Origin of the sequence: Kribbella sp. NPDC051718 (assembly GCF_040681515.1) — a bacterium.
GTDB lineage: Bacteria > Actinomycetota > Actinomycetes > Propionibacteriales > Kribbellaceae > Kribbella.
In genome coordinates this window covers 57,672-112,254 of the sequence record NZ_JBFAYZ010000008.1, presented here as the reverse complement: position 1 = coordinate 112,254, position 54,583 = coordinate 57,672, and the positions used below count along the sequence as shown (strand labels likewise).

Annotated in this window: 56 protein-coding genes, 1 tRNA gene and 2 pseudogenes (2 of these 59 only partly in view); 39 read left to right on the top strand and 20 right to left on the bottom strand. The window is 67.6% G+C overall.

Going from position 1 to position 54,583, the window contains the following annotated elements; translation table 11 throughout:
* Both AB0M15_RS28390 and AB0M15_RS28385 read left to right on the top strand, forming a co-directional pair.
* Window positions 1-624 carry the end of a sensor histidine kinase gene (locus AB0M15_RS28390; protein WP_363824504.1) on the top strand. Its footprint begins 987 nt before the window's first position, so 624 of the gene's 1,611 nt are visible here — the last part of the coding sequence; its start codon lies off the left edge, out of view; the stop codon is at window positions 622-624.
* Window positions 621-1,298: a response regulator gene (locus AB0M15_RS28385; RefSeq protein ID WP_363824503.1), complete on the top strand. Its 678-nt coding sequence runs from the start codon at window positions 621-623 to the stop codon at window positions 1,296-1,298. Before AB0M15_RS28390 ends, AB0M15_RS28385 begins: the two co-directional genes overlap by 4 nt.
* Before the next feature lie 95 nt (window positions 1,299-1,393).
* Here AB0M15_RS28385 and AB0M15_RS28380 read toward each other — a convergent pair whose 3' ends face one another.
* Window positions 1,394-2,050: a GntR family transcriptional regulator gene (locus AB0M15_RS28380; protein ID WP_363824502.1), complete on the bottom strand. Its 657-nt coding sequence runs from the start codon at window positions 2,048-2,050 to the stop codon at window positions 1,394-1,396.
* 75 nt (window positions 2,051-2,125) lie between these two features.
* Here AB0M15_RS28380 and AB0M15_RS28375 point away from each other — a divergent pair, with 75 nt between their 5' ends.
* The 5 genes from AB0M15_RS28375 to AB0M15_RS28355 are packed head-to-tail and all read left to right on the top strand — an operon-like array spanning window position 2,126 to window position 6,565.
* Entirely contained in the window at window positions 2,126-3,181 is a 1,056-nt protein-coding gene (locus AB0M15_RS28375) for an Ldh family oxidoreductase (RefSeq protein ID WP_363824501.1), read from the top strand.
* Entirely contained in the window at window positions 3,178-3,498 is a 321-nt protein-coding gene (locus AB0M15_RS28370; protein ID WP_363824500.1) for a putative quinol monooxygenase, read from the top strand. The genes AB0M15_RS28375 and AB0M15_RS28370 overlap by 4 nt, the downstream gene beginning before the upstream one ends.
* Window positions 3,495-3,908: a cupin domain-containing protein gene (locus AB0M15_RS28365; RefSeq protein WP_363824499.1), complete on the top strand. Its 414-nt coding sequence runs from the start codon at window positions 3,495-3,497 to the stop codon at window positions 3,906-3,908. The genes AB0M15_RS28370 and AB0M15_RS28365 overlap by 4 nt, the downstream gene beginning before the upstream one ends.
* On the top strand, window positions 3,905-5,272 hold the full coding sequence (locus AB0M15_RS28360) for an aldehyde dehydrogenase family protein (protein WP_363824498.1): 1,368 nt from the start codon (window positions 3,905-3,907) through the stop codon (window positions 5,270-5,272). Before AB0M15_RS28365 ends, AB0M15_RS28360 begins: the two co-directional genes overlap by 4 nt.
* 48 nt (window positions 5,273-5,320) lie before the next feature.
* Window positions 5,321-6,565, top strand: a complete 1,245-nt coding sequence (locus AB0M15_RS28355; RefSeq protein WP_363824497.1) for a glutamate-5-semialdehyde dehydrogenase — start codon at window positions 5,321-5,323, stop codon at window positions 6,563-6,565.
* On the opposite strand, the gene AB0M15_RS28350 is transcribed toward AB0M15_RS28355, so the two are convergent.
* Window positions 6,555-7,241, bottom strand: coding sequence for a 4'-phosphopantetheinyl transferase superfamily protein (locus AB0M15_RS28350; protein WP_363824496.1), 687 nt, complete (start codon window positions 7,239-7,241; stop codon window positions 6,555-6,557). The two genes, AB0M15_RS28355 and AB0M15_RS28350, sit on opposite strands and share 11 nt — an antisense overlap.
* Complete coding sequence (locus AB0M15_RS28345; RefSeq protein ID WP_363824495.1) at window positions 7,238-7,855, bottom strand: PadR family transcriptional regulator; 618 nt, start codon at window positions 7,853-7,855, stop codon at window positions 7,238-7,240. Before AB0M15_RS28345 ends, AB0M15_RS28350 begins: the two co-directional genes overlap by 4 nt.
* A gap of 66 nt (window positions 7,856-7,921) precedes the next feature.
* Between AB0M15_RS28345 and AB0M15_RS28340 the strand changes: the two genes are divergently transcribed.
* Window positions 7,922-8,809: an alpha/beta hydrolase gene (locus AB0M15_RS28340; RefSeq protein WP_363824494.1), complete on the top strand. Its 888-nt coding sequence runs from the start codon at window positions 7,922-7,924 to the stop codon at window positions 8,807-8,809.
* Here the strand turns inward: AB0M15_RS28340 and AB0M15_RS28335 are convergent.
* Window positions 8,802-9,668, bottom strand: coding sequence for a winged helix-turn-helix transcriptional regulator (locus AB0M15_RS28335; protein ID WP_363824493.1), 867 nt, complete (start codon window positions 9,666-9,668; stop codon window positions 8,802-8,804). The two genes, AB0M15_RS28340 and AB0M15_RS28335, sit on opposite strands and share 8 nt — an antisense overlap.
* Window positions 9,669-9,763: 95 nt before the next feature.
* On the opposite strand from AB0M15_RS28335, the gene AB0M15_RS28330 reads away from it, so the two are divergent.
* Window positions 9,764-10,954, top strand: coding sequence for an MFS transporter (locus AB0M15_RS28330; RefSeq protein WP_363824492.1), 1,191 nt, complete (start codon window positions 9,764-9,766; stop codon window positions 10,952-10,954).
* On the opposite strand, the gene AB0M15_RS28325 is transcribed toward AB0M15_RS28330, so the two are convergent.
* Window positions 10,911-11,363 (bottom strand): Lrp/AsnC family transcriptional regulator, encoded by a 453-nt coding sequence (locus AB0M15_RS28325; RefSeq protein WP_328321272.1) that lies wholly within the window; start codon window positions 11,361-11,363, stop codon window positions 10,911-10,913. The two genes, AB0M15_RS28330 and AB0M15_RS28325, sit on opposite strands and share 44 nt — an antisense overlap.
* Before the next feature lie 129 nt (window positions 11,364-11,492).
* Here AB0M15_RS28325 and AB0M15_RS28320 point away from each other — a divergent pair, with 129 nt between their 5' ends.
* From AB0M15_RS28320 to AB0M15_RS28295, 6 genes are all read left to right on the top strand, one after another.
* Window positions 11,493-11,621 (top strand): hypothetical protein, encoded by a 129-nt coding sequence (locus AB0M15_RS28320; RefSeq protein WP_363824491.1) that lies wholly within the window; start codon window positions 11,493-11,495, stop codon window positions 11,619-11,621.
* Window positions 11,622-11,700: 79 nt separating this feature from the next.
* Window positions 11,701-11,859, top strand: coding sequence for a hypothetical protein (locus AB0M15_RS28315; RefSeq protein ID WP_343971550.1), 159 nt, complete (start codon window positions 11,701-11,703; stop codon window positions 11,857-11,859).
* A gap of 18 nt (window positions 11,860-11,877) precedes the next feature.
* The gene (gene nadD / locus AB0M15_RS28310; protein WP_363824490.1) at window positions 11,878-12,495 is read left to right on the top strand and encodes a nicotinate-nucleotide adenylyltransferase; all 618 of its coding nucleotides are present in this window, start codon (window positions 11,878-11,880) and stop codon (window positions 12,493-12,495) included.
* Window positions 12,496-12,505: 10 nt separating this feature from the next.
* Complete coding sequence (rsfS, locus tag AB0M15_RS28305; RefSeq protein ID WP_363824489.1) at window positions 12,506-12,964, top strand: ribosome silencing factor; 459 nt, start codon at window positions 12,506-12,508, stop codon at window positions 12,962-12,964.
* The gene (locus AB0M15_RS28300; protein WP_363824488.1) at window positions 12,961-13,605 is read left to right on the top strand and encodes a histidine phosphatase family protein; all 645 of its coding nucleotides are present in this window, start codon (window positions 12,961-12,963) and stop codon (window positions 13,603-13,605) included. The genes rsfS and AB0M15_RS28300 overlap by 4 nt, the downstream gene beginning before the upstream one ends.
* A gap of 424 nt (window positions 13,606-14,029) precedes the next feature.
* Window positions 14,030-14,102 (top strand) — tRNA-Ala (locus AB0M15_RS28295).
* Window positions 14,103-14,315: 213 nt separating this feature from the next.
* On the opposite strand, the gene AB0M15_RS28290 is transcribed toward AB0M15_RS28295, so the two are convergent.
* Window positions 14,316-14,861 (bottom strand): ATP-binding protein, encoded by a 546-nt coding sequence (locus AB0M15_RS28290; RefSeq protein WP_363824487.1) that lies wholly within the window; start codon window positions 14,859-14,861, stop codon window positions 14,316-14,318.
* A gap of 162 nt (window positions 14,862-15,023) precedes the next feature.
* Complete coding sequence (locus AB0M15_RS28285; protein WP_363824486.1) at window positions 15,024-15,839, bottom strand: hypothetical protein; 816 nt, start codon at window positions 15,837-15,839, stop codon at window positions 15,024-15,026.
* A gap of 203 nt (window positions 15,840-16,042) precedes the next feature.
* On the opposite strand from AB0M15_RS28285, the gene AB0M15_RS28280 reads away from it, so the two are divergent.
* The 4 genes and pseudogenes from AB0M15_RS28280 (at window position 16,043) to AB0M15_RS28265 (ending at window position 18,418) form a co-directional block, all read left to right on the top strand.
* Window positions 16,043-16,426 (top strand): limonene-1,2-epoxide hydrolase family protein, encoded by a 384-nt coding sequence (locus AB0M15_RS28280; RefSeq protein ID WP_363824485.1) that lies wholly within the window; start codon window positions 16,043-16,045, stop codon window positions 16,424-16,426.
* 33 nt (window positions 16,427-16,459) lie between these two features.
* A complete protein-coding gene (locus AB0M15_RS28275) occupies window positions 16,460-16,639 on the top strand; it encodes a hypothetical protein (RefSeq protein WP_363824484.1) in 180 nt (59 codons plus the stop codon).
* Window positions 16,640-16,721: 82 nt separating this feature from the next.
* Window positions 16,722-16,835: pseudogene (locus AB0M15_RS28270) on the top strand (DUF2200 family protein); the annotation flags it as partial.
* Between the two features lie 101 nt (window positions 16,836-16,936).
* The gene (locus AB0M15_RS28265) at window positions 16,937-18,418 is read left to right on the top strand and encodes an FAD-dependent monooxygenase (RefSeq protein WP_363824483.1); all 1,482 of its coding nucleotides are present in this window, start codon (window positions 16,937-16,939) and stop codon (window positions 18,416-18,418) included.
* A 29-nt stretch (window positions 18,419-18,447) separates the two neighbouring features.
* Here AB0M15_RS28265 and AB0M15_RS28260 read toward each other — a convergent pair whose 3' ends face one another.
* Together AB0M15_RS28260 and AB0M15_RS28255 are read right to left on the bottom strand one after the other, a co-directional pair.
* Complete coding sequence (locus AB0M15_RS28260) at window positions 18,448-21,576, bottom strand: BTAD domain-containing putative transcriptional regulator (RefSeq protein WP_363824482.1); 3,129 nt, start codon at window positions 21,574-21,576, stop codon at window positions 18,448-18,450.
* A 29-nt stretch (window positions 21,577-21,605) separates the two neighbouring features.
* Window positions 21,606-24,323 (bottom strand): AAA family ATPase, encoded by a 2,718-nt coding sequence (locus tag AB0M15_RS28255; RefSeq protein ID WP_363824481.1) that lies wholly within the window; start codon window positions 24,321-24,323, stop codon window positions 21,606-21,608.
* 163 nt (window positions 24,324-24,486) lie between these two features.
* On the opposite strand from AB0M15_RS28255, the gene AB0M15_RS28250 reads away from it, so the two are divergent.
* Together AB0M15_RS28250 and AB0M15_RS28245 are read left to right on the top strand one after the other, a co-directional pair.
* Window positions 24,487-25,563 carry a medium chain dehydrogenase/reductase family protein gene (locus AB0M15_RS28250; RefSeq protein ID WP_363824480.1) on the top strand — a complete coding sequence of 359 codons (1,077 nt, stop codon included), beginning with the start codon at window positions 24,487-24,489 and terminating at the stop codon, window positions 25,561-25,563.
* 51 nt (window positions 25,564-25,614) lie between these two features.
* Entirely contained in the window at window positions 25,615-26,406 is a 792-nt protein-coding gene (locus tag AB0M15_RS28245; RefSeq protein WP_363824479.1) for a methyltransferase, read from the top strand.
* Window positions 26,407-26,415: 9 nt separating this feature from the next.
* Here the strand turns inward: AB0M15_RS28245 and AB0M15_RS28240 are convergent, their stop codons facing one another.
* Window positions 26,416-26,877: a DUF1801 domain-containing protein gene (locus AB0M15_RS28240; RefSeq protein ID WP_363824478.1), complete on the bottom strand. Its 462-nt coding sequence runs from the start codon at window positions 26,875-26,877 to the stop codon at window positions 26,416-26,418.
* A 141-nt stretch (window positions 26,878-27,018) separates the two neighbouring features.
* Here AB0M15_RS28240 and AB0M15_RS28235 point away from each other — a divergent pair, with 141 nt between their 5' ends.
* The 5 genes from AB0M15_RS28235 to AB0M15_RS28215 all read left to right on the top strand — a co-directional run bounded on the left by AB0M15_RS28235 (window position 27,019) and on the right by AB0M15_RS28215 (window position 32,668).
* Entirely contained in the window at window positions 27,019-27,462 is a 444-nt protein-coding gene (locus AB0M15_RS28235; protein WP_363824477.1) for an SRPBCC domain-containing protein, read from the top strand.
* A gap of 73 nt (window positions 27,463-27,535) precedes the next feature.
* Entirely contained in the window at window positions 27,536-30,166 is a 2,631-nt protein-coding gene (locus AB0M15_RS28230; protein WP_363824476.1) for a LuxR C-terminal-related transcriptional regulator, read from the top strand.
* A gap of 65 nt (window positions 30,167-30,231) precedes the next feature.
* Complete coding sequence (locus AB0M15_RS28225) at window positions 30,232-30,432, top strand: hypothetical protein (RefSeq protein ID WP_363824475.1); 201 nt, start codon at window positions 30,232-30,234, stop codon at window positions 30,430-30,432.
* Window positions 30,433-30,441: 9 nt separating this feature from the next.
* A complete protein-coding gene (locus AB0M15_RS28220) occupies window positions 30,442-31,167 on the top strand; it encodes a DUF4386 domain-containing protein (RefSeq protein ID WP_363824474.1) in 726 nt (241 codons plus the stop codon).
* A 64-nt stretch (window positions 31,168-31,231) separates the two neighbouring features.
* The gene (locus AB0M15_RS28215; protein WP_363824473.1) at window positions 31,232-32,668 is read left to right on the top strand and encodes a GuaB1 family IMP dehydrogenase-related protein; all 1,437 of its coding nucleotides are present in this window, start codon (window positions 31,232-31,234) and stop codon (window positions 32,666-32,668) included.
* Here the strand turns inward: AB0M15_RS28215 and AB0M15_RS28210 are convergent.
* Window positions 32,652-33,281, bottom strand: a complete 630-nt coding sequence (locus AB0M15_RS28210) for an SUMF1/EgtB/PvdO family nonheme iron enzyme (protein WP_363824472.1) — start codon at window positions 33,279-33,281, stop codon at window positions 32,652-32,654. The genes AB0M15_RS28215 and AB0M15_RS28210 overlap by 17 nt on opposite strands.
* Before the next feature lie 38 nt (window positions 33,282-33,319).
* Here AB0M15_RS28210 and AB0M15_RS28205 point away from each other — a divergent pair, with 38 nt between their 5' ends.
* Complete coding sequence (locus AB0M15_RS28205; RefSeq protein WP_363824471.1) at window positions 33,320-33,562, top strand: helix-turn-helix domain-containing protein; 243 nt, start codon at window positions 33,320-33,322, stop codon at window positions 33,560-33,562.
* On the opposite strand, the gene AB0M15_RS28200 is transcribed toward AB0M15_RS28205, so the two are convergent.
* The 5 genes from AB0M15_RS28200 to AB0M15_RS28180 all read right to left on the bottom strand — a co-directional run bounded on the left by AB0M15_RS28200 (window position 33,555) and on the right by AB0M15_RS28180 (window position 38,458).
* On the bottom strand, window positions 33,555-34,166 hold the full coding sequence (locus AB0M15_RS28200) for a mobile mystery protein B (protein ID WP_363824470.1): 612 nt from the start codon (window positions 34,164-34,166) through the stop codon (window positions 33,555-33,557). The two genes, AB0M15_RS28205 and AB0M15_RS28200, sit on opposite strands and share 8 nt — an antisense overlap.
* Window positions 34,163-34,510: a helix-turn-helix domain-containing protein gene (locus AB0M15_RS28195; protein WP_363824469.1), complete on the bottom strand. Its 348-nt coding sequence runs from the start codon at window positions 34,508-34,510 to the stop codon at window positions 34,163-34,165. The genes AB0M15_RS28200 and AB0M15_RS28195 overlap by 4 nt, the downstream gene beginning before the upstream one ends.
* 63 nt (window positions 34,511-34,573) lie before the next feature.
* Window positions 34,574-36,643: a PQQ-dependent sugar dehydrogenase gene (locus tag AB0M15_RS28190; RefSeq protein WP_363824468.1), complete on the bottom strand. Its 2,070-nt coding sequence runs from the start codon at window positions 36,641-36,643 to the stop codon at window positions 34,574-34,576.
* Window positions 36,644-36,798: 155 nt separating this feature from the next.
* Window positions 36,799-37,821: an NADPH:quinone reductase gene (locus tag AB0M15_RS28185; RefSeq protein WP_363824467.1), complete on the bottom strand. Its 1,023-nt coding sequence runs from the start codon at window positions 37,819-37,821 to the stop codon at window positions 36,799-36,801.
* 403 nt (window positions 37,822-38,224) lie between these two features.
* Complete coding sequence (locus AB0M15_RS28180; RefSeq protein WP_363824466.1) at window positions 38,225-38,458, bottom strand: DUF6458 family protein; 234 nt, start codon at window positions 38,456-38,458, stop codon at window positions 38,225-38,227.
* 348 nt (window positions 38,459-38,806) lie between these two features.
* Here AB0M15_RS28180 and AB0M15_RS28175 point away from each other — a divergent pair, with 348 nt between their 5' ends.
* Window positions 38,807-39,790: a TerC/Alx family metal homeostasis membrane protein gene (locus AB0M15_RS28175; RefSeq protein WP_363824465.1), complete on the top strand. Its 984-nt coding sequence runs from the start codon at window positions 38,807-38,809 to the stop codon at window positions 39,788-39,790.
* A 4-nt stretch (window positions 39,791-39,794) separates the two neighbouring features.
* Here the strand turns inward: AB0M15_RS28175 and AB0M15_RS28170 are convergent, their stop codons facing one another.
* A complete protein-coding gene (locus tag AB0M15_RS28170) occupies window positions 39,795-40,493 on the bottom strand; it encodes an MFS transporter (RefSeq protein ID WP_363824464.1) in 699 nt (232 codons plus the stop codon).
* Between the two features lie 349 nt (window positions 40,494-40,842).
* On the opposite strand from AB0M15_RS28170, the gene AB0M15_RS28165 reads away from it, so the two are divergent.
* Window positions 40,843-41,730, top strand: coding sequence for a phosphotransferase (locus AB0M15_RS28165; RefSeq protein WP_363824463.1), 888 nt, complete (start codon window positions 40,843-40,845; stop codon window positions 41,728-41,730).
* A gap of 9 nt (window positions 41,731-41,739) precedes the next feature.
* Window positions 41,740-42,318: a GNAT family N-acetyltransferase gene (locus AB0M15_RS28160; RefSeq protein ID WP_363824462.1), complete on the top strand. Its 579-nt coding sequence runs from the start codon at window positions 41,740-41,742 to the stop codon at window positions 42,316-42,318.
* A 28-nt stretch (window positions 42,319-42,346) separates the two neighbouring features.
* Here AB0M15_RS28160 and AB0M15_RS28155 read toward each other — a convergent pair whose 3' ends face one another.
* Window positions 42,347-43,192, bottom strand: a complete 846-nt coding sequence (locus AB0M15_RS28155; RefSeq protein ID WP_363824461.1) for a LacI family DNA-binding transcriptional regulator — start codon at window positions 43,190-43,192, stop codon at window positions 42,347-42,349.
* 86 nt (window positions 43,193-43,278) lie between these two features.
* On the opposite strand from AB0M15_RS28155, the pseudogene AB0M15_RS28150 reads away from it, so the two are divergent.
* From AB0M15_RS28150 to AB0M15_RS28120, 7 genes and pseudogenes are all read left to right on the top strand, one after another.
* Window positions 43,279-43,842 (top strand): annotated as a pseudogene (locus AB0M15_RS28150) (ThuA domain-containing protein); the annotation flags it as partial.
* Window positions 43,835-44,830 (top strand): Gfo/Idh/MocA family oxidoreductase, encoded by a 996-nt coding sequence (locus AB0M15_RS28145; protein ID WP_363824460.1) that lies wholly within the window; start codon window positions 43,835-43,837, stop codon window positions 44,828-44,830. The pseudogene AB0M15_RS28150 and the gene AB0M15_RS28145, both read left to right, overlap by 8 nt.
* Window positions 44,831-45,229: 399 nt before the next feature.
* The gene (locus AB0M15_RS28140; protein ID WP_363824459.1) at window positions 45,230-46,231 is read left to right on the top strand and encodes an ABC transporter permease subunit; all 1,002 of its coding nucleotides are present in this window, start codon (window positions 45,230-45,232) and stop codon (window positions 46,229-46,231) included.
* Window positions 46,228-47,184 (top strand): carbohydrate ABC transporter permease, encoded by a 957-nt coding sequence (locus AB0M15_RS28135; protein ID WP_363824458.1) that lies wholly within the window; start codon window positions 46,228-46,230, stop codon window positions 47,182-47,184. The genes AB0M15_RS28140 and AB0M15_RS28135 overlap by 4 nt, the downstream gene beginning before the upstream one ends.
* A gap of 28 nt (window positions 47,185-47,212) precedes the next feature.
* Window positions 47,213-48,874: an extracellular solute-binding protein gene (locus tag AB0M15_RS28130; protein ID WP_363824457.1), complete on the top strand. Its 1,662-nt coding sequence runs from the start codon at window positions 47,213-47,215 to the stop codon at window positions 48,872-48,874.
* Between the two features lie 84 nt (window positions 48,875-48,958).
* Window positions 48,959-51,256, top strand: coding sequence for a glycoside hydrolase family 95 protein (locus AB0M15_RS28125; RefSeq protein ID WP_363824456.1), 2,298 nt, complete (start codon window positions 48,959-48,961; stop codon window positions 51,254-51,256).
* A gap of 48 nt (window positions 51,257-51,304) precedes the next feature.
* On the top strand, window positions 51,305-52,339 hold the full coding sequence (locus AB0M15_RS28120; RefSeq protein WP_363824455.1) for an iron-siderophore ABC transporter substrate-binding protein: 1,035 nt from the start codon (window positions 51,305-51,307) through the stop codon (window positions 52,337-52,339).
* Here AB0M15_RS28120 and AB0M15_RS28115 read toward each other — a convergent pair.
* Together AB0M15_RS28115 and AB0M15_RS28110 are read right to left on the bottom strand one after the other, a co-directional pair.
* The gene (locus tag AB0M15_RS28115; RefSeq protein ID WP_363824454.1) at window positions 52,336-52,785 is read right to left on the bottom strand and encodes a carboxymuconolactone decarboxylase family protein; all 450 of its coding nucleotides are present in this window, start codon (window positions 52,783-52,785) and stop codon (window positions 52,336-52,338) included. The two genes, AB0M15_RS28120 and AB0M15_RS28115, sit on opposite strands and share 4 nt — an antisense overlap.
* A gap of 26 nt (window positions 52,786-52,811) precedes the next feature.
* Complete coding sequence (locus AB0M15_RS28110) at window positions 52,812-53,417, bottom strand: hypothetical protein (RefSeq protein WP_363824453.1); 606 nt, start codon at window positions 53,415-53,417, stop codon at window positions 52,812-52,814.
* Window positions 53,418-53,537: 120 nt separating this feature from the next.
* Here AB0M15_RS28110 and AB0M15_RS28105 point away from each other — a divergent pair, with 120 nt between their 5' ends.
* Together AB0M15_RS28105 and AB0M15_RS28100 are read left to right on the top strand one after the other, a co-directional pair.
* Window positions 53,538-53,717 (top strand): YegP family protein, encoded by a 180-nt coding sequence (locus AB0M15_RS28105; RefSeq protein ID WP_363824452.1) that lies wholly within the window; start codon window positions 53,538-53,540, stop codon window positions 53,715-53,717.
* Window positions 53,718-53,874: 157 nt separating this feature from the next.
* On the top strand, window positions 53,875-54,583 hold the 5' portion of the coding sequence (locus AB0M15_RS28100) for an endonuclease/exonuclease/phosphatase family protein (RefSeq protein WP_363824451.1). It continues 314 nt past the right edge of the window; 709 of the gene's 1,023 nt are visible here — the first part of the coding sequence; it begins with the start codon at window positions 53,875-53,877; its stop codon lies beyond the right edge, outside the window.

The following is a 54,583-nucleotide window of genomic DNA, read 5'->3' as shown; positions in this document are numbered from 1 at the left end:
CTGACCCGGAACACCACCGACACGCTGCGGGCGCAGGCGCACGAGTTCAGCAATCGGATGCATATCGTCAGCGGGCTGATCGAGCTGGGGGAGTACGACGACGTCCGGCGCTACATCCAGCGGGTCGCGGCCGATCAGACCGAGTTGACCGCCGGGATCACCGCCCGGGTCGGCGATCCGGCGGTGGCCGCGTTGCTGATCGCGAAGTCGAGTCAGGCCGCCGAACACGGGGTGAGCTTCGTCGTCGACCAGGGGACCTGGTTGCCCCGGCTCGACGAGCGGCTGGCGACCGACGTGTCGACCGTGCTGGGGAACCTGGTGGACAACGCGCTGGACGCCGCGACCGGTGCGCGGGATCCGTACGTCGCGGTCGAGGTACTGGAGGTGGCCGGTGCGGTGCGGATCGAAGTACGGGACTCCGGGCCGGGGGTGGACAGCGCCATGCAGCATCGGGTGTTCACCCGCGGATTCAGCACCAAGGACGGTACCGGGGATGATCGGGGAATCGGGCTGGCGCTGGTCCGGGTGATCTGCCGGAAGCGAGGTGGCGACGTGACGGTGCACAACGAGAACGGGGCGGTCTTCGTGGCGACCCTGCCGATCCTCGCCGAGGCGCGCGCATGATCCAGGTCCTCGTCGTGGACGACGACTTCATGGTGGCCCGGCTGCACTCGAGCGTGGTCGCCTCCCAACCGGGGTTCGAGGTGATCGGCGCGGCGCGCACCGGCGCCGACGCCCTGGCCGCCGTCCGGACGTTGCGCCCCGATCTGGTCCTGCTGGACATCTACCTGCCGGACATGAGCGGCCTCGAGGTCCTGCGCCGCTTCCGGGAGTCCGCCACGGACTATCCCGTCGACGTCATCGTCATCTCCGCCGCCCGCGACCTGGACACCCTGCGCACCGCGCTGCGTGGCGGCGTCCTCCAGTACCTGGTGAAACCCTTCGAGGTCGAATCCCTTCGAGCCCGGCTGGCGGACTACGCCGCCCACCGAGCCGAACTCCATCACCTGACCGAGGCCCATCAGGACGAGGTGGACCGGGTCTTCCGGATCCCCAGCACCCGCACGCCACCCCCCAAAGGCATCAGCCCGGAAACCACCACCCTCGTACTCCGGGCCCTCGCCGAATCCCCCGACCCGGACCTCTCCGCCACCGAATGCGCCGACCTGACCGGCCTGTCCCGCAGCAGCACCCGCCGCTACCTGGAACACCTGGTCAGCACCGGCCAAGCCGAGATGCACCCCCGCTACGGCACAGCCGGCCGCCCCGAACGCCGCTACCGCCTCCTCACCCGCTGATCAGAAGTCGGCACCTTGAACACCATCCGGCGACCTCGGACACGAAATAACTTGTTCAAGGTCGCCGCTAGGTGTTCAAGGTCGCCACGACTCGGTTAGGGGAGGCGGTCGGCGATGGCGGCGAGGGCGGTGTCTCGGGCGCCTAGGACGTGAGCCTCGGCGAGGGTGCGGGCGCGTGGGGCGTCTTGGGTGATTAGGGCTTCGAGGATGGCGAAGTGTTCTTCTAGGGCCTGGGTTCGGCGGGACTGGGATTGGTTGGTGAAGGCTCGGTAGCGGGCCATCTGGCCGTCTACCTGTTCGTGGAGGCGGACGGCCCAGCCGTGGGCGGCGATGTCGGCGATCTTCAGGTGGAAGGCGTGGCCGGCGTGCATGGCGTCGTCGGCGAACTCGACCAGGCGCTGGTTGCGGGCGACCAGGAGTTTCAGGGCGTCCGCCGACTCGGTGGTCATCCGCTCCGCTGCTTCTGCTGCCATCAAGCCCTCCAGGGCCGCGCGCACGGAGTACAGCTCCTCGATCTCGGAGGCTGACAGCGAGCGGACGACCATGCCGCCGGTGGGCAGTTGCTCCAGCAGGTCTTCGGCGAGCAGCAGGCGGAGGGCCTCACGGAGCGGGGTTCGGCTGACCTGTAGCTGCTGGGAGAGCTCTGGTTCGAAGAGCCGCCGGCCGGGCGGCAGGTCGAGCGACAGGATGCGCCGCTTCAGTTCGGCGTACACGACCTGACCGCCGGAAGCGCGTCGCACTCTGTCCGTCATCCGAAACTCTCCTTTGCGTACTTGTATACAAGTATGCTTCTCTAGCACCAGTCTCGCACCCGATCGGAGCAAGGCATGGCTCATCTTTCCCCGCCCGGCGCGCTCCGGGCCTTCACCTCGGCCGTACTGCGCGCCGAAGGCGTCCCCGGACCCGACGCCGACCTGCTGGCCGACTCTCTCGTGACGGCCGAACTCTGGGGCCACGCCTCGCACGGCATGCTCCGCCTACCCTGGTACGTCGCCCGCCTCCGCACCGGCGCCACCCGGCGAGTCACCCGCATCACCACCATCCGGGACACCGGCGCGCTGATGGTGCTCGACGGCGATCACGGCATCGGCCAGGTCATCGCCCAGCATGCCGTCAGCCAAGGCGTCGAGCGGGCCAAGGTCCACGGGGTCAGTGCGATCGGCGTCCGCAACTCCGGCCACTTCGGCACAGCGGCGTACTTCACCCGCCAAGCCGCCCAGCAAGGCTGCATCGCGCTGCTCTGCACGAACGCGAGCCCCGCGATGGCTCCGTGGGGCGGCAAGCAAAAGAGCATCGGTACCAACCCCTGGTCCATCGCGGCGCCGGCCGGCGACCGCGTACTGGTGATGGACCTCGCCAACACAGCCGTCGCCCGAGGCAAGGTCTACCTGGCCGCCGAACGCGGTACAGCGATCCCGCCCGGCTGGGCCGCCGATGCCGACGGCGGCCCCACCACCGATCCGCGCGCGGCGATCGAGGGCCTGATCCTGCCGATGGCCGGTCCCAAGGGCTACGTGATGGCCTTCATGTTCGACGTGCTGGCCGGAGTGCTGACCGGGAGCGCGTTCGGCGACCAGGTCGTGGGGCCGTACCAGCCGGGGGAGACGAGCGGCGCGGGCCACCTTCTGCTCACGATCGATGTCGCCGCGATGGCGGACCCGGCTGAGTACGCCGCGCGGGTGGAAGCGCTGGTCGACGCCACCTGCAACGCTCCGAAGGCGTCCTGGGCCGACGAGATCCTCGTCCCGGGCGAACTCGAGGACCGCAACGCCGAGCGCAACGCCGCAGGAATCGAACTGACCGCCAAGACCTGGGCCGGCCTCGTCGAACTGGCCACCGAGTCGAATGTCGCCCTGCCGTCAACGGAAGAGGTCCCCGCATGATCACGCTCACCGTCTCACTGCAGGTCCGGCTCGGTCACCTGGTCGCGTTCGTCGAGGCGATCCGGACCAACGCCGAGCGCTCGTTCACCGACGAACCCGGCTGCCTGTCCTTCGACGTCAGCCAGGACCGCGCCGACGACCACCATTTCGTCCTCAGCGAGACGTACACCGGGCCCGAAGCGGTGGAGCAGCACCGCTCCACCCAGCACTTCAAGCGATGGCGCGAGCAGGTCGCCGAGCACGTAGTACCGGGTAGCCAGGTGAACACCCTGGCGAACCGGATCTTCCACCACCACAGCCCGGAGGCCGACCGATGAGCCTGTTGATCCGTCCCGACCAGGTCACGCCGTTCGATCGCGGCAACGGCGTCGTCACGATTCCGTACGTCGGCCGCTGGAACGCCGACGACAACGCCATCACCACCGGCCAGACCGTCTTCGCTCCCGGCACCGGCCTGCCGGTGCACAGCCACAACGTCGAGGAGTCCGTGCTGATCCTCGCCGGTGAGGCGGTCGCCGAGATCGACGGCGAGCGGTTCGACCTGGTCGCGGGGGAGGCCACCTGGGTGCCGGCCGGCATCCCGCACCGCTTCCTCAACCGCGGCGACGGCCCGATGCGGATCTACTGGGTGTACGGCGGTCGCGACGTGACCCGCACGATCACGGCCACCGGTGAGACCTTCGAGCACCTGTCCGAGAGCGACCGCGGCGGGCTGACCACCTCATGATCACCACGACCAACCCGGCCACCGGCCGGCCCCTGGCGAGGTACGAGTCGATGACTCACGCGCAGGTCGAGGACGCTGTCCAGCGTGGTTTCGACGCGGCCGCGCGCTGGGGTGGTACCAGCCTGCCTGCACGTCTCGAAGCACTCACCCGGCTGGCCGCCCAGCTGCGCACCGAATCACCACGCCTGGCCGCGCTGATCACCGCCGAGATGGGCAAGCCGATCGCCGAGGCAGAGGGCGAGGTCGAAAAGTCCGCCGTCACCGCCGAGTACTACGCGGCGCACGCGCCGGCCATCCTCGCCGACGAGCCGGTCGACGTGGGGGAGCCGAAGGCCTGGATCGCGTACGAGCCGATCGGCCTGGTGCTCGCGGTGATGCCGTGGAACTTCCCGGTCTGGCAGGTACTGCGGTTCGCCGTCCCGACCCTTGCCGCAGGCAACGGAGTACTGCTGAAGCACTCGCCGAACGTGACCGGCTCGGCGGTCGCGTTGCAGCAACTCCTGCTCGATGCGGGCTTCCCCGAAGGCCTGCTGACCACCCTGGTACTCGACGAAGCGGAGGTGCCGGCGACGATCGAGGAGCTGATCGCCGACGACCGGATCGCCGCCGTCACGCTGACCGGGAGCAACCGGGCGGGGGCAGCGGTCGGCGCCGCGGCGGGTCGTGCGTCGAAGCGGTCGGTGCTGGAGCTCGGCGGCTCGGACGCCTTCGTGGTGCTGGCCGACGCCGATGTGCCGGCCGCCGCGGCGGCTGCCGTCAAGGCCCGCTTCACGAACTCCGGCCAGAGCTGTGTCTGCGCCAAGCGCTTCATCGTCGAGGCCGCCGTCGCCGAGGAGTTCCTCGAGCTCTTCGTCCAGGGCGTGGAGACGCTCAAGTCCGGTGACCCCGCGGATCGTGCGGTCACCCTCGGCCCGCTTGCCCGCGACGATCTTCGGGTGGCTCTGCATCGCCAGGTCGCCGAGTCGGTCGTCGCTGGAGCCAAGCTGCTCACCGGCGGCCAGCCCGTCGACGGCCCCGGCTACTACTTCGAACCAACCGTGCTGACCGGCGCCACCCCAGGCATGCCCGCTTTCGACGAGGAGACCTTCGGTCCGGTCGCGGCCGTCGCCATCGCTGCCGACCGGGCTGAGGTGATCACCTTGGCCAACAGCACGCAGTACGGCCTCGGTCTGAGCGTCTGGTCAGCGGAGCACGGCGTCGAGGTCGCCCGGCGGATCACCTCGGGTGCCGCGTTCATCAACGCCGTGGTCGCCTCCGACCCCCGGCTTCCCTTCGGCGGCACGAAGAACAGCGGCTACGGTCGCGAACTGTCCGCCGCGGGGATCCGGGAATTCACCAACACGAGGACGTACTGGGTGGCCTAGCTTGAGACGACCGCGCAGGCCCGCGGTGGATCGTCCTACGATGGCGTGGTGAGCGAGATCATCGAGTTGTGCCGCAATGCGCGTGAGGCTTCCTACGCGCTGGCTGCGGCGTCGCGGGCGACCAAGGATGCTGCGCTGAAGGCGATGGCGGCAGCGTTGCGGGCAGGCACCGAAGAGATCGTGGCGGCCAACGCCAAGGACGTCGCGGCCGCCCGAGAGTCCGGTACGCCGGAATCGACCGTCGACCGTCTTGCGCTGGACCCGTCGCGGGTGGACGCGATGGCTGCGGGACTCGAGCAGCTTGCCGGCCTGGTCGACCCGGTCGGTGAGGTCGTTCGCGGATACACGCTGCCCAACGGGCTCGAATTGCGTCAGGTGCGGGTGCCGTTCGGTGTCGTCGGGATCATCTACGAGGCCCGGCCCAACGTCACCGCCGACGCCGCCGGGATCTGCCTCAAGTCCGGCAACGCGGTGTTGCTGCGCGGCTCGTCGTCGGCAGCCGCGTCGAACGAAGCGATCATCGCCGTACTACGCTCCGCCGTCGTCGAAGCGGGTTTGCCGGCTGACGTGATCCAGGGCGTGCCCGGCGACCGCGCGGCCGTGAAGGAGCTGATGCAGGCGCGCGGGCTGGTCGACGTACTGATTCCGCGCGGGGGCGCCGGCCTGATCCAGACCGTCGTCACCGAGTCGACCGTGCCGGTGATCGAGACGGGCGTCGGCAACTGCCACGTCTATGTCGACGCGGACGCGGATCTCGATCTCGCGCTGACGATCCTGCTCAACTCCAAGACCCAGCGCCCGAGCGTGTGCAACGCGGCCGAGTCCCTGCTCGTCCACGCGGATGTCGCTTCAGAGTTCCTGGCGAAGGCGCTGCCCGCGCTGGCGGAGGCGGGTGTGACCGTTCACGGTGACCCGGCAGTTGTTGCTGCAGGCAAGGATGTTGTCGCGGCGACGGACGAGGACTACGGCACGGAGTACAGCTCGCTGGATCTTTCGGCGGCTGTGGTGGCTGATCTGGAGGGCGCGGTTCAGCACATCCGGAAGTACAGCTCGGCGCATACCGACGCGATCATCACCCGGTCGCAGGCGGCGGCGCGGCGGTTCGTGCAGGCGGTCGACTCGGCGGCTGTGGTGGTGAACGCGAGCACCCGATTCACTGATGGCGGGGAGTACGGGTTCGGCGCCGAGATCGGGATCTCGACGCAGAAGCTGCACGCGCGCGGGCCGATGGGGCTGCCGGAGATGACGTCGACGAAGTATTTGGTGATCGGCGAAGGCCAGATCAGGACCTGAGCAGCGGGGCAGCGTCGAACGATCGCACCTCGGGCGTTTCATCCGAGAGCATCGCCAGCGCAGCGGCGTACTCGACGCCTGCCGGCAGGTCGACCAGGCGTATCGGTCCGTCGTACCCGGCCCACTCTCGGAGCGCTGCTGGCTGATCCGGTGCGCTGACGATCACCTTGCGCAGGTCCGCGGTGATCCCGTCTCCGGTCGCCTTCACCACGGCCTCCTTGCGAGTCCAGTACTGCGTGAAGGCCCGAGCGCGAGCATCGGCCGGATACGCAGCCAGCTCGTCGGCCTCCAGATCGGAGAGGCTGACCGTAGCGAGCGACGCCGTGTCGATCGATGGGTTGATCAGCTCGACATCCACGCCGACCGCAGCCGACGGATGGAAGGCGACGACGATCCGGTGACCCGAGTGCGACACCGAGAGTTGCATGCCATCGGCAACGACCTTCCCGTGCTGGCGACCGCAGTCCGCGCAGGTCCGGTCGATCACCACGTCGGCGGGGGAGATCCCCAGCTTGCCCGCCAGCACCCGCCGCACGATCGTGGCGCCGACCAGGAAACGGCTCTTGTCCTCGTCCCTTGCGTAGGCAGCCATGCGCCCCTGCTCGGCTTCGTTCAGCTCGGCAACCAGGCCGGGCCGCGCGTCCGCAGTACGGCCCCACCAGATCTCTACCGTCATGCCATCGCCTGGTCGATCGTGGTCTGGCTCGGTCGGAGAGCGGCCTCCCAGGTCAGGGTGCCGCTGCGCAGGTCGTCGAGCAGCGCGTCGATCCAGCTCAGCTCAGCGACGGTGATCGCCCGCTGGTACTCGGTCTCGACGAGCACTACGCGCGGTACCGGAGCGCCTTCGTACTCCGAGGCGAGGTCGGCGTCGAGCGAGGTGATCCGCCGGGTGAGCTGCTCGCGCCGCTCCTCGAACAGCCCGGCCGCCGCCTCCGGGGTCAGCAGCATGATGAACGACAGCGCGGCCGGAAACTCGGGGAACTCGTTGCGCGGGGTGGATACGATCTCCGCGAGCCATTCGCGCGACGCCGCCCGGCCGCGGTCAGTCAGCTGATAGGTGGTGCGCTCGGGATAGCGCTCGTCGCGCTCGGTGTCGCCGACCGCGATCAGGCCGGCCTCCTCGAGCCGGACGATCATCCGGTACAGGCTGGTGCGCTGGCCGACGTTGACCACCTGGTCCTTGCCCCATTGCTTGATCAGCCGCTGGATGCCGTACGGGTGCAGTGGCCCGTTCTCCAGCAGGCCGAGGATCGCGAGCGCCAGCGGCGAACGGCGGAAGGTCGGCTCCATGGCAGCAGTCTAGTGATTGGAGAAACTAGTTGCAATGCAACTAGAGGGGATGTAACTATTGATCTCATGACCACAGACCTGGAAGAACTGACCGAGGGGTGCGTGACGTCGCGCGACGGCACCCGGATCGGCTACTGGAAGATCGGCAGCGGCCCGGCCGTTGTCGTGCTGCACGGCAGCATGGAGTCGGCTCGCAGCCATACGCTGTTGGCCCGGGCGCTCGCCGACGAGTTCACCGTCTACCTCCCCGATCGCCGCGGCCGCGGTCTGTCGGGGCCGCATCGGCCGGACCACTCGGTGCGTACCGAGGTCGAGGACCTGGAGGCGGTACTACGTGACGCCGGGGCCACCCGGGCCTTCGGGGTCAGCGCAAGCGGCGCGATCGTCCTGGCTGCCGCGAAGGCTTTGCCGATGCTGACCAAGGTTGCGGTCTACGAGCCGGCCCTGGTCGCCGACCCGGCGCCGCACGCCGCCTGGCTGGCCCGCTTCGACCGTGAGGTTGCCGAGGGCAACATTGCGGCGGCGATGATCACCAGCATGTACGGCCTGGAACTCGCTCCGGCGGCCTTCAAGGTGATGCCCCGCCGCCTGCTGGCCGCGATCACCGAGAAGCTGCTGAAGAAGGAGGACCGGAAGGCCGGGCCGGACGACATCACCTTGCGTAAGCTCGCGCCGACCGTGCACTACGAGGGCGCGCTGATCGTCGAGCTGGCCGGCCGGTTCGAGGAGTTCCGCGACGTCACGGCCGAGGTGCTGCTGATGGGTGGCGGCAAGGGGCTGCCGTTCCTTCGGTCCGGGCGGGATGTGCTGGCCGAGGCTCTTCCGGTGTGTCGGCGGGTGGAGTTCGAGGGTCTTGATCATGGTTCGTCGAGCGATCCGAGTGAGATCAACGCGACCGGTAGCGCTGAGGCTGTGGGGAGGATCGCGGCCGAAGTACGGGCTGCTTTCAGGTAGCGGTTCGGAACGCCCAGTCGATCGCCGCCGGGATGTCGGTGATCGGGTAGAGGACGGCCTTGATCTCGCGGGTCGGGGCGACGATCAGGATCAGGCGCTTGAGGCGTTCGTAGCCGCCGGCCCGGAAGGTCGGGAGGCGGAGGGCGGCAGTCAGGGTGAGGTCGGTGTCGGACAGCAGTACGTGGGGGATGTTCTCCAGTTCGGCGAAGGCCTGTTGCTCGTCGGGGCGTTGGGTGCTTACGCCGTGGATGGCGATCCCTGCTGCGGTGAAGTCCTTGGCGCGTTCGGCGAAGAGCTTGTTCTCCAAGGTGCACCCTGCTGTGCCGGCGATGTCGTCCCAGCCGTCCGGCAACTTGCTCGGCCTGCCGGTGGCCGGATAGCCGAAGATCACGGTCGCTTGCGCGGTTTCGTCGACCACATCCCTGAGTTGCCGGCCTGCTGGTAGGAGGAGGTCTGTGGGGATGTGGGTGCCGACCAGTTCGTGGGTGCGGTGGGCCGGGGCCTCTTCGGGTGCGTTGGTACCGGTGAGCTCACCGTCGCCGAGCAGCCAGCGGTCGCCCCAGTCCTGGAGGGCGACCAGCACGGGGAGCAGGGCGCGGCCGCGAGGGGTCAGCTTGTAGGCGTACCGGGGTGGGTGTTCCTGGTAGGCGACGCGCTCGACGACGCCGCTGTCGAGCAGGCTGTTCAGTCGCTCGGTCAGCACCTTCCGCGAGATTCGCAGCGACTCGGCCAGCAGGTCGAACCGGTCCAGCCCGCGGGCCAGATCCCGGACGATCAGCAGCTCCCACCCGTCACCGACCACCCCGAGGGACTGGGCGATCGCACAGTCGGGCTCGGGGGAGTAGCTACTACGCCGCACGACAGCCTCCTCCGCTTGCTCCCACGCTATCCGGCCTTGTAAGTTCCTCTTAGGAACTCACTATACTTCGGGGGTGGCGGATGTACTGGCGACGAGTGGCGGAGCTCCCGGGGTGGCTCAAAGCGGTGATGGTCGGGCAGCTCGTCAGCTCGGCCGGGTCGCTCGCATGGATCTACCTCACCCTGTACCTGGTCGAGGACCGCGGGATGTCGCCGCAGGACGCGGGGTTTGCGGCAGCGGCGTACGGGGTGGGGCTGTTGCTCGGGAACCTGTCCGGCGGCTGGTTCGGCGACCGGTTTGGACTGCGGGGCGCGGCCGTCACCAGTCAGCTGTCGTGGGCTCTTACCTGTCTCGCGATGCCGTTTGTGCTTCTTGGTGGGCTAGCGGCGCTAGCGGCAGTTGCTGGACTCTGTGGTGGCGCGAGCCGTCCCAACCTGAGCGCTCTCGTCGCTCTGGCCCTGCCTGCCGAGCGCCGGCGGGAGGGGATCGCCCTGTCGCGCTCGGCCAGCAACGCCGGCTTCGCCATCGGTCCGCCGCTTGGCGGTCTGCTGGCTGCGTACAACTTCTCGCTGGTCTTCGTGCTGGACGCGGTCTCCAGCCTTGTGCTCGCGGCCGTCATCTGGCGGTACGTCCCCAGCGCTACCCGTGTGGCGGCCGCCGAGCGGGTGTCCGGCGTCTGGCGAGCTCTCCGCGCCGACAAGTCGGTCCTGGTGCTGCTCGCGTCGATCGTGGTCATCGACACCGTCTACCGCCAGCTCTACGCGACTCTGCCGCTGGTCCTGCACGACGCGGGGTCGCCTGCGGTCGCGTACGGCGTACTGATCGGCCTGAGCTCGGTCGTCATCGTGCTCCTGGAGGCGCCGCTGGCGATCCGCCTCCGCTCGTGTCATGCATCGCGCGTCATCGCTGGCGGCTTCGCCCTGGTCGCCGCTGGCTTAGCCGTGCTGGGTGTCTGGCCTGTCCTGGTGGGGGCTGCTGTGGCTGTCGCGCTCATCACCGCCGGCGAGATGCTCTACAAGCCCACTGCCACCGCCCAGGCCGTCGACGCGGCTCCACCCGGCATGACCGGCCGCTTCTCCAGCCTGTACGCCGCTGCGTCGATCTCCGGCATGACACTGGCCCCCGCGCTGGGCGGCACCACCTATCAGCACCACCCGCATCTCCTGTACCCGCTGGCGGCGGCGGTGGCGCTAGTGGCTGCGGTAACCACCTACGTGGCCAGCCGGCGGCCCGTAGTACCGGCTAGGCCTCCGGTAGAGGCGCTGGACGGGCCTCCCAGCGCGTAGACAACACCACGGTCGTCCTAGTGCGCACCACCCCGTTCACCCGTCGCAGGCTGCCCACCACTGCCTCTAGCTGAGTCACGTCCGCCACCCGGACCTTGACCACCAGCTCCTGGTCACCGGCGACGAACCAGCAGTCCTCCACCGCGGCGATCTCCCGGACCCCCGCGACGATCTCATCCGTCTCCACGTCGTCCCGCTGGAACAACCCCACCAGTGCGCTCGTCCCCAGCCCGACCCGATCAGGGGCCACCACTGCGCGGTACCCGAGCAGCACGCCGCGCTCCTCGAGCCGCTTCACCCGCTCCTGGACGCTCGGCCCCGACAGGCCCACCACCCGGCCCAGTTCGGCCCAGCTCGACCGCCCGTTGGCTCGCAGCGCCTCGACCAGCTGCCGATCGATCGCGTCCATGCCATCCTCCGTTTACCGCAGATTCGTAGGGAGATCGACTGATCTACCTTCAATTCGTTTGAGTCCTAGCAGTTCCTGGCGTACAATTTCAACTACCGAAGCCAGTCGAAACAACCTTGTGAAGGAATCATGATCACCCCCGAAGTTGCCCGTGCCCACATCGACGAGATGCGCCGTGTCGCCGCGATCCACCAGCGCGACTACACCGGTCCGTCCACCTGGCGCCGGCTGCTGACCCGCTACATCCGGCACAGCTGACCCACCTCCCGCGCGACCGGCAGGGCTTCGGGCCCACCGGTCGCGCTCGCGCAGGTGAGCAAGGGATAGGCTTCGCCTCATGCATGCCCTCCTCCTGCCGCTGTCCGCGGCCGCCGAAGAAGCCTCCACCGAGGCCTCGCACATCTCGCCTTGGTGGTACGGCGGGTTCGCCCTGTTCGTCCTGGTCGTGATGCTGCTCGTCACCGTGATCATGGGCAAGGGCCGGCCGCACAGCTGAGCGGCCTGGTGAGCTGACGTGGATTCGGAGCGGGTGCGGCCCGGCCGCCGCCTGGGCGTGATGGGCGGTACGTTCGACCCGATCCACCACGGTCACCTGGTGGCGGCGAGCGAAGTACAGGCGTACTTCGACCTCGACGAGGTGATCTTCGTCCCGACCGGGCAACCCTGGCAGAAGCTGGACCGCGAGGTGTCACCACCCGAGGACCGGTACCTGATGACGGTCATCGCGACCGCCTCCAACCCACGGTTCTCGGTCAGCCGGGTCGACATCGACCGGCCCGGGCCGACGTACACGATCGACACGCTGCGGGACCTGGCCAGGCTCTACCCCGACGCGGAGCTGTTCTTCATCACCGGTGCCGACGCGCTGGCCCAGATCCTCACCTGGCGCGACGTCGACGAGATGTTCAAGCTGGCCCAGTTCGTCGGCTGTACCCGGCCGGGCTACTCGTCGCAGGAACTGCCGTTGGACAAGCTCCCGATGGAGCGGATCACGCTGCTCGAAGTACCGGCGCTGGCGATCTCGTCGACCCAGTGCCGGCAACGCGTCGCGAAGGGCAACCCGACCTGGTACCTGGTGCCGGACGGGATCGTTCAATACATCGCCAAACGCGACCTCTACACCAACCACTAAGGGAACCTGAATGCCTGCCACCGAACGCGCCATCGAGCTGCTCACCGCGGCCGCCGAGGCGGCCCACGACAAGAAGGCCGAGAACGTTCTCGCGTTCGACGTCTCCGAGCAGCTCGCCATCACCGACGCGTTCCTGGTCGCCTCCGCCTCCAACGACCGCCAGGTCCGCGCGATCGTCGACGCGATCGAGGAGAAGCTCCGGGTCGACTTCGACGCCAAGCCGGTCCGCCGCGAAGGCGCCCGCGAGGGCCGCTGGGTGCTGCTCGACTACCTGGAGATCGTCGTCCACGTCCAGCACGACGAGGAGCGCAACTTCTACTCGCTCGAGCGGCTGTGGCGCGACTGCCCGATCATCCCGCTGCCCGGCGCGGACGGCACTGTCGCAGTACCGGTGATCGCGGACCGTACCGCCGACGAGGACCCGACCCCGTCGTCCTCCGCCGTCGAGCCTTCCTCCGCGGCCGAATGACCGCGGGCAGGCTGATCGTCTGGCGCCACGGCCGGACCGAGTGGAACCTGCAGGACAAGATCCAGGGCCAGGCCGACATCCCCCTGGACGACGTAGGCGTCGCTCAGGCGCGCGCAGCCGCCGCGCGCCTGGCCTCCCTGGCCCCCACCCGCCTCTTCTCCAGCGACCTCCAACGCGCCGCCGCGACGGCCGGTGAGCTCGCTTTGCTGACCGGCCTCAAGGTCGAGTACGACGAAGCCCTCCGCGAGATCAACGTCGACGACTGGGCCGGCATGACCATGGACGAGCTGGCCGCCATCCACCCGGAAGCAGCCGCCCGCATCCGCTCCGGCGAACCCCAACGCCGAGGCACCGCCGGCGAAACCGTCGAAGAAGTAGCCGAACGCTTCGCCCCCGCCCTGGCCCGGGCCATCGAACACGGCGAACCCTCCGACACCGTCGTCGTAGCAACCCACGGCCTGGCCGCCCGAGTAGGCATCTGCCTCTTCCTAGGCATCCCCAAGGCCCACTGGCCCGCTTTCGGCGGCCTCTCCAACTGCAACTGGGTCTCCCTACTCCCCGGCCGCCACGGCTGGCGAATAGAAGAATGGAACGCCGGCTCCCTCCCCGAGCCAGTAATGAGCGACGACCAGCAGCGCTAGAAGAACCCCACCCCCTCCGCTCGGCCGCTCCTCCGTCGCATCCCAGCTCCGGGCGCTCCCACCCACCCTTTTTCGCTTCTGCGGCGCTCCTTCCGTCGCGCGGTGTCCGCTACTGCGTCGCGGTGACTACCGTCGCGCTCGCCGTCTCCTGCCGGGAAGCCCGTCGCACCCATCGGCGTCCGCGCACCTCGCCCGAGCCCCCTCGCCCAGCCGCCCGGACCCAGCTCCGGCGGCCATCCCGCATACCCCAGGCCACCCGTTCCTCGCCCACCGGGAAGCTCGACCATCTATCACCACCGGCCCTCCCCAACCCACCGCAAACCACCCTCACCCGCCGTGCTCTTCCTCACCTCCTCCTCCGCTCCACCCGATTTTTCTTTGCGGCCCCCCATCCGCTAAACTTCCGGAGTCCGCAAGACACCGCGGGGCTTTGGCGCAGTTGGTAGCGCGCTTCCATGGCATGGAAGAGGTCAGGGGTTCGAATCCCCTAAGCTCCACCGACAGCGAGGCCGGTCGCCCATCTTGGGTAGGCCGGCCTTTTGCTTGTGGTGCGTGTGTTTCGCGCGCGCCTTGGTGCTGATTTCCTCCTGCGCTCTCGACCCGGCGGACGTGCAGGCCATCAATAGCGCGGTTCGGTACCTGCGCCCACGCTCAGTGGCGACGCTGGGACCAGCTGAGCGTGCACTATTGATGGCCTGGCGATGCAGGCACTAAAGCTTCAGGTAGGCGTCGACTTCGGACAGTACTTCGGCTAGTGGTCGGTGCATGCCTAGTTGGAGGTAGTTGTTCGGGGGGCGTTGGACGCGGGTTGTTGAGTCGCGGTAGAACGCCTCGCCGTCGACAAGGTCGTCGCCGAGGTCCACTGGTGGGTGGTCGACGCCGCGGCGGTGGCTTCTCAGGCTTGGGCGTCGGTGGAGTCGCTCGTCGAGGAGGTTCAGGTCGTCGAGCTGGCACTCGATGTATTTGTAGGTCGCGTCGTGGTGGCTGGCGATTTGGATGCCTTCGGTGACGATCCTTGGCCAGAAGCACGGGCTGTCCATGATGACGGGATGGCCTTGGGTCAGCACATGGCGTGCTTGTGCGTACATCACCTCGTACGCCGCCTTGGTGCTGCTGGCCAGGTCGAAGCCGGCGTCGAGAACGGCTGACTTGATGACGTCGTAGTCGACGGCAACTGCACTGAACGCCTCGACGACATGCGCGGCCACAGTGGACTTTCCAGAACCCGGGACACCCGACATCTGCAGCAGGAACATCCAGTCCCAACCCCTCCGCTCGTCGTACGGCGGGTCACCGTAGCAAATCGATGGCTCGGGCCACGGCTGTGTCGGCGACGGAACCAGGGAGTCGACAGCGCCCGTTGGTTGGTACTCATCGTCCTCGACGTTGTGAATGCGAACCCAGTTGCCGGGGCGCCGCTAGGGGGCGGGACTTTTTGTGCAGCCTCCGATGGAGTAGAGGAGGCCGAAGGTGATGTCTCCGCCGTTGGGGTGGGTGATCACGTTCTTGCCTTGGCCGGTCAGCGCGTAGGCCTTCTTTCGGAGGCCGTTGGCGTAGTCCTGCCAGGCTAGGGCGTAGGAGAAGCGGCTTCTTGCGGCGCCGGCGATCGCGTTGAGGAAGATGGTTGTCGTCATGTCTTCCTGGTTCTGGATCTGGTCGAGGTAGGACAGTTTGATCGTGCCGGTGTTGAGTTGACCGGCGACGGCGTCTCGCTCGTTCTGCTGCATGTAGTACTTCCAGGCGAGTTCGCAGGCTTTTTCCTGGAGGACGTCCTTGCTGAAGTCCAGGAGGACGTCCTTGGCCTCTTCGGTCAGCTGCACGGTGCTCGTGGAGTCGATGAGTTGCGGGAGCTCCTGGGTGGCCGACACTCGCTGTTGCGCCATGGCGGTCGAGACGGCCGTGACGTCGTCATAGAACTTGAGCTGAGACCGGACTCTTGCCGCGGCCGCGTTGATCTCGTTCTGGAGCTCCGGTGACACCTTGTTGATCTGATCGGGTGTCGGCAGTTCGTTGATCGTCTCGGTGAGTGACTTGTTCTGGTTGCGGAAGACGTCGTCACCGACCTTGAACGAACCATCCTTGAAAGGGTCGTCCAGCTTCCCGGCTTTGCCCAGCCATCCCTCGACGGCCGCGACCTCGGCCTTGTTGGGTTTCTGGCTGCACATGTTGAGCGGAAGTGCCGCCATCGTGACCGCGGCGAACAGCGATACCGACTTCCTGCTGGCTGAAAACACCCGAACCCACCCCTGCCCCCTGAATCTCTCCCCTTATCCGGAGAGTGACCCTCACCCGCCCAATCGCCCATACCTGAGGCCCGCCGGAGGTCGATCGTTACGTTGAGCAACCGAGCCGACCGAGGTCGCGGAGGAATTCGACGACCACCGTCGCTGTTGGTCCGTACTGTCGGTTTGCCGGAATCGCTCGTCGAAGGAGTCTGATGGAGAGCCCGATCGAGGTTGTGCGTAGGTTCTGCGATGCGTGGTCCGACAATGTCGCGACGGCTGAGCTCGCTGCGTTCTTCACCGAAGATGCCGTGTACCACAACATCCCGCTCGAACCGGTCGTCGGCCGGGAGGCTATTGCCGACTACGTCGCTTCGTTCATTCGTCCTGGGGCGCCGGGCATCGAGCGGATCGAGTTCAAGGTGGTCAACATCGCGGCGGCTGGTCCGGTGGTGATGACCGAGCGGGTGGACGTCTTCACGCTGGCCGACCGCTCGTTCGAGCTGCCGGTGATGGGCACCTTCGAGGTTGCCGACGGCAAGATCAAGGCGTGGCGCGACTACTTCGACATCGGCCAGTTCACCACCAGAATGGGATAGCAGCCGCCCGATTCCCGGCGGTAGCCTGTTGGTATGGCGCTTGGGCGGGGGAAGACGGAGCATGACGGTGCTCGCGACATGACGCGCAAGCACGGCCACTGGGGTCACACCGAGGAGGCCAAGACCTGGGCCTCCCGCGCCCGCCGCCGCGACGAAAAACGTGAACTCACCGAGGCCCGCCACGAGCCGGCAGAAACACCTGAACCCAGCTAGCCCGGCTGCCATCAGGCGCGTAGGCGCCGGTTGCGTGCGGCCATACCGGCGCGGGTGTTGGTGAAGGGCGTTTGTCTGTGGGGTTCGGGTGGAGGAGATCGAGGATCCGGTGATGCGGGAGATTCGGTATCTGGACAAGCTCGTCGATGAGCTGGCGCGGGGTAAGGCGATGGAGAGGATTCTTCGTAAGGGGTAGCCCGCTGGCTTGGCTGAGACAGTGGGGTGACAGCGCTGTGGGCGGGTGCTGTCAGGAGGTGTCGTCAGGGTCGTGGTGTGACTCGACGACAGGAGCTTCCGATGTATGACGTGGTGATAGTGGGTGCGGGGCCGGTGGGGCTGTTCCTTGCATGCGAGCTCGGGCTGGCGGGGTGTTCGGTGCTGGTGCTCGAGCGGGAGGCAGGAGAGGTGTCGCCTTGGCGGGCGATGCCGTTGGGGATGCGGGGGTTGTCGGCGGCCTCGGTCGAGGGGTTCTACCGGCGGGGGATGTTGCCGGAGTTGCTGGCGGCGTCCGGGCGATCGAAGGACCTCGAAGAAGACGAGCCGTTGGCGCCTCAGCGGGTGGGGCACTTCGCCGGGATGATGCTCGACGAAAGCAAGGTCGACCTCAAGGCGCTGCCTTACCGGCTGCCCACGCCGGCGCCGGGCGGTGCGATGACCAGCCTCGAGGCGGTCGAAGGGGTGCTGGCTGAGCGGGCGGCCAAGGTTGGGGTTGAGGTCAGGTACGGCGTCACGGTCGGTGCGCTGACGCAGTACGAGGACAAAGTGGTCATCGGCCAGGAGTACGAGGCGAAGTGGGTTGTCGGGTGTGACGGCGGGCGGAGTACGGTGCGGGGCCTGGCGGGCTTCGAGTTCGCCGGTACGAAGCCGCAGTTCACCGGGTATGTCATGGACGCCACGGTCGCCGAGCCCGAGAAGCTCAAGCCCTGGTTCAATCTGACGCCGACCGGGATGTACGTCCGGATGCCGGTCGAAGGGCACCTCGGGATGATGGACTTCGACGGTGGCGCGTTCGATCGGTCGCAGCGGCTGACTCGCGAACACCTCCAGGAGGTGCTGCGCAGGGTCTCCGGTACTGACGTGACCTTGAGCGAGGTCCGGCGAGCGTCGAGCTTCACCGATCGGGCGATGCAGGCGACGACGTACCGGCAAGGCCGCGTACTGCTGGCCGGTGACGCCGCGCACATCCACTCCCCGCTGGGCGGCCAGGGGCTCAACCTCGGCCTCGGCGACGCGATGAACCTGGGCTGGAAGCTCGCGGCAACCGTCAAGAACGAAGCACCGGACGGCCTGCTCGACAGCTACGCGGCTGAGCGCCAGCCGATCGCCGCGCGGGTGCTCGACTGGTCGCGCGCGCAGGTGGCGACGATGGCGCCGGGATCGCAGGCGCTGCAGGGTTTGATGCACGATTTGCTGCAGACCCGCGACGGTACGACGTACGCGTTCGAAAGGTTGTCGGGGGCATCGATCCGGTACGACCTCGGCAGCGAGCAGCCACTGGTGGGCCGGGTCGCGCCGGAGTTCCGCCTCGAGGACGGCACCCGGCTCGCCGACCTGATGCGTGCTGGTGAAGGCGTTCTCCTCGACTTCACGCAAGACCTGCAGGGCGCGGCGATGGACTGGGAAGGACGGATCCGGTACTCCGGAAAGCCGGCCAGAAACAACCTCGGACTGGCCGCCGTGCTGATCCGCCCGGACGGCGTCGTCGCGTGGGCAGCAAGCAACCACGACGTCGGAGGCTTCCATCAGGCCGCAACCCAGTGGTTCGGTGATCGCGCATGACGATCACCCTGGGTCCGTACCAGGTCCGCTCAATCAGCTGATACCAAAGGCGAGATCAGTTCGCGCCAGTCTGACTCGGCGCCTTCGCGGGTCACCTCGGCGAATCGTGGTTCGCCGAGGTGATGGCGGGCGGTCTGTTCGATCCTGAGCGCGTCCAGGTGTGAGAGGCCGGCCCGCCCGCGGAGGTCGGCGCTGGCCGCGAGCAACCGGGCCGCCTGTTCGTATTCGCCGAGGCGAACGGCCAGGTCGGCGAAGCCGACGAGTATCGGGCCGAGCAGGAAGGCGAGACCCACCTCGGACGCCGCCTGCCAGGCGGCCACGCGGTGAGTACGGGCCTCCTGGAGATCGTCGGCCAGGTAGGCGCGCAGGTCGTCGATCTGCGAGCGGATGCTCGCCTGCTCAGCGGCATCGCCCAGCAGAGTGGTCGCGAGGCTGACCTGACGGCGGGCCTCCGCCACATCGCCGGTCAGGCGGGCGAGCCCGGCCTTGGCGAGTGCCAAAGCGGCCAGGGCGTACGGCCAGGTGACACCCTCGGCAAGCCGTTCGGCGTCGGCGATCGCGGCCGCGCTGGCGTCGCGATCGCCCATCAGCCAGTACAGCATCGCTTGCTGGGTCCGCGTCTCGATGACATCCTCGACGGCGCCGAGCTCGGTGAGGACGGTGATCGCCTGCTCGTAGTACTCGCAGGCGCCGTCGTATTCACCGCGGGTGGCGAGCTGGACCGCCAGCTCGCCCAGGGCCAGGGAGATGCCGAACCGGTCGCCGAGCGCCCGGAACTCCGCGAGCGCCAGCGCCACCTGGGCCTCCGCCTCCGGACCGCCCTGCCCGAAGAGGGTTCGCATCTTGCCGACCTGCCAGCGGGCCAGGGCCGCCACCCACGGATCGGCGCTGCCCAGCTGATCCTCGAACGCGGGCAAAGCCTCCTCAGGCGCCTCGAGCAGGCGTTCCATCGGGATCACCAGGCCGAGCATGGGGTGGCTGCTCGTGCTGAGCTGGCTGAACCGGTACGCCTTGCGGATCCACTCCTCGCCCAGGTGCTCGTCGCCTTGCCCCGACGTCACGTACAGCACCACCAGTCCGTAGACCAGCGCGCGGACGTCATCCGGGACCTCGCCCGGCAGCTCGACGGCCGCGAGTGCCAGCTCAAGGCCTTCGGTACGCCGTCCGCCCAGCCACCAGTACCAGCCGGTGGCCGCCGCGAGCTGCATCGCCGTCTGCGCGTCACCAGCCGCGATCGCTCCCCGCAAGGCCGCGCTGAGGTTGTCGTGGTCGGCTCGGAGCAGCGCCAGCCATTCCAGCTGCTCAGCCCGACGCAGGTGCGGCTCGGCGATCTCGGCGAACTCGGTGAAGTACGCGAGATGCGCCTGCCGGGTCTCATCCGATTCGCCGGCCTCCGCGAGCCGATCGGCGGCGTACTCCTTGATCGTGGTGAGCATCCGGTAGCGCGGGGTGCCGTCGCCCGCGGTGACCAGCAGCGACTTCTCGGCCAGCGAGCTGAGCAACTCGAGCACCTGATCCGGCTCGACGGCGTCGCCGAGGCAGATGCGCTCGGCCGCCTCCAGTCCCGCTCCACCAGAGAACACCGAGAGCTTGCGGAGTACCGTCCGTTCGGCGTCGGTGAGCAGCTCCCAACTCCAGTCGACGACCGCACGCAACGTCTTGTGGCGCGGCAACGCAGTACGGCTCCCGCTGGTCAGCAGCCGGAACCGGTCGTCGAGCCGGTTGGCGAGTTGCTCGATGCTCATCGTGCGCAACCGGGCGGCGGCGAGCTCGATCGCCAGCGGCATCCCATCCAGCGCCAGGCAGATCCGCACCATCAGCGCCTTGGTGTGTTCGTCGGTGCCAAGAGCCTTCCGTACTGCGCCCGCCCGGTCCCGCAGCAACCGGAGCGCCGGCGAGCTGTCATCGACGAGACCGCCGGTCGGGAGTGCCAGCGGCTCGACCTGCCACAACGCCTCGCCGGTGATCCCGAGCGGTTCCCGGCTGGTCGCCAGAATCCGCAGCCGCCGGCATTCGCCCAGCACTCGTTCGGCCAGCTTCGCCACCGACTCGATGACGTGCTCGCAGTTGTCCAGGATCAGCAGCATTTCCCGGTCGTTGATCGCGGCGATCAGCCCCTCCATGGGGTCCGATGGCGACGTACCGAGCAGAGCATCGCGGAGCCCTAGCCCAGCGAGCGCCGTCTGCGCCACATCGCTCCCCGCGCCGATCGGGGCGAACTCGATCAGCCAGATCCCGTCCGCCAGCTCACCGAGCGCTGTCCGCGCGGTCTCTGTGGCCAGCCTGGTCTTACCCGAACCACCCGACCCGATCAGGGTGGTCAGCCGATGCTCCGCGATCAGCTCGCGGACCGCGGCGACATCGCCGTCCCTGCCGACGAAACTCGTGAGCTCGGCCCGTACATTGGTCTTGCGGGTCTCCTCGCGCTGTCCCAACTCACCGCGCAGCAGTGCGACATGCAAGGCCGCCAGCTCCGGCGAGGGGTCGACGCCCAGCGCGGTGGCCAAGGCTTGTCGCGTTCGCTCGTACAGGACCAGCGCCTCGCTGTCGCGACCGGTCGCCACCAGGGCACGCATTAGCGCGGCGACCAGCCGTTCCCGCAATGGATGCGCAGTCGCCGCATCGGTCAGTTCCGGGAGTACCTCCGCGCTATGGCCGAGGCTGACCTCCCCTTCGAACCGATCCTCCATCGCGGTCAGCCGCAGCCCCTCGAGCCGGGTCGCCGCCGCGTTGAACGCTTCGCTGTCGTCCAGACCGACGTCCTGCAAGGCCGCACCACGCCACAAGGCAAGGGCCTCGCGCAACAGTCGTACCTGCCGTGAGCCCTTCTCGGTGCGGGCCTGCCCGACGATGCGCTCGAACCGCAGCGCATCGACTGCATCGGGCTCCACCGTCAACCGATAGCCGCTCGGCTGCCCCTCGACCGACCCCGCCGGCAACGCCTTCCGCAGCCGCGAAACCAAACGCTGCAAGGCATTCGCCGCCTCGGCCGGCGGCTGCTCACCCCAGATCCAGTCGACCAGCACCGCCTTCGGCACCGTACGACCCGCCTCCAGCGCCAGCGCGATCAGCAACCCCCGCAACCGGGCACCCGGTACGTCGGCCAGGCGCCCATCGCCCGCCCGAACCTCGAATGACCCCAGTATCCCGATCTGCACCCGACCGATCTTGCCATCATCCCCGGAATTCAGAGCGACAGCTCCCGGAGTTGGCGGCGGGAGGTGATTTCCAGTTTGCGGTAGATGTTGCGGAGGTGGGCGTCGATCGTGCGGGGGCTGAGGAAGAGGGTGGCGGCGACTTCTTTGGACGTTGCGCCGGCGGCGACCTTGGTGGCGATGAGGCGTTCTTGGGAGGTGAGCTGGTCGAGGGGGCTGGTGCCGTCGCGGCGCGGGCGTTGGCCAGTGGCGGCGAGTTCGTGGGCTGCTCGTTCGGCGAAGCCGGCAGCACCCATCGCGGACAGTGCCTCGTGCGCAGCCTGCAGTTCGACTCGTGCCTCGGCGCGACGGGATTCGCGACGCAACCATTCGCCGTAGAGCAGACGCGCGCGGGCGTAGTGAGCCCGTACGTCGGTCTGGCCGAGCAGGTCGATCGCCTCGCGGTAGCGCGTGTCCGTGGTCGCCGACGCGGGATCGAGCAGCGCCTGTGCGAGGAGATGCGCGGCGACTGCCCATGGCGTCGGGTTGGTGCGGGCCAGTGCGTCGAGGCGGGTCAGTGCGATGGCTGCGTCCTCGGGGCGACCGGCTCGGGCGGCTGCCTCGACGAGTTCCGAGTCGAGGTTCCAGACGACGTACGAACCGCGTTGCTGCTCCTGTTGCGCGGCGAGGCCGGCCTCGAGCGCGGCTGGGTAGTCGCCCAGCCCGTTGCGCAGTACTGCGGTGGCGTACAACTCGGCGACGATCTCGTCCCGGCCGATGCGGTCGTGCAGGCCGCCCAGGAGTTCCTTGACCTGGTCGGCGTCACCGCGCCAGGCAGCGAGGATGAACTCGGCGAAGGCGAGGCTAACGGTGCCAGCGGCCTCGTCGACGGCACGGGCCTCCTCCAGTAGTGATGCGGCCTCGTCGAACCGGCCGAGCATCATCCGGCCGAGGGCGTGGAACTTCAGCGCCTGCGGCAGTACTGCGAAGGCCGACTGCCTGGTCGCCAACTCGACCTGGCGGGAGGAGATCGCGTCGACCGCCTCGGCGTCGCGCAGGTCGAGCGCCATCATGCTGGCGAGCTCCATCCACCAAGGGCTGGTGAGCTCGGTCGTGCGGAACGCATCCACCGCGAGACGCATTGTCGGCACCGCCTTCTCGACCGGCAGCATGGCCTGGTCGAGCAGCGCATCCAGCAGGAGGTCGGCCGGTCGCGGATGTTCCGGCGGTGGTACTTGCGCACGGATGCGAGTGCCGAGCTCACGCAGACGTCCCGGCAGCCGGTCGAGGAACATCGCAGAGGTGAACGCCTCGATGTACGTCTCCCGAGCCTCATCGGCCGCGAGGTCGGGAGCGACGCTGACCAGGGCTGCCGTCGCCTCGGGGCTGCGTTCGACATGGAGGTCGATCAGGGCGCGTTGGAGGCGGGCCTCGGCGCGCTGTTCCGGGTCGAGTGGGCGGCGTTCGGCTTGGGTGACCAGCTCGCGGGCCTCGGGGAACGCGCCCAATCGCATCCGCAGCCGGGCTGCGGCGAGCAGGCGTGCTGCTTGGCCCGCGGGCTCGGGGGTCAGTTGCGCGGCGCGTTCGAGGAATGCGGAGGCGGCCGCGAGGTCGCCGCGTCGCTCGGTTCGTTCTGCCGATTCGGTCAGCTCGGTCGCAACGTCTTCGTCGGTATCGATGACCGCGTGCGCGCGGTGCCAGGCGCGACGGTCGGGGTCGATGTCGCGGTCCGTCGCTTCGGCGAGCGCGGCGTGCAGGTTGCGGCGCATCGCGGGGGTCGCTGCCTGGTACGCCGCTGTGCGCACCAGCGGGTGGCGGAAACGCAGCCGTGGGCCGAGCACCACCAGACCGTCGTCCTCGGCGTCGGCGATGGTGGCGGGGTTGAGGTCGAGGAGTTTCGCTGCCCTTCTGAGCAGTCCCAGGTCGCCGACCGGCTCGGCGGCCGCCAGGGCGACGAGTGATTGAGTTGCCGGTGGCAACCGTAGTACGCGTCGGGTGAACTCGTCCTGCAGAGCCTCGACGACGCTGCCGCGCGGTGGGGTCTGGTGATCGACGGGCAACGCCATCGGGCCGTCGGCGTGCCCGAACTCCAACAGGGCAAGGGGATTGCCGCGGGCTTCGGCGAGGATGCGGTCGAGTACTTCCCTGTCGACGCCTGCCCGCGCCGAGGACTGCAGCAGGGTCAGCGCGTCTCCCTCGCCAAGGCCGGCGAGTTGCAGCCGGGGGAGGTCCGGAAACCCTGGGGCCGGGGCCGACTCGCCAGCTGGTGATCCGCCGTCGCGTGTGGCGAGCACCATGGCGATCTGCTCGGAGGCGATGCGGCGGGCGACGAAGGTGAGCACTTGGCGGGTACCGGCGTCGATCCATTGGACGTCGTCGATCATGCAGCAGACGGGGTGGCTGCGGGTGAGTTCGCAGAACAGGCCGAGTACGGCGACGCCGACCATCAGCGGGCTCGGTGTCGTCGCGTCGCCGAGGCCGAACACCGATTCGAGCGCTCGCTGCTGGACGGCGGGGAGGTCGGCGCGGTGCTCGATCACGGGGGCGCAGAGTTGATGCAGAGCGGCGTACGGGAGGTCGCGCTCGAACTCGCTGCCGTCGGCGCGTAGTATCAGCCAGCCGTCGAGTTGCCCGGCCACGGTCTCGACGAGCGCGGACTTGCCGATCCCCGCCTCACCGGCGACCACGATCGCGCCACCGCGGCCCTCCGCAGCACCGCGGGTCACCTCGCCGATCGCCTGCAGCTCAGCCTGCCGGGCCACGAACTGCATCGGGTCGACTCTCCTCGGTAGAACTCGGCTTCGCCGCCATCGTAGGTGAGGGCCGGGCGACTACGTAGTGCGATCTACGTAGTTTTCGCCGACGCGCGGGTCGCCCCCGCCACGGCATCGTCTATCTCGTCAGCACGACGACGACTTATGAGGCGAGGACGAGATGATCACCGAGGTAGAGCTGCCGGGCATCGTCGAACCGGATGGACTGAGACTGCGCCGGCGAGAGATCCCGCAGCTCGAGGCCGGCCAGGCGCTGGTCCGGATGGAGGCGACCGGCGTCTCGTTCGCCGAACAACAAATGCGCCGCGGCAAGTACTACGACCAGCCGCCCTTCCCCTTCGTCCCCGGCTACGACGTAGTCGGCGTCATCGAGTCCCTCGGCCCCGACTCGAACTCCGACGCGGACTCCGACGCGGACTCCGACGCGGACTCCGGCTCGGGCTCCGGCGCCGGCTCGGGGTTTGTGGTTGGGCAGCGGGTTGCGGCGTTGACCAAGGTTGGCGGGTGGGCGGACCGGCTGGTGCTGAACACGGCGGATCTCGTACCGGTGCCGGCTGGCGTCGGAGCCGAAGAGGCGGAAGCGTTGATCGTCAACGGCGTGACCGCCTGGCGAATGCTCCGCATCGCCGGAGTCAAGCGCGGCGACACCATCGTCGTACTAGGCGCCAACGGCGGCGTCGGCTCACTCCTGGTGCAGTTCGGACGGCACCTCGGTGCGCAGGTCATCGGCACCGCTTCCCGGCGTCACCTCCCGTACGTCCGTGAGCTCGGCGCGACTCCGGTCGATCGCGAGCAGGACACCGTCGCCGCGGTCAAGGCGATCGCCCCGGACGGAGTCGCCGCGGTCTTCGATCACGTCGGTGGTACCGGCATCCGCAACTCGTGGTCGATGCTCGGCCGTGGCGGGTACCTCGTCTCGTACGGAACCGCCGCCACCCGCGACCAGCAAGGCAACGCCAAGCTCCCCGTACTCGCCTTGATCGGCCGCCTGGTCATGTGGAACGTCCTGCCCAACGGCAAGTCCGCCACGTTCTTCAACCTATGGGCCGGCAAGGCCCGCCGCCCCGAGCGCTACCAGGCCGAACTGCGAGCCGACCTCGAAGCCGTCCTCGCCCTGCTCGCCGCCGGCGAGATCACCGCCCGCATCGCCCGAGCCTTCCCCCTGGCCGACATCGCCGAAGCCCTCCGCTACGCCGAATCCGGCACCGCCGCCGGAAAAGTCGTCCTCGTCCCCTGAACCCCTCCCCGCCGGCGGCTCCTTCACCCCGCCCAGTCGTATGTTGAACGGGTGACTGATGACGCTTGGGCCGGGCTTGTGGATTCTTTCGCCGAGGGTGCTTATGCCTCGGCGAAGGGTCGCGTACGGACGTACGTGTTGCACCACCAGCTGATCGAGCATCTGGCCGAGCCGCCGAGCGCGGTGCTCGATGTCGGTGGGGGAGCAGGACATCAGTCGTTTCCGTTGGCGCAGGCGGGCTACGAGGTGACGCTGCTCGATCCCTCGGCGGCGATGCTCGACAAGGCCCGAGAGCGACTCGGCCGGTTGCCTGCTGAAGTACAGGCGCGGGTGACGCTGCTGGAAGGCGACGGCTTGAAGGCCGTCGAGGCGGTTGATGGGCGGCAGTTCGATGCGGTGTTGTGCCATGGCGTGCTCGGGTATCTCGACCAGCCGGATGAACTGGTTTCGCAGCTTTGCCAGTGCGCCGCTGCAGGTGCCGTGGTGTCGATCATGACGGGCAACGCCAACACGATGGCAGTACGCCCGGCGCTCGAGCGCCGGTGGGCGGATGCGTTGGCTGCGTTCGACTCCACCGAGGAGGTCGGGGTGCTGGGTGTGCCGACCCGGGCCGACACGGTAGAGCATCTCAGCGAGCTGATGGAGGGCCACGGGGTCGCGGCGCTGGAGTGGTACGGGGTGTGGCTGTTCACCGACTGGCTTGATTTCAGTGGGGTCGAGGTGGACCTGAGCGACTCGGCGCAGGTGGCGGCGATGGCGGCCGTCGAGTTGGAGGCGAGCAAGCGGGATCCGTACCGCCGGCTCAGCCGCCCGTTTCACCTGGTGGGGCGGAAGCGTACGTAGTACCGGGCCTCAGCTAGCGGCCTTCTTGATCAGCGCGGTGAGCTGCTTCTCCACGGCGGGGGTCAGCTTGGTCACGGCCCAGGACGTCGGCCACATGTCGCCGTCGTCGAGGTTGGCCGGGTCGTTGAAGCCGAGCGTGCTGTAGCGGGCCTTGAACTTGTCGGCGGGCTGGAAGAAGCAGACGATCTTGCCGGCCTTGGCGTAGGCGGGCATCCCGTACCAGGTCTTCGGCTCGAGCTCCGGGGCCTCGGCCTTGACGATCGCGTGGATCCGCTCGGCGATCGCACGCTCGCCCGGGTCGCCGATCTCGGCGATCTTCTCCAGGACCGCGGCCTCCGCGTCCGCCTTGCCGGCGGCCGCCTTCAGCTCGCGGGCCCGCTCCTTCATCGCCCCACGCTCTTCGTCCGTGAAGCCGTCGTAGGACTTCGCCGAGGTGGTGGTCTTCTTCGCGGTGCTCTTCGTCGTGGTCATGTCCTCAGCCTACGAAGCCGCCGCCGTCCGGGCTTCTCGAAAACTGATCGATCTCCAACGCGCAACCAAGGGTTGCATTTGAGTTCGGGTCGGGCTACCTTCATATGCAACAACTGGTTGCACATGAAACGGAGAAGCGAAATGGTAGACATCCTGCACAGAGTCGGCGTGAAGTCCTCGGTGGCCGAGGTCTATGCGACCTTGACCACGATCGAAGGCCTGGCCGGCTGGTGGACCACCCAGACCACCGGCGACGCGAGCCAGGTCGGCGGCGTCACCGAATTCAAGTTCGGCCCCGGCGGCTTCGACATGAAGGTCCTCGAGCTGACCCCCGACAAGCGCGTCCTCTGGGAGGTTGTCGAAGGCCCCGAGGAGTGGATCGGCACCCACGTCATCTGGGACCTCGAACAGGTCGACGACTGGGCCATCATCCACTTCAAGCACGAAGGCTGGAAGGACCCCGTCGAGTTCATGTCCCACTGCAGCACCAAGTGGGCCACCTTCCTGATGAGCCTCAAATCCCTCGTCGAAACCGGCAAGGGCGCCCCCGACCCCCACGACACCACCATCAGCAACTGGCACTGAGCCCGGGTGACAACGGGTGAACCACTAGCGCCTGGCCTCTTTGGTCTTCAGTATGTGTGCTGGGGAGGTGGGGGTGTTGTTGGAGGGGAAGTTCCGGCTGCCCAGGCGGCGGCGTGGGGTGGTGGAGCGCGGGCGGTTGGGGGAGCGGCTGGCTGCGGCGACGGGGTTGGCGCTGGTGTCCGCGCCGGCTGGCTTCGGGAAGACGACCTTGCTGACGGAGTGGCTGGCTGCGGACGGTCGTAAGGCCGCCTGGCTCTCGCTCGACGAGCGGGACAACGACGCTGCGTCGTACTGGTCCTACCTGGTCGCCGCCCTGCAGACCGCGGTTCCCGAGGTCGGTGCCACCGCGGTCTCCTTGTTGCAGTCGAACCAGCCGCCGATCGAGGCGGTACTTTCGGCCCTGCTCAACGACCTCGGCACCATCGAGTACGACGTGGTGCTGGTCCTCGACGACTACCACGTGATCGAGGCCCGCGAGATCCACGACGGGATGACCTTCCTCGTCGAACACCTTCCGCCCCAGATCCGGGTCGTGATCGCGAGCCGGGCCGACCCCGCGTTGCCGCTGGCCCGGATGCGAGCGCGAGGCGAGCTGGTCGAGATCCGGTCGGCGGAGCTGCGCTTCACGGCCGACGAAGTCGCGGAGTACCTCAACACCGTGATGGGGCTGACGCTGACGGCGCACGATGTCGCAGTACTGGAAGGGCGGACCGAAGGCTGGATCGCCGCGCTGCAGCTGGCCGCGCTCTCGATGCAGGGGCGCGACGACGTCAGCGGGTTCATCGCCGGTTTCGCGGGGGATGACCGGTACATCGTCGACTACCTGGCCGAGGAGGTGTTGCAGCGGCAGCCCGAGGACGTGCAGAGCTTCCTGCTCCAGACCTCCGTCCTCGACCGGTTGTGCGGGCCGCTGTGTGACGCCGTCACAGGGCAGGTCGGTGGGAAGGACCGGCTAGCCGCGATCGAGCGAGGCAACCTCTTCCTCTTCCCGCTCGACGATCGGCGCCGGTGGTACCGGTATCACCAACTCTTCGCCGACGTCCTCCAAGCACATCTGCTGGACGAGCAGCCGGAGGTCGTCGCCGGGCTGCATCAGCGGGCCAGTGCGTGGTACGAGAAGAACGGCGAGCGAGCCGAGGCGATCCGCCATTCCCTTGCAGCAAAGGATTTCGAGCAAGCGGCGGCGCTGGTCGAGTTGGCGATCCCGGACCTGCGCAGGACGAGGCAGGAGGCCGTCGTACGGACCTGGCTGCAGGCGTTGCCCGACGACGTGATCAGCGTCCGGCCGGTACTAGCGGTGACGTACGCCGGAGCGCTACTGATCGGCAGCGAGCTGGACGGCGTCGAGCGCAGACTCCAACAAGCCGAGCGCTACCTGACGGACGACGCCGAGAAAATCGTCGTCGACCACGATGCCTACGGCCGCCTCGCCGAGTCGATCGAGACCTATCGAGCCGCCCAATCCCTGGCCCGCGGCGATCTTCCAGCCGCCGTCACCCACGCCCGCCAAGCCCTCGCAATTGCAGCCGAGGACAGCCACCTCTGGCGCTCCGCCTCCGCCGGCCTGCTCGGCCTCGCCTACTGGTCCACCGGCGATCTCGAAGCCGCGCACGAAGCCTGGACAGCCTGTACTACGGGACTGCAAGCAGCCGGCTACACCGCGGACGCCCTGGGATGTGCGATCGCGTTGGCCGACATCCGCCTGGCGCAGGGCCGCCCCAGCGACGCGATGCGAACTTTCGAGCAGGCGCTGCTCCTCAAACCCGGCCAATGCGAACCAGTACTCCGCGGTACCGCCGACATGTACGTCGGACTGGCCGAGCTGCACCGCGAACGCAACGACCTCCAAGCCGCGACCCAGTTCCTGGCCAAGGCTCAGGCTGTCGGTGAACAGGCCAGCCTGCCGCAGTACTCGTATCGCCGCCGCGTCGCGATGGCCCGGATCCACGCCGCGGAAGGCGACTTCGCCGCAGCACTCCAACTGCTCGACGAGGCGGAGCGCGTCTACGTCGGCGACTACTTCCCCAACGTGCGCCCGATCCCGGCCGTGCGCGCGAGAGTGTGGCTCGCGGCGGGCGAGCTCGACAAAGCGCTCGCCTGGGTGGCCGACGAGGGGCTGACGGTCGATGACGAGCTCAGCTATCTCCGCGAGTACGAGCACCTCACCCTGGCGCGCGTCCTCGCCGCCCAAGGGACAGCCACCGGCCCGTTCCTGGACCGTCTCCTGCAGGCCGCGGAGGACGGCAAGCGGACCGGAAGCGCGATCGAGATCCTCGTACTGCGCTCACTCGCCCACCAGGCGGGCCACGACGCCGCCTTGGCCGACCTGCGTCGGGCGCTGACGTTAGCCGAACCCAATCGCCACGTCCGGATCTTCGCCGACGACGGCCCAGCGTTGATCAGGTTGCTCCAAACCGCAGCAAAACAAGGCGATCCAGCTGCCCAACGCGTCCTCGGAGCTGTCGCGACCCCGGACCGCGCGAAGCCCGTCAAGCAGGGCCTGATCGAACCGCTCAGCGCCCGCGAGTTCGACGTACTGCGCCTGCTCGGCACCGAGCTCGACGGCCCCGGTATCGCCCGTGAGTTGGTGGTCTCACTCAACACCGTCCGCACCCACACCAAGCACATCTACGCCAAACTCGGCGTCACCAACCGCCGCGCCGCCGTCCGCCGGGCCGGCGAGCTCGAGCTGTTCTCGCGCTGAATCACCACCCGGATCACCACTTGTGGTGACGCCGGCTCACCATCTCGCCGCCTAGCTTGCGAGTCATGGACGAACCGTACGAAATCCGCCTCCAAGGGCATCTCGGCGCCCGCTGGGCCGCGTGGTTCGACGGGCTCGCCCTGACCAACGAGAGCGACGGCACGACCGTCATCAGCGGACCGGTGGCCGACCAGGCCGCGCTGCACGGCCTGTTGCAGAAGGTCCGCGACACCGGCCTGCCCCTGCTCTCCATCCAGCAGAAATGAAAGGGCGACATGACCACCATCACTCGCACCACCGCACCACCAAAGGCCGACTCGTTGCGAAGGACGGCGCTGGTGGCGGGCATCCTCTACCTGATCACCTTCGTGGCGTCGATCCCGGCGCTCCCGCTCTACTCCGACCTGGTCGACGACCCGCGGTACATCCTCGGCTCCGGCTCCAACGCGGCCGTCCTGCTCGGCGGCCTGCTCGAGGTCATCGCCGCACTCACCGCCATCGGTACCGCGGTAGTCCTCTTCCCGGTCGTCAAGCGGCAGAGCGAATGGCTGGCCCTCGGCTTCGTCACCTCACGCGTGATCGAAGGGGCGTACATCGTGGTCGGTGTGATCGCCCTGCTCTCGGTGGTCACGCTCCGCGACAACCCGATCGCCGGTACGGATCCAGCCGCGCTGATCACCGCCCAGCACTCCCTGGTCGCGATCCACGACTGGACCTTCCTCCTCGGCCCCGGCGTCATGCCCGGCATCAACGCTCTACTGCTAGGCACCCTCCTCTACCGCTCCGGCCTGGTACCGCGCATCATCCCCACGATCGGCCTGGTCGGCGCGCCCTTCTTCCTGATCTCCGCCGTGGCCCTGATCTTCGGCGCCTACGACCAACTCTCCCTCTGGTCCGGCATCGCCACCGCCCCCATCTTCGTCTGGGAACTCTCCCTAGGCCTCTGGCTCACCTTCAAAGGCTTCAAGTCGTCGCCGATCGCCCAGGGACCGAATGCATAGGTTCGTGCGGAGGTGGTGACGTAGTCTCCGAGGGATCTGGTGTCTGGGTAGTGAGGTGAGGGCTTTGCGGTTCATCCGAGGGCAGCAGCCGGAGCAGGATCTGACGTTCAACGATGTTTTCCTGGTACCGAACCGGTCGGCCGTGCAGTCGCGGCTGGACGTGGATCTCGGGACGCGGGACGGGAGTGGGGCGTCGATCCCGATCGTCGCGGCCAACATGACGGCGGTGTCGGGGCGGCGGATGGCCGAGACGATCGCCAGGTGTGGCGGCCTGGCGGTGATCCCGCAGGACATCCCGGTCGAGGTGGTGGCCGACGTCGTCTCCTGGATCAAGGAGCGGCACCCGATCTACGACACCCCGCTGGTGATGGCACCCACCGGTACCGTCGGCGAGGCGCTCAACCTGCTGCCGAAGCGCGGCCACGGCGCGGTGATCGTGGTCGAGAACGGCCGCGCCGTCGGCGTGGTCACCGACGCCGACTGTGAAGGTGTCGACCGCTACACCCAGCTCGAAGGCATCATGTCGCGCGACCCGCTCAGGTTGCCGGCCGGGATCGCGGCGGAGGAAGCGTTCAACCAGCTGTACGACGGGCACCACCGGCTGGCGCCCGTCACGGACGAGGACGGCCACATCGTCGGCATCCTCACCCGCCAGCGCGCCCTCCGCGCCACCCTGTACGACCCCGCGGTCGATGCCCGGGGCAAGCTTCGGGTGGCGGCCGCGATCGGCATCAACGGCGACGCCGAGCAGAAGGCGAAATCGCTGCTCGACGCCGGTATCGACCTGCTCGTGATCGACACCGCCCACGGTCATCAGGAACGCATGCTCGACGTACTCCGGACAGTCCGCGCCCTCGACCCCGAGGTGCCGATCGTCGCGGGCAACGTCGTCACCGCCGAGGGCGTCGAGGACCTGGTCGAAGCAGGCGCCGACATCATCAAGGTCGGAGTCGGCCCCGGCGCGATGTGCACGACTCGGATGCAGACGGCTGTCGGCCGGCCTCAGTTCTCCGCAGTGCTGGAGTGTGCGACCCGGGCCCGTGAGCTGGGCAAACACGTCTGGGCGGACGGCGGCGTACGGCATCCGCGGGACGTCGCGCTCGCACTCGCCGCCGGCGCTTCCAGCGTGATGATCGGCTCGTGGTTCGCCGGCACATACGAGTCGCCCGGCGATCCGCATCGCGACAGCGACGGCCGTATCTACAAGGAGAGCTTCGGGATGGCGTCGGCCCGCGCGGTCCGGCTCCGTACCGCCGACGACACACCGTTCGAGCGCGCTCGCAAGGGCTTCTTCGGCGAGGGCATCTCGACCGCCCGGATGTACCTCGACCCTGAGCGCCCAAGCGTCGAAGACCTGCTCGACTCGATCGTCTCCGGCGTCCGCAGCTCCTGCACCTACGTCGGCGCCACCAACCTGGAGGAGTTCCACCACCGAGCCGTCATAGGCATCCAAAGCGCCGCCGGCTACAGCGAAGGCAAACCACTCAACACGAGCTGGTGATGTGCCCGCTTCGTGCCAGGCGGAAGCCGAGGTCGTCGATGTGGAAGGTTGGATGACTCTTCCGCCGGCTCGAGGCGCGGCAGGCGTTCGGTGGGTCGTACGCGCCCCCGCCACGGAACACCCGGTACGGTCCGTACGCCGCCGAATGGAGGTCCCAGGTCCACTCCCACACGTTGCCGAGCAGATCGTGGAAGCCCCAGCGGTTGGCCGCCTTGCCGCCGACCTCGTGCACGCGACCGCCCGAGTTGTCCCGGTACCAGGCGATCTCGTCCAGCTCGCCATATCGTTGCTCAGGGCCCCCAGTACGGCAGGCGTACTCCCACTCCGCCTCCGACGGCAGCCGATACCCGCTCGCCGCCCAATCGCAGACGACCTGCTCCTCATCGAGGAGCGTGTACGCCGGTGCCAGCCCTTCCCTCACCGACAACGTGTTGCAGAACCGGACCGCATCCAGCCACGACACATCGGTCGCAGGCAAGGCGCTTGAACCACCCGAGTACTCCGCCTGCGTCACCACGCAAGCGGCCAGCCGAAAGGGCGCTACCTCAGCGACCCACGAACCGCCCGTCCCCTCGTCCCGCAACGCGACCTTGCCACCCGGAAGCTCAATCATCAGACCCGGACGCTAACACCGGCGACGTTCTGCCGGGGATGGACGTCGCGGCGTACGGCGAATCCGACACCGCCTTCCACTTCCTCCTCGAGGGCGGGTTCACCCTGGAGATCGCCGACAAGTCCTACCCCCTCACCGCCGGCCTCCTGGCGAACCCAGCCCTCACGGTGGCCGCAGTAGCCACCCAAGTCGGCTACACCTCAGAATCCGCGTTCACCCAAACCTTCCACCAAACCACCGGCACCACCCCCGGCCGCTTCCGCCGCACGCTGCTCAGCTGACAGCGTTCGTGAGGAGCAAGGTGTAGTCGCCACGGTCGGCTGCTCGAAGTGCGCTGAGGTACTGCAGACGCGCTTCGGCGACAGGCTGCCCGCTGTGAGCGCCCCAGGACAAATGGCTCGACCCGAGACCGAGCGTCTCGGCCAGCACCCCCGCTGCCAGCCGCGCATGGTGACCGTTGCCGTTCACGAACGGATGAACGAAGACAAGCCGGTGATGGAACCGAATGCTGATCTCGGACTGTCCGTAGGTCTCCTGCTCGACCCAGAAGAGAACGTCGCCGAGAAGTGCCTGCAACTGCTCCTGGATCTGGCTCGGAGCGATCCCGATTGTGGTGTCACGCTGACGGAGCTGCCCCGCCCAGCTCCAGACGTCCCCGAACATCCGGCGGTGCAACTCCCTCAGAAAGCCCTGGTGGAGAAGGTCTTCGGGGGCCGGCCCCTGATCGTCGAGCCACAGCAAGGCATCGACGATGTTCGAGGCCTCGGCGTCGTTCAGCTCACCGCGGGTGCGCAGATCTGAGTATTCGGGAGTGAGGTACTGCGCGTCGTCGGCGTCGACCGGGGTCTGGCCGTCCTCGTCGCCACCCAGGTCCGTCGTGGTCACGCGGCCGAGCGAGAGACGCGATGGGCGACGACCTTACGCAGGACCCGCTGGAAGCCTTCGTCGGTCATCGGCTGCGCTTCCAGCGACATTGTCCAGGCGACTTTCTGGGCCTTGGCGATGTCGCTCTGCGTCGGCTGCTCCTGGCGAGGAACTACGGCGATGTCGAGCGTGTCCAGCACGCTGAGAACCTTCTCGGCCTCGAGTCGCGGCGCGCCGCTCTCCAAGCGCACCAGCCACTCGCGGGAGACGCCGGAGGTGGCAGCGACCGTGGCCTGGGAGAGTCCACGTCGAAGGCGCTCCGAGCGCACGGCGGCGCCGAGCTCAGCCATCCTCCTGATCCCCACGATCAACCTCCTTGTGACGGTACTGTCACATCCTACTCGTGTGACAGTACCGTCACAAGCCCGCTAGGGAGTCGGGAACTTCAGGCGGACGATGACGTTGTCGATTCCGTTGGGGGTGCCGCCGTTCATGTCGGCGTTGGTGGAGGTCAGCCAGAGGGCGCCGTCGGGGGTTTTGGTGACGCTGCGGAGGCGGCCCCAGCGGCCGGAGAAGACTGCTTGGGGGGTGCCTACGCCGGTGCCGGCCGCGTTGATCTGGGTGACCCAGAGCTGTTGGCCGGTGACGCCGGCGATGTAGATCCAGTCGTTGACGATCTCCACGCCGCTCGGGCCGGCTTGCGAGGTGGACCAGGTGCGCTTCGGGGCGATGTAGCCGCCGCAGTCGCCGATGGTGCCTTCACAGGCGGGCCAGCCGTAGTTGCCGCCCTTCTGGATCAGGTTGAGTTCGTCCTGGCTGTTCTCGCCGAACTCCGCGGCCCACAGCTGCCCGCGCGAGTCCCAGGCGAGACCTTGCGGGTTGCGGTGGCCGAGGCTGTACACGTACCGGGCGTTGCCGCCTTCACTGAAGAACGGGTTGTCGCTCGGTGCCGTGCCGTCCGGGTTGATCCGCAGGATCTTGCCGTTCAGCGAGCCGCGGTTCTGCGAGTTGCCGCTGTTCTTCGCGTCGCCGACGGTCGCGTACAGCTTGCCGTCCGGACCGAACCGCAGCCGGCCGCCGTTGTGGTAGCGGTTCTTCGCCAGCCCGGTCAGTACCGGCTCGGACGTCGTGGCCAGCACCCCGTTCTCGTACTTCATCCGCACGATCCGGTTGTCGTTCGCGGCCGTGTGGTAGAAGTACACCCAGTGGTCGGTGCTGAAGTTCGGCGACAACGCCAGCCCCAGCAGACCACCCTCACCGGTCGTGGTGACAGCGCCAGGAACCTTGCCCAGCGTGGTTTTCTGCCCGGTCGACGTCACCAGCAGTACTTCGAAACGGTCCCGCTCGGTCACGAGTGCCGAGCCGGATCCATCGGGCAGGAACGCGACGCTCCAGCCCAGGTCGACCTTCGCGATGTCCCGGTCGTACGCCGGAATGCCGCCGGTCCCCGTGCTGGCCGTCCGCACGCTCACCGCGTTGCTGGCAGCCGACGCGTTGCCATCAGGGTCGCGCGCCTTGACCGTGAACGAGTACTGCGTGTTGGGCGTCAGGTTCGTGATGGTCGCCGTCAGCGAGCTCGTCGTCGACACCTTCGTGGCGCCCTGGTACACGTCGTACCCGGCGATGCTCCCGCTGTTGTCGGTCGACGCGTTCCACGCCAGGCCGACGCTGTTCGAGGTGATCGACGTCGTGCGCAGGTTGCCCGGCGCGGTCGGCGGCTGGGTGTCGCCGCTCGGCGGGGTCGTGAACGCGACCACGTTGCTCTGCTGCGACGCGTTGCCCGCGGCATCGAACGCACCCACCGACACGTCGTACGCCGTATTGGAGGTCAGCGTGTCGACGGTCGCCGACAGCGTGTTCGCGTCGACCACTTTGAGCACGTTGCCGCCGCGGTTGATCTCGTACCGGACCACGCCGACATTGTCGGAAGCCGCCGTCCAGGTGAAGGTCGCCGCGTTCGACTTGATGTTGCTGACGGCAAGGTTCCCGGGCGCTGACGGCGGGGTGACGTCGTCGCTGGTCGGGGTGACGGTCAGCTTGTCGGCGTTCGGGCCACCGTCGGCCGTGGTGGCACGGGCACGGATCTTGTTCGTGCCCGCGGCCAGCATCAGCCGGACCGTCTTGGTCTGCCAGATGGTCCAGTCGCCGGTACCGGGGAAGCTGATGCCGACCGCGCCGGCCACACCGTTGACGGTGAAGTCCATCGGCCGCTGGGCGGTCGTCCCGTTGGCGTAGCGAAGCGTCACGTCGGCCGGTCCGGCGGGTGCCGTCACCGTCCACTCGACGTAGCTGCCGACGAGGTTGTCGTAGTTGACGAAGCCGGTGCCGGTGTAGCCGGCGTGGTTCGACTCGACCACGCCTTGGGAGATGGTGGCGTTCTCGGCCTGGTAGTCGGTCGAGGCCGCGGTCGCGGACTGGGTGAGGGGTGCGAGGGCCAGCGTGACGGCCACGGCCGACAGGCCGCTGAGCAGCGCACGCCGAAAGGATCGACGGGTCATGGAGGTCTCCTGATGTTCCGGGGCGGAAAGGAGCTGCAGGAACCACAAATTTAATAGTTAGGAAAGTTTCCTTTCCTAACTCGTGGTTCGCATCACACCACTGTCCGTCAAGACCTGTCAACCCCTCCGGGAATGCGCTTGCCCAGCGAACCGGTTCAGCTCTCGGAGACCGTGATGAGTACCTTTCCGGTCGCGCCCGCCTCGACCGCCTGGTGGGCCGCGGAGGTCTCGGCCAGGTCGAAGGTGTGCAGCGGAAGGCCCGCTTCCTCGCCAACAGGCAGCACTCCGGCGGCGATCGCAGCGCTGACGTCCTCGGCTGCGGCCGAGATGAGCTTCGGCCCCACGCCGTAGAGCAGCAGGAACTGGTAGCGGGCGTTCAGGCCCATGTTCGCGCGGATGTCGAGGTTGAGGGGCTGGTTGCCGTCGTTGGCGTAGATCGCGATGGTGCCGAGCGGGCGGAGTACCGCCAGGTTGAGCTCGTTGTTGGCTCCGGCGGCGACCTCGACGATCACGTCCACGCCGTCCGGAGCGAAGGAACGGATCTGCGCGGCGGCATCGTCTTCCCGATAGTTCACGACGTGATGCGCGCCGGCGGCCTCCGCGTAGGCGGTCTTGCCCGGGCTCGTCGTCGCGATCACTGTGGCACCCGCCCAGCGCGCGAGCTGGATCGCCGCGTGCCCGACCGCGCCGGCACCGCCCGCGACCAGAATCACCTTGCCTTCGAGGGCTCCCGGCGAAAGGCGGGCCGGCCCATCCTCGGCTACCGTCAAGGCGCGATGCGCCGTGATCGCCGGTACGCCGACACTCGCGCCGATCTCGAACGACGCGTTGTCGGCCAGTGGGAACACCCTCTCGACCGGCAACGTCGTGTACTCCTGTGCGGAGCCACTCAGCGGCCGCTGGAACGCCGCCAGCGTGAACCAGACCCGGTCGCCGACCGCGACCTGGTCCACCCCTGCGCCGACGGCGTCGATGACGCCCGAGCCGTCCTGGTTCGGGACCGACTCGACCGCCTCGCCGCCGTACAGGCCGGTACGTGCCTTCCAGTCGGTCGGATTCACCCCGGACACCACGATCCGAACCCGCACCTCGCCGGCCGCGGGTTCAGGAACCTCCCGCTCAACAACCCGAAGAACAGAGTCAGCCGCACCAAGCTGGTCAAAGACAATTGATCTCATACCGCCTACAGCCCCCCAACGCCCACACCTATTCCTGCCCAACCCGACGGCCGCCCGGACCGCCGCGCATGCACAACCCTCGCGAACAGCTGCGACACGCCGCAGCAAGCGATTGCCCGCCCGAGTTAGGTATGCACGCCGAACCGGCTGTTACCGCCGGCAAGCCCAATCCGCGCCGGCGCCACGTCTTGACGCGTTCGGTCGCAGCCGTCGCGCTCGGGGGGCTGCTGTGTCCCGCTTGACAGGAGGTGGTCGCCGACTCGCCCACTTCGTACGCTCAGCCGATGGCCGATTGGCACGCCGGAACCGACTACCTCCTGTCGAGCGGGACACATCTCCCGATGGCCGGAGGTTGCGCAGGTGGTCGGGTGGGGTTCGAGCGGCCGTCTCAGGCGTGGCTGGGTCAGATGCGGGGGTCTCGGGGGTCACGGAGGTCGCGGCGCTCTTCCACGACGGTCGTTTGGGAGGCTCGGGTTCGTTGGCCGTTCAGGAGCAGGACCAAGGCGATGCCTAGGGCGCCGGCGCCCATCAGGATGTAGCCGACCATGGTGAGGTCGACGCCGCTGATCCGGTCCGAGACGGCGAACGCGAGTACGCCGCCGACGGCGAGCAGAAAGATTCCTGCGCCGATACCCATCAGATACCTCCAGTATTCGTGCGCCGGGTACCCGCGGGCGGCGGGTGACGCCCCAACCGTGTACCCGACCTGCGGGAGGGGCAAACGGTGGCGTGGGGCTGGCACTGGAGTCTGTATGCGGTATACGATGCCGAGCAGGACAGGCCGGTTGTGACGTGGTGCACGGCGGAGTGCCGGGGTACCGGGTAGGCTCGGTCTGTTTGTGGAGGGGAGTATTCCTTCGCGGCAGCGTCGTCATCACGGTGAGCCCTTGAGCCCACCCGGTGCTGTCGGTCCGAGAACCTGCGGGCGGAAGAGACCTCCGGACCCGCCCTTGTCGACGTCCGGAGGAATGTCATGGTCTCTGCCGTGCCTGCTCACGTGTGGATCCTCACGATCATCGGTCTGCTGGCGATCGTCGCCTTCGACCTGATCGTGATCGCCCGGCGCAACCACACCGTCACGATCAAGGACGCGACCCGCTGGGTGCTCTTCTACGTCGGTCTGGCCGGCCTGTTCGCCGTCCTGCTGTTCGTCTTCAAACCCGGTGACGCGTCCGGCTCGGAGTTCGTCGCCGGGTACATCACCGAGTACAGCCTAAGCGTCGACAACCTGTTCGTGTTCGTCATCATCATGGCCAGGTTCGCGGTGCCGTCGCTGGCTCAGGACAAGGTGCTCTACATCGGCATCGTCGTCTCGATGCTGCTCCGGGCGGTCTTCATCCTGGCCGGCGCCGCCGCGATCGCCGCGGCCAGCTGGGTGTTCTACATCTTCGGCGCGTTCCTGGTCTACACCGCGGTCCGGCTCGCGCTCGAAGGCGAGAACGACGAGACCGACTTCCAGGAGAACGTGGTCATCCGCGGCATGCGCCGGATCCTGCCGCTGCAGCACGACTACGACGGCGCCAAGCTGGTCACCCGGAACGCGGCCGGCAAGCGGATGCTGACCCCGCTGGTGATCGTGATCTCCGCGATCGGGATGGCGAACGTGATCTTCGCGCTCGACTCGATCCCGGCGATCTTCGGCCTCACCCAGGACGCGTACGTCGTACTGACCGCCAACGCCTTCGCCCTGATGGGTCTGCGCCAGCTGTACTTCCTGATCGGCGGCCTGCTCGAGCGCGTCATCTACCTGAACGTCGGCCTCTCGGTGATCCTCGCCTTCATCGGCGTGAAGCTGATCATCGAGGCGCTGCACGGCTCGCACATCGACGACATCGGCGCGATCCACCTGCCGCACATCGGGATCGCCACCTCGCTCGGCTTCATCGCCGGCACCCTCCTCGTGACGACGATCGCCAGCCTGGTCAAGACCGGCTACGACCGCCGTCGCGTGGAGGCCGAGGTCGACTAGCTCTTCACCTCTTCTGCGGCCGGTACGACGTTGCGCGTATCCGGCCGCAGTCGCAGGCCACCGCCAGGCCGTGTTTGAAGGTGTCGGCCATCTGCTGGAAGGTGTCCCGTTCGGCGGCCGGGGTCGGGTGGAAGTTCTGCTCGCGCATGAAGACGAACAGGAGCAGCGCGAGCAGGATCATCCCGGTGCCCGCCACCTTCATCGGCAGGCTCAGGCTGACCAGCCCGATCGCGCCCGCCGAGACGATGCCGGCGATCTGCGCGCCCAGTGAGATCTGCTGGCTGCGGACGAAGATCGGCCCGACGTTGTCCTCACCGAGTTCGTCGGTGATCCAGGCCTGGTCGGCGCCCGAGGTGAAGGTGTAGCCGAGTCCCCAGATCACCTGTGCCGCCAGGATCGCGAAGAACGCCGGTACGAACCCCTGGAGCAGGAACGAGACCCCGATCAGGGCGAAACCGATCAGCACCGACAACCGCCGGCTGCACAGGTCGGCGACGATCCCGGTCGGGATCTCGAACAGGAAGCAGGCGATCTCCATCGTCGTCCCGACCAGCACGAGCTGGAGCGGGCTGAGCCCGACTTCCTTGATCTGGTAGACGAGGTTGAGGGTGAAGGTCAGCGCGGACAGGTAGGCCCAGACGCCGTGGAAGGCGTAGTAGGTCCGGGCCGGATCGACCCGACGGTAGGCAGGTAGGAACGACATCGGAAGTGAACTCCTGAAAGCTGCACGTCAGTTGGGCATGACAAAGCGCGACCGTTGGAAGGCGACGGTCAAAGCGCCGACGTGACGCACAACGGCACAGCTCGGCGGACCGGGTCGGGATCCTGCTGTCAGCCGGTGGCGGAGGTGCGCTTTCAGGAAGAGGCTTGCATAGCCAGGATGCTAGACCAGAACCCCGGTGACCCGCTGCTGATTTTCGTCACTCGCGGGCGCCGAATACCCGATTGGGCGGCCCCCGCAGGGGTACGATCGAAGAAGCCCGGCCCGGCCGTTCCCCCGTGATGGTCGGGTCGGGTCTCATACTTGCCGGGTGCTCTCCACACTGCGTGAAGTGACCGCACAGCTCGGACTGGTGATCGAAAGTTTCGAAGAGACCCGGGCGACCGACGCGGAGTCGGTCGGGAACGGGAACTGGCTGGGGCGGACTGCGGCGGGGGAGTGCCTGGTGATCAGGCGTTATCACGTGTTGCGGACCGAGGCCGACCTTGCTTTCGAGAGCGCGGTGCTGCGTCATCTGACCGGCAAGGGCTGGACCGTGCCGGCGCCGGTCGCGGGGCCGGTCCGGTACGACGACCGGTTGTGGGCGGCGACCCGGTTCGTACCGGGTAAGCCGCATCCGGCGGAGACCGCCGGGCAGGCCGAGGAGCGAGGGTCGATTCTTGCGCGGTTGCATGCGGACCTGCGGGAGCTTGAGCTAGGTCAGCGGCAAGGGTTCTTTCAGGCTTGCGATTTGGAGGCGATGGGAGCCTTTCAGGATTGGGATGCCGGCGTCGCTGCCTTGCGCACCGAACGCGCTGACCTGGCCGACTGGGCCGAGGCGGCGATGGTCGAGGCCGGGCAGGTTGTTGCTGAGAGCAACTTGTCGACATTGCCACAAACCATCGTGCACGGTGACTTCGCCGAGTGGAATCTGCATTTCGTCGACGACCGGCTGAGCGGCGTGATCGACTTCGACCTGGTGCATGCCGACAGTCGGGCGTGGGAGTTCGTGATCGCCCGGGTTCATCGATCACCGGGTCTGCTCGACGGCTATCAGCGAACTGCGACCGAGCTCGGCATCCCGTTGACCGAGCAGGAGTTGGCTGCGATCGACCCCCTGCAACGCGTCCTCCGGGTCAACATGGTGATGGCCGAGCTCTGGGCAGGACCTCGCACCGGGCGTTTCGACGTACCGACGATCGAACGGCAGCTGTCCCGTACTGGCACCCTCAAGCCGTAGGCTCGCGGCATGCCCGTCCTCGTCGAACCGGCCCTGTCCACCGGAGTTCTCAGCGACAAACCGCAGCCCCGGCTGAAGGCTGACGAACTGGTACTCCGGCCGTGGCGCGCCGCCGATGCGCCGATCGTGAAGGCTGCGTTCGACTGTCCGGACATCCAGCGCTGGCACGTTCGCCGGCTGGACACCCTCGAGGAAGCCGTCGAGTGGACCGGGCAATGGCCGCTGCGCTGGGGTGCCGAGGAAGCCTTGAGCTGGGCCATCGTCGACGACGCCGACGAGCCGCTCGGACAGGTCGGCCTACGCAGCATCTCGTTGGCGGAGGCCGCGGCAGGCGTCTCGTACTGGGTGTTGCCGGCCGCACGCGGACGAGGTCTGGCCGCACGGGCCGTGGAAGCTATGTGCGGCTGGGCTTTCGGCGAGGTCGGCTTCAACCGGTTGGAGAACCATCACTCGACGTTGAACGAAGCCTCCTGCCGGGTCGCGGACAAGACCGGTTTCGCCCACGAAGGAACGCTGCGGCGAGCGATCAAGCACGCGGACGGCTGGCACGACTGGCACGTCCACGGTCGCCTCCGCACGGACGGCTAGCTCCGGCGGCGAGCGACGCGGGCGCCGGTTAGCGGGGGCGTGCGGTCGAGGCTCCGGGCTCCAACGTGCAGGGGTGGAGTTGGGGTGCGGGGAGCGCGCCGGGGGTTTCGAGGTGGTCGATCAGGGCGTCTACGCCGAGGCCGCCGAGGATGGCGGCGGGGGCTCGCATCAGGGTGAGCTGCGGGTTGGCGATGGCGGCGAGGCCGGGCGTACCGAAGTACAGGATGGACAGGTCGTCAGGGACGACGCGTTCCGTCATCACTCCGAAGGTGGCGAGCTCGTTCATCATGATCACCGCAGTGATCCGCGAAGGTAGGCGGAGAGCCCGTCCTGCGGCGACAGTCGGTCGATGCCCCAGTCCCTGCAGGTGATCCAGCGCAACAGCGATGCTCTGCTCGAAGTCGATGTCCACATGGATGAACCCGGCCGGATCCGCAGTACGCCCGATCAACGCGAACGGCGTACCGGCCGCGGACAAAGCGTCGACTCGCGCGTCCTCCAGCAGCACCTCCATCAAGACAACGCCATCCACCAGCCCCTGCCCGACGAGTTCACCGATCTCGTCCCCGTCGTTGTCGACTGGCCACAGCACCAGGTGATACCCCCGCGCCCGCGCCCGCGCCGCCCGCGACGCACTGGTGATGAACTCGCTGCCGAAGCCCGTGTCCAACCGCGGATGAGCCAGCGCGATGATCCTGGTACTCCGTGCCGCCAGCGCCCGAGCGAGCACATTGCGGTGGTACCCGAGCTCCGCCATCGCCGACTCGACCCGGTCCCGCGTGGCCGGCGTGACGGGCTTGGTGTTGTTGAGCACGAAGGACACGGTCGCGATCGACACCCCCGCCCGTTCGGCGACATCGCGGACCGTGGCCATCCCGCATACTCCTCGACTAAGTCTTGACATGAGCGCCGGCCTCGCGGCTAGGCTCCAAGTTAACCGTTTTACCGCCACCCATGAACCTGACCGACGAGGTGCTGGCCGCGACCGACGTACTGGTCTGGTGGGGTCACGCGGCCCACGAAGACGTGTCGGACGAGGTCGTCGAGCGCGTCCACCAGCAAGTGCTCGCCGGAATGGGACTGGTCGTCCTGCATTCCGGCCACTGGTCGAAGATCTTCAAGAAGCTGATGGGGACGACCTGCAACCTGCGCTGGCGGACCGATCGCGACCGCGAGCTGGTCTGGACCGTCGACCCGACCCACCCGATCGCTCAGGGTGTGTCGCAGCCGATCGAGATCGAGGCACAGGAGATGTACGGCGAGTTCTTCGACATCCCGGTGCCGGAGGAGCTGATCTTCGTCAGCAACTTCAGTGGGGGACAGGTGTTCCGCAGCGGCTGCACCTTCCGTCGCGGCCACGGGCGGATCTTCTACTTCTCGCCCGGCGACCAGGAGTACCCGGTGTATCACCACAAGGACGTCCGCAAGGTGATCGCCAACGGCGTCGCCTGGGCGGCCACCGACCGCGCGATCCGCAAGGCCCCCACGCTGGAACGCCACGAAGTAGGAGACTTCAGTGTCTGAGCCCTTGCGCGTCATCCAGGTCGGCGCCGGCGCGATGGGTCGTGCCTGGCTGCACAACCTCGCCAGCAATCCCGATGTCGAGCTGGTCGGCCTGGTCGACATTGATCTCGAGCACGCCCAGCGGGTGAGTGAGGACGAACTTGCCGCCCTGGTGCCGGTAGCCACGAACCTGACCGAGCTGAAGGACGTCACGGGCGCCGAAGCGGTCATCAATGTGACCGTCCCGGCCGCGCACAACCCGGTCAACGAGGAAGCATTGCGCGCAGGGCTACCGGTGCTTTGCGAGAAGCCGATCGCGCCGACGGTCGCCGAAGCGCAGTACATCGCCAAGGTCGCAGAGGAGACCGGGCAGTTGCTGATGATCAGTCAGTCGCGCCGGTACCTGAACCAGTTCACCGCGCTCTGCGAGACGGCCGCCAAGCTCGGACCGATCTCCGTCGTCTCCTGTGAGTTCGCCAAGGCCCCGCATTTCGGCGGCTTCCGCGAGGAGATGGCGTTCCCGCTGTTGCTGGACATGGCGATCCACCAGTTCGACTCCGCCCGGGCGCTGCTCGGCGAGGATCCGGTCGCTGTGTACTGCGAGTCGTTCAATCCGCCCTGGAGCTGGTTCGCCGGTGACGCGGCGGCGACCGCGATCTTCGAGTTTCCCAGCGGCGCCCGGTTCGTCTTCAACGGCAGCTGGGTCAACCCGGGACTGGAGACGGCCTGGCACAGCCGCTGGCGGGTCGGTGCAGAACGCGGGACGGTGCTCTGGGACGGCGAGAACGCTCCGGAGACAGGCGATCCACAGCAATCGATTGCCGTCGGCAACGCTCCGGAAGAGATCGCCGGCTCACTCGCCGAGTTCATCCACTGCGTGCGAACCGGTGCAGCGTCCAGTACGCCGGCGAGCAGTAACGTGCAGAGTCTGGCGATGGTCGAGGCCGCCGTCAGTTCCGGAACCGCGAAACGCCGGGTCGCCCTTGCCGAAGTCCTCGGCGATCATTGAGACTTCAAGTCTTGACATAAGCGGCAGACAGCGATTGACTGCGATATAGTTCACCAAGGAAATAAAGTCAGGGCACCAGGTTCCGGGTCGCAGCTCAGAGTGACTCCACCTGGCGCACTGACGGCCGCCCAGGTCCCGTGGAATCCACGGGACCTCGTGGCGTTTGTTGCTGGGGGCAACAAATCGTTCCGGCTTGTGGGGTAGGCCGGAAATCCTTTGTGGGCAAGGCCGGAGCGGTCATGGTCAAGGTCCGGTATCGACAGTGAATGTTGCTCTTCCACTCATCGGGGTTCTGTGTCATTCTCCCGGTGGAAGCCGACATCCTATCGGATATCGGTTTGGCTCCGAGAAGTCAGCGGGCCGTCACGGTAAGTGCGGTACCACCGAAGGGACGCAGGTGTGAGCGGAACGATCGAGGTGAAACCGGCGCCGACAGCGCCGGCGCTGAATCAGGCGGTGAGGACGCCACGGAAGATCCCGCGGCCGAGCCGCTGGACCGAGGCGCGGCGCAGTTTCCGCCGGCACTGGCAGCTCTACCTGCTGATCATCGTTCCACTCGCGTACTTCGTGATCTTCAAGTACATCCCGATCTCGAACGCGGTGATCGCGTTCAAGGACTACAGCCCGATCAAGGGTCCGTGGGGCAGCCCGTGGATCGGCTTCAAGAACTTCGAACTGTTCTTCCAGAACCCGGTGTTCTGGACCCTGGTGAAGAACACGTTCTTCCTTGCCGCCTACACCGTGCTGGCCAGCTTCCCGATCCCGGTCATCCTGGCCATCGCGCTGAACGAGATCCGGGTCGGCGTCTTCAAGAAGACGGTGCAGCTGGTCACCTACGCGCCGTACTTCATCTCGACCGTGGTCGTGGTCTCGATGACGATCCTGGTGCTCTCGCCGCAGCTCGGCTTCGTGAACGACGCGATCGGCCTGTTCGGGATCCCGAAGGTCGACTTCCTCGGCAAGCCGGACTACTTCCGGCACATCTACGTCTGGTCCGACGTCTGGCAGACCACCGGGTACTCCGCGGTGATCTACCTGGCCGCGCTGGCCGGGATCGACCCGGCGCTGCACGAGTCGGCCCGGATCGACGGCGCCAGCCGGCTGCAGCGGATCCGGAACGTGGACCTGCCCGGCATCATGCCGACCGCGGTGATCATCTTGATCCTCGGCGTCGGCAACATCATGTCGATCGGGTTCGAGAAGGCCTACCTGCTGCAGAACCCGCTGAACGCCTCCCAGTCCGAGATCATCGCGACCTATGTCTACAAGACCGGCCTGCTGAACGCCGACTTCTCGATGGCGACCGCGATCGGGCTGTTCAACTCCGTCATCAACCTCGTCCTGCTGGTGATCGTGAACTTCGTCGCCAAGCGGATCACCGGGAACGGACTGTGGTCATGAGCGTCACTCTGGAAGGAATCCGGCGGACCGGCCGGCGGCAGGGACCGCAGGGGTCGCAGCGGACCGCGATCGAGGAGACCCGCACCGACAAGATCTTCCTGGTCGGCGTCAAGATCATGCTCTGGATCGCGCTGATCGTGGTCGCGGTGCCGCTGATCTACATCGTGGCCAACTCGTTCAGCAGTGCGTCGGCGGTCAGCGGCGGCCGGGTGCTGCTCTGGCCGATCGAGCCGAGCATCAAGGCGTACCAGGAGGCCTTCAGCGATCCCCTGATCATGAAGGGCTACCTGAACTCGTTCATCTACGCGATCGGCGGCACGCTGATCAGCGTCACGCTGACGATCGCGATCGCCTATCCGTTGTCGCGCCGGACCTTCTTCGGCCGCAACGTGATCATGAGCGCGCTGATCTTCACCATGCTGTTCTCCGGCGGCCTGATCCCCACCTACCTGGTGGTCCAGGACCTCGGCATGCTGAACACCCGCTGGGCGATGGTGATCCCGAGTGCGATCGGGGTCTGGCAGGTCATCATCGCCCGGACCTTCTTCCGCTCGACGATTCCCGACGAACTCTACGAGGCGGCCACCATCGACGGGGCCAGCGACCTGCGCTTCCTGTGGTCGATCGTGCTGCCGTTGTCCAAGCCGGTGATCGCGGTGATCGCCTTGATGTACGCGATCTTCCAGTGGAACAGCTACTTCGACGCCCTGATCTACCTGAAGGACCCAGGCCTCTACCCGTTGCAGATCGTGCTGCGCAACGTGCTGATCCTGAACACTCTCTCCGGGTCGACCACTACCACCAACCTGGCGCAGCAGCTCGAACAGCAACAGCTGGCCAATGTTTTGAAGTACGCGCTCATCGTCATCTCGAGCCTGCCCGTACTGGTCATCTATCCCTTTGTCGCCCGCCACTTCACCAAGGGCGTCATGGTCGGCGCAGTCAAGGGCTGAAAAGCCCATCCAGAAAGGAAACACCGTAATGCGCTCATCCGTGCGCACGGCCACCGCACTCCTCGCGGCCGGCCTGCTCGCCACCCTGGCTGCGTGCAGCTCCGACAAGTCCGACGGAGCTGCCAACGAGACGACGGCCGACGGCAAGACGATCATCGACGTCTTCACGCCGGCCGACCAGACCATGAACCTGGACACCAACTCGGTGACCAAGATCATGAGTGACAAGTTCAAGCTCCAGTTCCGCTGGCAGACCACCACGTTCGACGCCGGTCCGGCCAAGGAGAAGCGGCAGATCTCGCTGGCCAGCGGCGACTACCCGGACCTGTTCTTCCTGATCCCCTGGGTCGACGGCTTCAGCAAGGCCGAGGTGCTGAAGCTCGGTCAGCAGGGTGTCGCGGTCCCGCTCGAGCAGCTGATCAAGGACAACGCCCCGAACATCCAGAAGTTCCTGGACGAGAACAAGTCCTACAAGGAGGAGTCGACGACTCCGGACGGGCACATCTACGCGCTGCCGCAGTGGGCCGACTGCTACCACTGCAGCTTCCCGAACAAGCTGTGGATGAACTCGACCTGGCTGAAGAAGCTGGGTCTGCAGCAGCCGAAGACCCCCGAGGAGCTGCGCACCGTCCTCAAGGCCTTCAAGACCCAGGACCCGAACGGCAACGGCAAGGCCGACGAGATCCCGCTGACCGCGGACACCCAGGACGGCACCCTGATCTCGTACCTGATGGGCGCGTACGCCTACCCGCCGGTCGGCGCGAACAACGGCGTCCAGGGCCTGATCACGCTGAACGGCGACAAGGTGGTCACCCCGCTGACCAGCCCCGAGTGGCGCGACGGACTCAAGTTCATCGCCTCCCTCTACAAGGAGGGCCTGATCGACCAGGGCGCGTTCACCCAGAACGCGGCCGCGCTGCAGGCGCAGGGCAACGACCCGAAGGCGGTCCGGATCGGCTCGGCGTCGATGCTGCACCCGTACATCTTCGTCCAGTCCGACTCCAAGGACGGCCGGGACAAGCAGTACGACGCGGTCCCGCCGCTGACCGGCCCGAACGGCAAGAGCTACGCCGGTGAGCAGTACCTGCCGACGCTCAACTACACCTTCATGCTGACCAACAAGGCCAGCAAGGAGGCGCAGGTCGCGGCGATCAAGATGCTCGACTACATCTTCTCCGACGAGGGCCAGATCATCACCAACAACGGCCCGGAGGGTGTGGGCTGGACCAAGCCTGCTCCGGGTGAGGTCGCGCTCGACAAGGACACCAAGCCGCTCTACAAGCCGGTCCAGAACGCGCCGAAGAACATCAGCTGGGGTGCGCTCGCGCAGTACCACAACGTGCTCGCCTTCCGGAACGCCCAGGTCACACCGCTGGACATCTACACCGGTGCGGGCTACGAGCGCCGGTTGTTCCAGGCGACCCAGGAGTACGACAAGCACGGTGACCGGGCCCAGGTGTTCCCGCAGGCCGTGGTCTGGCCGGACCCGAGCCTGAGTGGCGAGCTGGCCACGCTGCAGACCAACCTGAACAACTACGTGACCCAGAACCAGCTGGCGTTCATCACCGGTTCGAAGAACCTGGACACCGATTGGGACGCGTACGTGAAGGGTCTGGACAGCACGGGTATGCCGCGCTTCCTGGAGATCAACCAGCAGGCCTACGACAAGTACAAGGCCGGCTCCAAGTAACAGCCACACCCCCCTCCGGCCGTACCGGGAGCTCCGTCCAGCTCCCGGTACGGCCGTCCCTCTGCTCTGAAGGGTGCTTGCTGTATGTCGCACGAACTGTGGTTTCGTACTCCGGCGCCGGACTGGTTCGAGGCGTTGCCGGTCGGCAACGGGCATCTCGGTGCGAAGGTGTTCGGGCGGGTCGCCGACGAGCGGATCGCGCTGAACCTGGATGACGTCTGGTCGGGCGCGGGCGCTCGCAAGCTGGCGGTGACCGACGGCCCGGAGGTGGTCGCCGACATCCGCCGGCTACTGCTCGAGGAGGGCGACCGGTACGCCGCATCGGAGCGCTCCCGTGCGCTGCAAGGGCCGCTCGTCGAGTCATACCAGCCACTGGGCGACCTGCTGATCACGTCGCCGGGCGAAGTGGGCGGGCCAGCCGGCGACGGGGCGGAGTACCGGCGGTCGCTGGATCTGCGGACGGGGATCGTAGCGGTCGACTACACCCGCGGGGAGGTGCGGTTCCACCGCGAGACCTATGTGTCCACGCCGGATCAGCTGATGGTGTGGACGATCGAGGCCGATCAACCCGGTGCGATCGACGTCGACCTCGCCTTGACCAGCCAGCACCCGATCAGCCTTGATGCCGCGGGGGAGACGGCGACGATGGTCGGGCATGCCCCGTCCGATCTCACCATCGAGTACCGGACCAGCGCCGATCCGATCCGTTACGAGGAAGGGCAGGGGATCGGCTTCGGCGTCGTCCTGCGCGCCTTCGCCACCGGCGGAACGGTGACTTCGGGTGAAGCGGGGTTGAGTGTTCGTGGCGCCGACAGCCTGACCGTTCTGTTGTCAGCAGCAAGTACTTTCCAAGGCTGGTCGGTCGCCCCCGGCTCCGATCTTTCCGTTGCGTTGCTAGAGGCAACTAATCTGCTGGACGCCGTCGACCTCGGCGAGCTCAAGCAGCGGCACCTCGACGACCACATCAGCCTGTACGGCCGCGCCGGCCTCACGCTCGGCGAGCCGGTCGACCTGCCCACCGGCGAACGCGTCCGCGCGGTCGCTGCCGGTGGTACGGACCCCGGACTGAGTGCGCTCATCTTCAGCTTCGGGCGCTACTTGTTAATGGCGTCCTCCCGGCCCGGCACGCAGGCCGCCAACCTGCAGGGCATCTGGAACGAGGATCGCCGCCCGATGTGGGCGAGCGACTGGACCAACAACATCAACACCCAGATGAACTACTGGCCCGCCGACGTCACCGGCCTGCGCGAGTGCTTCGACCCGCTGACCGACCTGCTCACCGGCCTGGCCGAGTCCGGTTCCGAGACCGCCCGCATCCTGTACGACGCGCCCGGCTGGGTCTCGCATCACAACTCGGATCTCTGGATGGCGACCTGGCCGGTCGGCGACGGCGGTGACGATCCCGTCTGGTCGATGGCGGCCACGTGTGGGGTCTGGCTCTCCGCGCATCTGATGGAGCACCACCGGTTCCACCCCGACCTCGCTTTCCTGCGGGACAAGGCCTATCCCGTGCTCCTCGGAGCGGCGGAGTTCGTGCTCTCGATGCTCGTCGAGGATGGCGAGGGGCGGCTGCAGTTCATCCCGTCGACGGCGCCCGAGCACCACTTCTACGTGCCGACGGGCGAGAAGGCGTCCGTCGACCTGACGACGACCTACGACAACTGGCTGATCCGCGAGTTGGTCGCCGACGTCGTCGAGGCCGAGACGGCGCTCGGGTTGTCGAGCGAGATCGCCGCGCGCGGGCAGGCCGCAGTACTGCGGTTGCCGTCGATCGAGATCGCGGACGACGGCCGGATGATGGAGTGGCAGACCGACTGGCCGCCGTCCGAGTTCGACCATCGCCACCAGTCCCACCTCTACGGGCTCTACCCGGGCGCACAGATCGACCCGGCCAGTACGCCGGAATGGGCGGCGGCTGTTGCGAAGTCTCTCGCCGTACGGACGTCCGGTCGGCCGCCGGGCGGTTGGACCAGCGCGTGGCTGATCGCCCTGTACGGCCGTCTGTCCGAGCCTGAGAAGGCGGCGGCCGTCCTGCGCGACTACACAAGCCGGCTCGTCTCGGACAATTTGCTGCACCGCGATGGAGACATCTTCCAGATCGACGCGAACTTCGGGCTCACGGCGGCTATCGCCGAACTCCTGATCCAGAGCCACACGGATGTGATCCATCTCCTACCTGCGCTGCCGGCCGAGTGGCCGGATGGCTCGTACACCGGGTTGAGGGCCCGCGGGGGGCTCGCCTTCGACGTGACCTGGGCGGGTGGACAGGTGCAGAAGGTGGTGGCGACAGCCGAGGTCGCAGGCACCTTCGCCGTGCGGATCGCAGGTGGCAGGACGGCTGAGATCACCATGTCCGCAGGGGAGACGAGAGATATCTCTTAGGCTTGCCTATCCAAAGTTGTTGTAGCCTCAATCAACGGCTTCGGACAGATGGGAACGCTTGTGATGGGAACGGCTCGGCGGCTGGTCGCCGGTGCGGTGCTGATGACCGTGGTGCTGGCGGGATGTGGCAGCAACGACAAGAAGTCGGCGGACACCGGCGTCGGGGACACCGACGTGGCGACCGGTGGGCGGCTGTTCTCCACCGCCGACGCGGAGACCGCCAAGCTCGGCTCGGACGCGCAGCCCGGCGTCTTCCCGCGGACGGTCAAGCACGCACTCGGCGAGACCAAGATCGAGAAGAAGCCCGAGCGGGTCGTCGTGCTGGACAGCGGCGAGCTGGACGACGTGCTGGCTCTCGGCATCACGCCGGTCGGGATGGCGACCAACTCGGGGCAGACCGGCGTACCGAGCTATCTGGCCGACAAGGCGCAGGGCATCAAGACGGTCGGCAACGTCAGCGAGCTGAACCTCGAGGCGATCGCCGCGCTGAAGCCGGATCTGATCCTGGGCTCGAAGCTGCGCGCCAACGACCTCTACTCCAAGCTGTCCGCGATCGCGCCGACGGTCTTCAGCATCCGGCCCGGGTTCCCGTGGAAGGAGGACTTCCTGCTGGTCTCCGAGGCGGTCGGCGAGGAGACCAAGGCGGTTCAGGTGCTGAACGACTACCAGAAGCGTGCGACCGAGGTGAAGGGCAAGATCTCCGGTTCGCCGACGATCTCACTGGTCCGGTTCCGGCCGGGCGAGATCCGGCTCTACGGCAACCTGTCGTTCATCGGCGTGATCCTGAAGGACATCGGCCTGCCGCGGCCGAAGGTACAGGACGTCCAGGACCTGGCTGTGGAGGTCTCCGAGGAGAACATCGGCAAGGCCGACGGCGACTGGATCTTCTACTCCAGCTTCGGACCCGCGACCGGCACGAAGGAGAACCAGGTGGTCGGCGGGGCGATCTGGAAGGCGCTGCCGGCGGTCAAGGCCGGCAAGGTCGCCCGGGTCGACGACGAGGTCTGGTTCCTCGGCCTCGGCCCGATCGGTGCGATGGCCACCCTGGACGACCTCGAGAAGTTGCTCGGCGGCAAGAGCTAGTCAGCCTTGGCTTCGCCGCCCACGGGCAGCAGTCCGCGGGCGGCGAAGACCTTCTTGGCGGTGAAGATCGCGTTCAGCGCCTTGGGGAAGCCGCAGTAGCCGGCCGCGTGCGTGAGGGCCTCGACGATCTCGGTGGGGGTCAGGCCGACGTTGAGGGAAGTCCTGACGTGCACCTCCAGTTGCGGCTCGCAGCCGCCGAGTGCGGTGAGGATTCCCAGCGTCACGAGCTGTCGCTGCTTGGGGTCGAGGCCGGCGCGCGCGTAGATGTCGCCGAAGCCGAACGCGACGATGTGGTGGGCCAGGTCCGGCGCGATGTCGGCCAGTGCCTCCATCACGGCGGGGGCCGAGCCGCCGTCGACCGCGTTCAGGACAGCGGCGCCACGGTCGTACCGGGCCTGCTCCTCGGGGCTGTCGATGCTCGGAGCCGGCTCGAAGGGTTCAGTCATGCTTCGCACGGTAGGCGGTCGACGGTCTACTCCGGGACACGGCCGCGGTCGGTGACCGGGATGTGTGGCGCATATCGCTTCACGGCCGCGAGCAGGGCGTCGAAGTCGAGCGGTCTGCCCATGATCGCTTTGGTACCCGGCCAGTGCCGCGACGGACCCCAGGACTTCGAGTTGCTGCCCTCCGGATGGGTGATGACGACCAGATACGGCTCCCAGCCCTCGCCGTCCTCGCCGTGGTCCCAGTGCCGCTCCACCCGGCAGATCCCGTGCACCTCGCCCCAGGGCAGCGTCTGCGGTTGGTCGCCACCGAGGTAGACGCGGTCGTTGTCGAGGCACAGCAGCACGTCGTCGGAGTCGGATTCGCGGCGCGACTCGGTCGTGGTGATCGCGCCGACCAGGATCAGGATCGGCAGTCCGATCGCGAAGATCAGCGGCGCGCCGCCCCAGGACAGCCAGATGGCCTCCAGCGGTCTGCGCATCGGAGAGTCGTTGAGGACGGCCCACACGACGGCGCCGACGGTGAGCAGGATCTCGAGGGCGACGAGCAGCGCACCGAAGTACAGGATGGACAGCGTCGTGCCGAGCCCGGTACGCCGTACGACGAACGGCTCTGTAGTCGTGTCCTCACGCATATCCCGCATTCTGGGCCGGTCGGGGGTCGCGCGCCAGAAGTCGCGACGATTCCGGTAACACCCGTGCCTCTTGGGGAGATAGTCAGGCGTAGGACGACCCGTGACCAGAGAGGGTGGATCGTGGCGGCCAAGTTCGAGGTCTACAAGGACGCGCGAGGTGAGTACCGGTTCCGGCTGAAAGCGCCGAACGGCCAGATCATCGCGAGTTCCGAGGGGTACAAGAGCAAGGATTCGGCGCTGAACGGCGTCGCGTCGGTGAAGAAGAACGCCGCCGACGCGGTCGTCGACGACCAGAGCTGAAGGCATCCCGGCCGCAGATCTGTTGCCATTGGCAACGGGTCTGCGGCCGTACCTTAGGACGGTGCGGTGGTACCAAGGGATGAAATGAGCCCGCCGTCGGGATGATCCGGGTCGCCCCGCCTTTGGTCCGGAACCGTCGTGGGCAAGAATCGACCTCATGTCCGACCGCCAGACACTGCCCAACCGCCGCAAACCCGGAACCGGCCGCCGCAAACCGGGTGCCTCCTCGCGTTCCGCTGCTCGACGGCAGCGTAAGGGCGGTAAGTGGCGTCGCGGCTGGATCATCGCGGTCCTGGCGCTCCTGGTGACGCTGCCGCTGCTGTTCCACCGCCGGATCCCGAACTCGTTCGGCAACCTCGGCAGCCTGGTCGACACCTTCCTGCCGTGGGTGGGGGTCGCCATCCCGGTGCTCGCCATCGCGGCGATCGTTCGGCGCTCGGCGACCGCGGGGGTCGCGCTGCTGGTGCCGACGCTGATCTGGGGAATGATGTTCGGGAACGCGCTGGTTCCAGGCAAGGGCGGGGGCGCGTACGACGTACGGGTGCTGTCGCACAACGTGGACGCGGCGAACAAGGATCCGCAGCAGACGGCCGCGGATCTGCTCGCCGCCGATGCGGACATCGTCGCCCTGGAGGAGATCACCGCCGCGGACCTGAAGGTCTACAAGGCTGCGTTCGCCGATACCTATCCGCATGTGGTCGCGCGGGGGACGGTAGCGCTCTGGTCGAAGTTCCCGGTCGAGGAGAGCGAGTCGGTCGACGTGGGCTTCGCCTGGACGCGCGCACTGCGTGCCGAGGTCGCTACGCCTGAGGGCAAGGTCGCTGTGTACGTCGCACATCTGGCGTCGGTCCGGGTCGGCACCAGCG

What these genes read in the sequence shown, in the direction of transcription:
- AB0M15_RS28385 (WP_363824503.1), top strand. Translation starts at nt 621, where the DNA reads ATGATCCAGGTCCTCGTCGTGGACGACGACTTCATGGTGGCCCGGCTG.
- AB0M15_RS28380 (WP_363824502.1), bottom strand. Translation starts at nt 2,050, where the DNA reads ATGACGGACAGAGTGCGACGCGCTTCCGGCGGTCAGGTCGTGTACGCC.
- AB0M15_RS28375 (WP_363824501.1), top strand. Translation starts at nt 2,126, where the DNA reads ATGGCTCATCTTTCCCCGCCCGGCGCGCTCCGGGCCTTCACCTCGGCC.
- AB0M15_RS28370 (WP_363824500.1), top strand. Translation starts at nt 3,178, where the DNA reads ATGATCACGCTCACCGTCTCACTGCAGGTCCGGCTCGGTCACCTGGTC.
- AB0M15_RS28365 (WP_363824499.1), top strand. Translation starts at nt 3,495, where the DNA reads ATGAGCCTGTTGATCCGTCCCGACCAGGTCACGCCGTTCGATCGCGGC.
- AB0M15_RS28360 (WP_363824498.1), top strand. Translation starts at nt 3,905, where the DNA reads ATGATCACCACGACCAACCCGGCCACCGGCCGGCCCCTGGCGAGGTAC.
- AB0M15_RS28350 (WP_363824496.1), bottom strand. Translation starts at nt 7,241, where the DNA reads ATGACGGTAGAGATCTGGTGGGGCCGTACTGCGGACGCGCGGCCCGGC.
- AB0M15_RS28345 (WP_363824495.1), bottom strand. Translation starts at nt 7,855, where the DNA reads ATGGAGCCGACCTTCCGCCGTTCGCCGCTGGCGCTCGCGATCCTCGGC.
- AB0M15_RS28340 (WP_363824494.1), top strand. Translation starts at nt 7,922, where the DNA reads ATGACCACAGACCTGGAAGAACTGACCGAGGGGTGCGTGACGTCGCGC.
- AB0M15_RS28325 (WP_328321272.1), bottom strand. Translation starts at nt 11,363, where the DNA reads ATGGACGCGATCGATCGGCAGCTGGTCGAGGCGCTGCGAGCCAACGGG.
- AB0M15_RS28320 (WP_363824491.1), top strand. Translation starts at nt 11,493, where the DNA reads ATGATCACCCCCGAAGTTGCCCGTGCCCACATCGACGAGATGCGCCGT.
- AB0M15_RS28315 (WP_343971550.1), top strand. Translation starts at nt 11,701, where the DNA reads ATGCATGCCCTCCTCCTGCCGCTGTCCGCGGCCGCCGAAGAAGCCTCC.
- rsfS (WP_363824489.1), top strand. Translation starts at nt 12,506, where the DNA reads ATGCCTGCCACCGAACGCGCCATCGAGCTGCTCACCGCGGCCGCCGAG.
- AB0M15_RS28300 (WP_363824488.1), top strand. Translation starts at nt 12,961, where the DNA reads ATGACCGCGGGCAGGCTGATCGTCTGGCGCCACGGCCGGACCGAGTGG.
- AB0M15_RS28290 (WP_363824487.1), bottom strand. Translation starts at nt 14,861, where the DNA reads ATGTTCCTGCTGCAGATGTCGGGTGTCCCGGGTTCTGGAAAGTCCACT.
- AB0M15_RS28280 (WP_363824485.1), top strand. Translation starts at nt 16,043, where the DNA reads ATGGAGAGCCCGATCGAGGTTGTGCGTAGGTTCTGCGATGCGTGGTCC.
- AB0M15_RS28275 (WP_363824484.1), top strand. Translation starts at nt 16,460, where the DNA reads ATGGCGCTTGGGCGGGGGAAGACGGAGCATGACGGTGCTCGCGACATG.
- AB0M15_RS28265 (WP_363824483.1), top strand. Translation starts at nt 16,937, where the DNA reads ATGTATGACGTGGTGATAGTGGGTGCGGGGCCGGTGGGGCTGTTCCTT.
- AB0M15_RS28255 (WP_363824481.1), bottom strand. Translation starts at nt 24,323, where the DNA reads ATGCAGTTCGTGGCCCGGCAGGCTGAGCTGCAGGCGATCGGCGAGGTG.
- AB0M15_RS28250 (WP_363824480.1), top strand. Translation starts at nt 24,487, where the DNA reads ATGATCACCGAGGTAGAGCTGCCGGGCATCGTCGAACCGGATGGACTG.
- AB0M15_RS28240 (WP_363824478.1), bottom strand. Translation starts at nt 26,877, where the DNA reads ATGACCACGACGAAGAGCACCGCGAAGAAGACCACCACCTCGGCGAAG.
- AB0M15_RS28235 (WP_363824477.1), top strand. Translation starts at nt 27,019, where the DNA reads ATGGTAGACATCCTGCACAGAGTCGGCGTGAAGTCCTCGGTGGCCGAG.
- AB0M15_RS28225 (WP_363824475.1), top strand. Translation starts at nt 30,232, where the DNA reads ATGGACGAACCGTACGAAATCCGCCTCCAAGGGCATCTCGGCGCCCGC.
- AB0M15_RS28220 (WP_363824474.1), top strand. Translation starts at nt 30,442, where the DNA reads ATGACCACCATCACTCGCACCACCGCACCACCAAAGGCCGACTCGTTG.
- AB0M15_RS28210 (WP_363824472.1), bottom strand. Translation starts at nt 33,281, where the DNA reads ATGATTGAGCTTCCGGGTGGCAAGGTCGCGTTGCGGGACGAGGGGACG.
- AB0M15_RS28205 (WP_363824471.1), top strand. Translation starts at nt 33,320, where the DNA reads ATGGACGTCGCGGCGTACGGCGAATCCGACACCGCCTTCCACTTCCTC.
- AB0M15_RS28190 (WP_363824468.1), bottom strand. Translation starts at nt 36,643, where the DNA reads ATGACCCGTCGATCCTTTCGGCGTGCGCTGCTCAGCGGCCTGTCGGCC.
- AB0M15_RS28185 (WP_363824467.1), bottom strand. Translation starts at nt 37,821, where the DNA reads ATGAGATCAATTGTCTTTGACCAGCTTGGTGCGGCTGACTCTGTTCTT.
- AB0M15_RS28180 (WP_363824466.1), bottom strand. Translation starts at nt 38,458, where the DNA reads ATGGGTATCGGCGCAGGAATCTTTCTGCTCGCCGTCGGCGGCGTACTC.
- AB0M15_RS28170 (WP_363824464.1), bottom strand. Translation starts at nt 40,493, where the DNA reads ATGTCGTTCCTACCTGCCTACCGTCGGGTCGATCCGGCCCGGACCTAC.
- AB0M15_RS28160 (WP_363824462.1), top strand. Translation starts at nt 41,740, where the DNA reads ATGCCCGTCCTCGTCGAACCGGCCCTGTCCACCGGAGTTCTCAGCGAC.
- AB0M15_RS28155 (WP_363824461.1), bottom strand. Translation starts at nt 43,192, where the DNA reads ATGGCCACGGTCCGCGATGTCGCCGAACGGGCGGGGGTGTCGATCGCG.
- AB0M15_RS28135 (WP_363824458.1), top strand. Translation starts at nt 46,228, where the DNA reads ATGAGCGTCACTCTGGAAGGAATCCGGCGGACCGGCCGGCGGCAGGGA.
- AB0M15_RS28130 (WP_363824457.1), top strand. Translation starts at nt 47,213, where the DNA reads ATGCGCTCATCCGTGCGCACGGCCACCGCACTCCTCGCGGCCGGCCTG.
- AB0M15_RS28125 (WP_363824456.1), top strand. Translation starts at nt 48,959, where the DNA reads ATGTCGCACGAACTGTGGTTTCGTACTCCGGCGCCGGACTGGTTCGAG.
- AB0M15_RS28120 (WP_363824455.1), top strand. Translation starts at nt 51,305, where the DNA reads ATGGGAACGCTTGTGATGGGAACGGCTCGGCGGCTGGTCGCCGGTGCG.
- AB0M15_RS28115 (WP_363824454.1), bottom strand. Translation starts at nt 52,785, where the DNA reads ATGACTGAACCCTTCGAGCCGGCTCCGAGCATCGACAGCCCCGAGGAG.
- AB0M15_RS28110 (WP_363824453.1), bottom strand. Translation starts at nt 53,417, where the DNA reads ATGCGTGAGGACACGACTACAGAGCCGTTCGTCGTACGGCGTACCGGG.